Genomic DNA, 57,671 nt, shown 5'->3' with positions numbered 1-57,671 from the left:
CAAATAGAGCATGTTCGTCGCCAGCGACGTTTCGATGGTGCGGAAGACGTTCGTCGTCGACGTCGGCTCGTAGATCGTGTTCGTCGTCGTGGCGACACCCTTGCCGTAGGCGCTCTTCATGGCCGTGGAAGGATTGCCGTACGTCCCGTGCGTCATGTTGTGATAGTCGGTGAACGTATAGGCATACGTTTCGTAGCTGGTCAGCAGATCGGCATTGGCCAGACCGTCGCGGATCCACGTCTTCGTCTCCGTCGGATAGAAGGACATGTTGGCGCCGCCGACCAGTTGCTCCTCCACCCTTCTGGTGGACGTCTTGACGTCACCCGTCGTATCGAAGGAATTGCGCAGGAAGCGATGGAACGGCTTGTCGAGGGCCGCATCGATGGATGGCGTGACGGCTCTCCATGACCAGTAGTTGAGCGTCTTCTGCCGTAGCTGATCCGTCAGGAGCGTACGGTCTTCCACACGAATTCTCGTCGTATAGGATCCCGTATCCGGCGTCGCCGTGGGATTGTACCAGTCGAACAACGTACGACGAAGCTCCTTCGGCGTCGTATGGTTCGTCGACAGCGTGATACTCTTGATCACGGTATTGACGTTGGGCTGGCAGTTACGCTTCGCCTCTTCGAAGTACCAGTCGTCGTAGTATCCGGTAGTGTATCCTTCCAGAGGACCCGGATCCCAATAGACGACGTCGGTGATCTCCTGGCGCGTCGTGATCTTCGTCGGACGGAAGCCGCTCCACCACGCCAATGGCGAGTTGCGCTCGTACTTCTCGTAGGCGATCTTCGTGACCTCGCCGTTGGGCTGGACGATGGCACGGATCATCATCCGGGCGCCGTTGACCCAATCGGCGACGAGGTTGCTGTAGTAACTGCGGGTACGCGAGCCGTAGTCCGCCCAACGCGTCGTGTTCGCCTCGTCGTCCAGATAACTCGTCGCTCCGTTGATGTCGTTCGACGGTACCGTGAACTGGTCCGTCATGAGCAGACGATGCGTGTGGCCTTCGGCCTCGATCGTCACGAAGTTGTTCTCGTAGGAGATGCGGTGTCCGTGGAACTCTTCCACGAGAGCACGGCCCGGCGTCAGATCGTGGTCCGTATCCGACGGATAGTGTTTCGAGCGTTTGAAGGTGAGGATATTGACGTTGTCGCGGTTGATCTCTTCGAGATAGAAGACCGTCGGCGTGACGCCGACGAGCGATTCCGGCGGACTGGCATAGTTTTCCAGGCCCAGCTTTCCATAGGGCAGGATGACTTCGCGGAAGACGTATTCGAGCCCATCACCGGGATAGTAGCGCACGACGCGGGGCCGCACGGCCCATTCGCTCACGTAGTCCGCCATACGTCCTGACGTGATGTCCTGCATCCACGTCGGATAGTAGGTGTCGTCGTACTCGACGACGGCGAAGGCATTGGTGTTCACGCCGTTGACATAGTACCAACCGACGTAGCGATCCTCTTCGTCGGCCACGGCATCATGAGGAATGGCATTGCGCAGTTCGAGGACGGAGCCGTCGGCCTGAAGGAGCTTGATGACGTCGGGCTCCGCAAGTTCGGTCAGCGTCGTCATGCGATTGCAGACGTCGTATCCGACCGTCAGCCAGTTACGGGTGGAATCTTCCGGCTCGGGTGTAGAGCCTTGCGACTCGGATGTATACCTCTGGACGTAGTTGAAGAGCTGGACGACGAAGCCGTTGACGCAGATGGCCCAGCCGCCATGTCGACGCGGCCATGTCGTCCATTGATTGTAGCCGGTCGTGAGCGGTGGGTTGTTGATGCCGAAACGGTACGACCCTCCGACATAGTATACCTGCTCGAGGCTCGGAAGCCATGCGAGATGGACGTCGACCGGCGCCGTGTTGACGGTCGTGCTCGTGATGGGATAGACGTAGGACATCTCACCCGTCATCGCGTTGAGGCTGGTCTGGGCCGTGGCGGTCGAAGACGCCATACCGATACCGAGGGCGACGATCATCAGCGAAAGAAGGGAACGGCGCATCATCGCGAACTCCGGAAAGAAGGATGTCGACATCGACAATAATTCTGATGTTGTTCTCATCGCTGCACCACGAGAATGGATTCGACAATCGTGCGTCCACCGTCGACGATCTTCACCACATAGCTTCCGGAGGAAAGACTCCGGATATCGATCACGGACATTCCCGTCATCGCTTCATCGCTCAAGCGCCGATGCATCACGAGGCGTCCGGTGTTGTCCATGATCCTCAGCATCGGCGACGACAGATTCTCCGCCTTCAGATGCATCCGGACTTCGTTCGTCGCAGGGTTCGGTGCCAGCGTGAGCGTGGTTTCCGGCGTCTTCATCAGGATCGTATCCGCTGCACGGGGTATACGTTTCTCGCTGCGTGAGCGGTGGTTGAGCGGCGTCACCGTATAGCCCGTCCCTCTGATCTTCCGCGACTGCGTCGTATCGGCGGCATCCATGTCCTCCATCCATGCTGCGGCCTGGGTGCGCATGCTGGCACCCCGGAACGCGAGCGCGTTCTGCGTCTTCATGTCCGCATCCGGACGGATGACCCAGCGTCGGCGCACCGTCTCGCCGTCCTGCTTCTTCGACGCATAGACGACGATGTCGTGGATGCCATCCTTGTCCGTGTCGTAGAAGTAGGCATCCATGGACTCCCCGCCATCCAGCGTCACATCCAGGACGGTCGTATCGGCCACGGCGTCCTTGTTCTCCGCGTCGTAGCCCCAGAGGATGGCCGCGAGGTTCACACCGCGATAGCGCTTTCCATGCTCCGCATCGTAGCGGACGGTCACCGTGACGGTATCAAGGAAACCATCGGCATCGAAGTCTTCGCTGCCGAGGACGGCAGTACGGCGCACGACGTCGTCGTCCTGCGCATATGAAGGCATGACGGCCGAGCACATCGTCAGCGTCATGATGAGAGCGATCCACCCCTGTATGCGAATCATGGAAGGACTCCGGAAGTATCGAGAGTTACGGTTCTCTATCCTGGCAGCACGCATTGCGACTGTCTGTGTTCGACGGCATCGGCATCGCGATACCGTGCCTTCACCAACGGACCATTCATCGGTCACGATTGCCCAAATGCACTGGCCCAACGTGGGGGCGAGCCCGTCGTTCATACCGGACACCGATCGGAGACCACACATACACCGATCGGACGCGATGTTATCGCCAAGCCGGACGACGGCAGCTACGACACTTGTTCAGACTATGACATCCGTTGATGAACAATGGGACATCATCTATGGACACGCGAGATATCATGAATCGGACCTATGCACCTCAAATGCAAGGAGCGCGGACCAATGAAAACGTCACGGAGAAAACGAGAACGGACGTGACAAAAAAACGGAGAGGCCCCTTCGCAGACCTCTCCGCTTCACTCAGTGCGGTCACTCACGGCAGCGGCTTCCCCGAGACGATACCGTTCCGCATCGTTCATACGATTCCATGTTCACCACATCTATCCGCCATCCGTTCTTCGAATGGACAGGGAGATCGTGCGGAATCTCCCTGCCTCATTCTGTGCGGTTTCCGACGCACCCGTTCGCCATGCCCATAGCGTCCGGTCCTCGTTGCCATGCACTGGCTTCGATCACCTTTCTTCGTGCGAACGTAACGGAAGGACTATGACATCTACTGTCATAGTGATACCGTCCGGGATATTCATTTCACGAATGAGGAATGGAGCTTTGCGAACAACGTATTCCGAATCATTCATACAAGTATCATGATCACGGCGACGGAGGTGGGCGTCTCGGATGACGGTTCACGATCATATCGTTCCATATGGAACGCAATCGACAGGACGACATGGTGTACCGACGACAGGTCACGACTCGGCCTGGCCTGCCGCTCGGGAGCGGAAGACAACGGAACGATCGGATCAGGAGAACGATGATCTCAGACCATCAGCAGCCACCCGAGGAGCAGACAGGCTGCGAGTGAAAGGGCCCTGCGGTGGGCAGGCTTCCACGGATAGCGTTCGAATCGGTCCATGGCAAAGGCCAGGATCAGCGTCGACGTCATGATCAGGGCGACGAAGCCGAGACCGGTGGCGAGATCGAAGACCCGGAAATGTGTGCGGCCGATGCCGTCGAACCACGGCGTACCGAAGAGCAGCACGAGATGGATGACGTAGATATAGAGCGACTTCTTGCCGAACATCGAATACCAGTTCCTGAGCTTCCACGTCCGCTCGAGCAGAACGACCGACGCACTGAAGATCATGAGCACGACGCCAAGGCGCTGCAGAACGAGCAGCACGCTCGTCGACGATGCCAGGGCGCTGTCCGGCACTCCCATACCGAGCGCCGCATAGTAGCAGAGCGTGGCACATGCGGCCATGACGCCACCTGCGCGCCAGCCGTAGCGCTTGATGTGTTCGTTACGATGCTCGGCCGGGATGCCATGCAGGTAGGCACCGACCGCGATGCCGAAGAAGAGGAAGGAGCTGAAGGGGAAGATCGGGAAGAGCGAGCCCGTGGACGGATTGAGGTAGGACATCACCCAGGCAGGAAGCATGGACGGCGGCACGTACTGCATGAGTGGCGTCAGTGCCACGATGGCCAGCCCCGTCAACAACCCACGACGTCCCATGTCGCGTACAGATCGCGTCGTATGCATCACGATCACGAACATGAGCATCGTCACGCCCGTAAGCTGGAGGATGTTCACCGACAGCGCGGGAGCCCAGACCTGCGACGGAACGAAGGGCAGATCCCATATCCTGTTCGCAGGCATGACGAGGAGATAGCCGATACCGATGATCGTCAATGCCCACCGGATACGTTTGGCCAGGACATCCTCACGGATGAGTCCGTTCTCGCCGCGCTTCGATGCGAAGGCATGGACGGCGCCGGAGACCATGAGGAACACGGGAGCGGTGAATCCGCGGAAGGCATGCCAGATGTTCCAGGGGAACACGGAAACATCGATCCACGCCGTACCGACCAGGGCGTCCAGGACGTGTCCCTGCATCATGAACAGCATGGCGATGAAGCGTGCGAAGTCCAGCGCATGGAGCCGATCGCCCGCACCCTTGCCATCCGACGACTTCCGCCTGTCCGGCACGGCTGCGGGACGGCGCAAAGGCTGAACCAGGGAACCGCGGAAGAGATATGGCATACCGAACATCATGGCATGCAACCTGCACGTTCCTCGCAACGAGGTCAACTTAATTTTTGTTCATTGAACGGTCATGTCCGACGCATCCCCGACGCGTCGACGTCTCCCGCGGTTCCGGTCCGCCGGTGCGGATCAGTACGTGTAGAAGTCGTATTCCAGCCTCAGCGCCGGCGCGATGCCGAATATCCCTCTGGAGCTGAGGTTGTGCAGGCCGGCTTCGACTCCGAGGCCGAAGCGGTCGGTGAATTTGTAGGTATATCCGGCCAGCAGAGAAACGCCCAGGGTGAAGTCCGTGCTGCGCGTATCGCCCAGACGCGATCCTGTCGACGTCGACGTGAGATAGTAGGCTCCGATACCGACGGATACTTCCACACCGTACTGCTGCATGGCGAAGACCATCATCATCGGTATGGCGTCGAGCTCCAGGTGAAGGTCGCCCTGCAGTTGCGGAATGTCCTGGGCCGTCAGCGTCTCGCGGGCCAGTGTCGTATAGCCCGACATCAGTCCCACGCTGAGCAGGTGTTCGGGCTTCCACATGGCACGGACGTTGAACGTGGGCATGGTGAAGCTGCGACGGTTGCCGACGGCGGTCGTCGGCTCCTTGAACACCGTGAACTGCATGCCTCCTGATACGAAGAGCTTGAGACGGTAGACGTTCGGAGGCAGCGTCGTATCGACGCCGTGCGTACTGTCCGTCTGCTGCGCATGCAACGAAACGGCAGCGGCAAGGATGACGATCAGGCCCCAGATGTACCGCATCATAGCGCCCTCGTATAGAAAATGGCGGCCAGCAGCATCGGATAGTTCGTCAGTACGCCATCGAAGTCTCCGTCGGTCAGGAACGAACGCATGAAATTCGGATCGTCCAGCGTCCATACATAGACCCTGCGCTGTTCCCTGTGCATCTGCTTGACGACATCGAGCTGAAGCCCCGCCGTGAAGCGCGGCGCCCAAACGGCGGCGTCGACGGCCCTCACGGAATTCGCGTCGAGTTCGCAGAGGACGGGTACGGCACCTCGCAGCGGGCTCGCCAGGTAGGCATCGCGAACTTCCGACGTAGGTATGCCGAGGTAGATCTTCACCGTACGCCGCTGCTGTACCGCATACTCCATCATCCTCTTCTGCACCGCGATGATGCTGTCGATGATCGTCTCGGCCTTGATGTCGAGCCACACCATCTCCAGCGGCGTTTCATCGATGACCGTGCGCAACGCCTCTTCGAGCGTCGGGATCTGTTCTCCGTTGACGAGTCGGGCCACGGCCTTGATCTGACGCAGGGTGTAGTTCTCCACATCGCCCAGTACGTAGGCGCCGCGAATCGTGCGGGGCGTGAACGTCGGATCGTGAAAGATGATGGCCTGGTCGTCCCTCGTACGATGGACATCGATTTCGATACCCGTCGCACCGAGTCTGCTCGCCAGTCGCATCATCTCGAGGCTGTTCTCCGATACGCCGTAACGCTCGGAATTGCGTCCGCCACCACGATGCGCGATGATGCTGAAGCCGTTCGGTCTGCGGAACAGGGCCCGCTTTCCGCGCAGGACGAGAGGTCGCGCATTCGCGCCGTCGGCGCCGCTCCACGTACCGCGCCATACGATGTCCTTGGCCTTCACCGTTCCGCCGCTCAATGCACGGCCGCCTTCGTCGGGCAGGGCCCGCAGACGTATGATACCTGTGGACGAACCCGTGGTGAAGCGCCACGTTCCTTCGATCACGCCGGTATCGCCGCGCACTCCGCCACGCATGGTGAGGAAGCAGACGTTACGCGTACCGAAACCGCTGAGGTCCCGCGCATTCCAGCGCAAGGCTATCGTATCGCCGAATTGCTGCTGACCCTCCTCGACGCTGTAGACGCCTCCCATGTCTTCCTTGACGGTCGTGTCGAGCAGCGTGACGGATGCTTCGACGTCGTCGAGATCGATGGCCGGATCGAGAATGTCCTCGAGCGGCGTCACGCATCCTGCGAGGACGACGAGCGGCAGAAGCCAGCGCACGATTCTTCCGCTCATAGGAGGAATCCTGCGAACAGTTCGGGATAGAACATCACTTCGTCGAACGTGTTGTAGAGAAACCAGGCCTGATATGGATTACGCGAACTGATGAGGGAGACGCCGAGCATGATGTGCGTCTGTTTCCAGAACGGCTGCTCGATGGCGATGGTCAGTGACCCTCCGTTGAAGATCCTCTTCGTGGCCTCGACGAACTGCCCTTCGATGCGCTGCTGACGCGACGTGATGAGTTCGGCCTCCAGACGCCCCGTAAGCGTACACGTGCCGAAGCTCCAGCTCGCCATCACCATCGGATAGTTCAGCCACATCGTCTGCGTGGTATTGAAGCCGTACAGATAGTCGAGATAGCCGTACATGAAGGCCGCACGATACCCGGCACCGATGCTGAGGTTGCCGATGGGTACGGACCACATGCCACCGGCTTCGACCATCGTCGTGGCGTAGTTCGAAGCGGCGCGGAACAGTCCGCTGAGATTCAGCGGCAGTCCGAGCCGGGCACGCACATCCACCATCGGAGCAGGAATGGCGCCCTCCGTCAGCGGCTCGGGAAGGATCGTCAGATCGAGTCCGAGCGAAAGATTGAGCCGTGCCACCGGCAACGGCCGCGCCGTCATGATGTAGTGCCGGTCGTTCGGCAACTCTTCCTGGGCGAAGACCGAAGACAGGCAGATCATGACTGCCAGGAGAAGACAAGCAAGACGTCGTGACGGTACCATGACTACTCGCGTGACGTGACGTCGGCAGGACTGAACTGAACCGTTACGGCGAACGTTTCATCGGCCGTAGTGGATCCCCGTTGTTCGAGCGGCCGCATCGCGACGACGACGGTCGTCCCGATACGCTGCATCAGAAGATAGTGAAACGGTCTGATCGGCCCACCCGGATACAGATCGTCGTGACGCCGCTGTCCGACCGCCTGGTACAGGCTCTGCCGCGGACCGCCACCGCCACCCGATACCACGAAGTGCTTTCCGTCCTTCACGAAGTGCTCGTAGGCATGGCAGTGTCCGCTCAGCCAGAGCGCTCCCTTCCTCGACTCGACGAAAGCCGGAACGAAGTGCCGCCGCATGACCTTGTCGTCATCGACGACGGTGCTGTTGGTATACGGCGGATGATGACCGCAGACGACGACGGCTACCACGGCCGAATCGTTATCGAGCCTCTTCATGGTCTTCCGGAACCAGGCCGCCTGTGCCCTCATGAACGGCACCGGCAACTCGTCCGTGTTCGTGTTGAGCATGACGAAGGCGATGGAGTCCATCGTGCGGACGTAGTACGTGCCCTCGACATCGGAGAACCGGCGATGGAAGGCGCCGAGTGCGGCGGCATCGCCGCCGTAGTATTCATGGTTGCCGAGGATGGGCAGCATCGGTATTCCGAGCTCGCGCACGGGCTTCATGATCCTGTCGAAGTACGACCATTCCTCTTCGGACGCTCCCCACCATACCATGTCGCCCAGAAGGACCAGTGCGTCCGGGCGATCGTCGGCGAGCTGCCGCAGCAGGCGCTCCCGCTCGGCATCGTTGCGCTCGCGCCAGACTTCCACGGGACCGGTCCGCTGAAGGTCGCCCACGACTGCGATACGGGCACCTGTCCCGCATTCTCCGTCCGTACAGAACGGGTCGATGTACGACGTCGTGGTCGAGCACGACGATGCCATCATGAGCGTCAGGCTCACGAACAGGGCATGGAGCAAACGAGCGGGAATCAGTCGCACCAGACGGTTTCGAACACGAACACTGAAACAACGATGACGAGGCCGGTATGCACCAGCATGAGTACAAGACTCCCCACGACGTCGGATAGTGCCATTCCGGCGAAGGACATCAGCATGGCGTTCACGCCGGGCAGTAGCAGCGGCAAGAGGATCGGGAAGGCGAGAACGGGCAGGAGGGCATTCTTCGTCCCGGCCTTGGCCACGATGGCCGATACGATCGTCAGCACGGATGCCAGCCCCGCGCTTCCGATCAGCACCGTCAGGACGAACAGTCCGGGTGCCCCCACCGTGACGTTCGAGAGAAAGAAGAGGAAGAGAATGGCGGCGACGAGATTGGCGGCGACGGCCTGGACGACGTTGACGACGAGCTTGCCGAAGTAGACGCTCATCGCATCGGTACTCAGACGAAGCAGCAGGGTCGTCCCCCGCTCCTCCTCGCTGATGAATCCCCTGCCCAGTCCGGTCATCGCCGTATAGAACATCACGATCCACATCACGCCCGCAGCCAGAGGTCGGGGCATGGCCTCGTCCGCCGCCGCGAAGGCGACCAGGACGACGGCCGTCACCACGAACAACAGCAAGGCAGTGATGCCGAATCGCGTCCGCAACTCGCTGCGGACGTCTTTGGCTACGACGGCGGTAAAACGCATGCGGCTCCCAGGGGTTCGACCGGTCAAATTACCCCGCGGGCCTTCAATTCCAAGTAGGTGTTGATGGTGGCCGTCGTGAGGCCGGACGGTGGCGTGAGCACGGCCACGATGCCATGACGCTGCAGTTCGCGCACGATCTCTCGCTTCTGCAGGGCAGTGATTTCGGCGACGGTACGGACGTAGATTGCCTCCACCGTTTCGGGCGCCTCCTTCGTGAGTTCCTTCAGTTCGGTGTTCTCGAACAGGAGCACGACGAGGAGGTGACGCCGGGCGATGGCCCTGAGGTACGGAATCCTGCGGCGCAGCGTGGTGATGGATTCCACGTTCGTGTAGTAGAGCAGCAGACTGCGCTGACGCACCATGTTCTTCACCAGCGAGTAGAGCAGCTCGTCACTGGATTCGCGGAAGTCGGTGTTGACGTGATAGAGCGATTCCAGGATACGTCCCATCTGCGACGGCGTGCCATCGCTCGCCAGAAGATTGCCCGGCTGATGTCCGTAGGTGATGAGACCGACACGGTCGTGCTTCTTGATGGCGATGTTGCTGATGACGAGCGAAGCGTTGACGGCATAGTCGAGCAGCGTCATTCCGTCGAAGGGCATCTTCATCGCGCGGCCCATGTCGATCACCGAATACACATCCTGCGATCTCTCGTCCTGGTACTGGTTCACCATCATCTCGCCGGAACGCGCGGTGGCCTTCCAGTTCATCGTCCGCACATCGTCACCGGCCACGTACTGCTTGATCTTCTCGAACTCCATCGTATGTCCGATACGGCGTATACGCTTCATGCCATGACGCGACAGCCGGTTGCTGAAGGCCAGCAGCTCGAACTTCTTCATCTGGATGTAGGATGGATAGACGGGCAACATCCGTTCGGCATCGCAGGCGAAGCGGCGCTGCACGAATCCTATCGGACTGCCGGCGAAGACGTTGATGGCGCCGAACCTGTACTCGCCCCGATGCAGAGGGCGGAGCGTATAGGCCATGTCGTACGTGCCGCGCGCACCGATCCGGGCATGATGGGACCATGTCCTGATCTGGAACTGATACGGCAGCTCGTCGATGATCTCCAGTCGCGCACGGAAGGCATAGCGGCTCGTGACGACGATACGGATCACGTTATCGTCGCCGTTCGACAGTCGGGCGGCGCTGACGCGCTCGGCATCGATGGCGTGCCGGATGCCGTAGAGCAGGATGGTCTCACCGAGGACGACGGCACCGAGGACGACGGTGGCGAGCTTCATCGGGAGCAGCAGGACAGGCAGCCAATAGGACAGCACCAGTCCCGCGACGCACACGGCGAGTGCCACGAAGAACCGTCTGGTGAGGAACCACGATCGGATGACGGACATCATCGCGGCACGTCGATCGATCGGACGATGTCGGCGATGACGGTATCGGGCGAAAGTCCTTCCATTTCCTTTTCGGGCGTGAGCTGCACGCGATGGCGCAGCACGGGAACGGCCATTTCCTGGATGTCTTCGGGAATCACGAAGTCGCGGCCCCTCATCACGGCGATGGCCTTGGCCGCATTCAGCATACCGATGGATGCGCGTGGAGACGCACCGAGATCGAGTGCCGCATGCGAACGCGTAGCCGATACGATGGAGGCGACGTAGCCGAGCAGATGCTCCTCGACGGTCACGGACTGCACGGCCCGGCGATATGCCACGACCTGGTCCTTCGTCAACAAGGGGCGGATGGCCGAGAGATCGGCCTGACCACGGCGCTCGTGATGACGCCTGAGGATTTCCTTCTCCTCATCGACCGTAGGATACCGGACGTCGATCTTGAAGAGGAACCGGTCCAGTTGCGCTTCGGGCAGTCGATACGTACCCTCCTGCTCGATGGGATTCTGCGTCGCCAGCACGATGAAGGGCTTCGGCAGCGGCATCGTCGAACCGTCGGACGATACCTGGCGCTCTTCCATCACTTCCATGAGAGCGGCCTGCGTCTTGGCCGGAGAGCGGTTGATCTCGTCGGCCAGCACGATGTTGGCGAAGACGGGTCCCTGACGGTACGTGAAATCCAGCGATTTCGGATTGAAGACGCTCGTACCGAGGATGTCCGCCGGCATCAGGTCGGGCGTGAATTGTATGCGCGAGAACGAGCAGTCGAGCATCCGTGCCGTAAGCTTCGCCGCAAGCGTCTTGGCGACACCCGGCACGCCTTCCAGCAGGACGTGGCCATCGGCGAGCACGGCGGCAATGATCAGATCCGTCATGTCGTGCTGGCCTACGATCACCGTGCCGATGGCGCTGCGGATATCGTTGACGGCGTGTTGAAGCAGGCCGAGATCCGGCTGTTCCGTCGAAGTCATGCTGTGCTCCTGGAATGGAAGGTCATGATGGCGTCATGAACGCGTATCACATCGTCGTCCGTCACTTCGGAAAGCGACAGGACGTTCGTCAGTATCTGGAAGACGTCGTTGACGACGTCGATATGGACGCCTGCCGTCGTGGCGATATGCTTCGCCATGACGTCCTGCGGCTGATCCGTGCGGATACGCAGGCGCGTACGCACATGATCGAGGAAGAGCTTCTGCAGCTTCTCCACGAGATCCCTGTTGTCGTGCACGTGATGATAGAGCATGGCCACGGTATGCACGAATTCGACGGTCGTATTCCTGACCGGATCGAGGACGGGAATGGCCCGCTGACGTCGACGTGCGTGCACGACGACGAACAGGGCGAGGCCGGCCATGGTCACGTACCATGCCCACGCCAGTGGCTCGGTATTCGCTACGTACCGCAGGACGCCCTGCCGCTCCTTCGTCTGACCGGGTTTGAAGTGTTCGTCCCATACGACCTCACCGGCAGGGAGATAGGCGAGAATCTTGTCCGCCACGTTCTGGACGGTATCGACGAGGATACCGTAGTTGCCGAGCAGACGAGGCATGGAGAGGAAGTAGATGGCTCCGTCACCGACGGAGCGCCGCACGAAGACGGGCTCGTCTTCCGACGTCACAGCCAGGACGGTCACGCCCGCACTGTCGATGCTGTCGGCCAGCATCACGGCGGCATTCGTCACCGATCGCGGAAATCGCATGGCCTTCGCGGACTTCAGCCGTGGATTCGTGAAGTCGATGGAAGTACTGTCCCACTTCACGTCCGTTCTCATCCGCATGGAGTCGCCGGCGACGATGCCGGCATGATCCGTCACGAGGAAAAGTGTCCCGCCTCTTCGCACGAAGTCCATCAGACTTCCCATACTCGCCGAATCGGGATTGAACATGCCCGTCACGATCATGTACGTACTTCCCTCCGGCACTTCTCCTTCGAGGAAGGCATCCTCGGGTGTGGTCCTGACTACCGTGAGCGCGCGTTCGGGGCGGATCGCCTCGAGCATTCCATAGAGGACCGTGCATCCGTGCGGCTTCGTTTCGTTGCGGCGGAAATCCTCGGACCAGTCGATCGGCTGCGGTTGCAGATACTGGAAGACGACGAGCGCCACGACGATGACGCCGAGCATGACGGTAACGAGGTGCTGACGTTTCATGCGAGCCCCGTCACTTCCTTGCGCAACCTGTCGAAGACCCGTCGGTTGTCTTCGTACGTTCCGACGTCCACCTGCCGCTCGCCGTACCATACCTCTTCGTAGATGCGCACGGCTGCGTCGAACGCGGTGAAGACCGGCTTCGGCCGGAGTTCACGGCGGTAGTGCGTATTCGTCTTGTCCGGCCGCCAGTCGATCAGGTCGGCGCGCTCGAGCTCCTGGAGCATATGCAGATACTGCCAGCGTATCGCTTCACGGTATCGTCCGGCGGCGATGGCCTCGCCCGTCAGTCTGTCGAAGTCGACGGCCGTGATGTCCTCCACGGCGGCATCGGGATCGAAGGTACCTTGCAGGCGAACGTCGCCCGGAGCCAGGGGTGAGGAGTTGCGTCCACGCACGATCATCACGACCACGAAGACGATGATGGCGGCGAGAATCATCCATTTCAGCAGGCTGGCCAGATCGGGATTGTCGAAGGCCAGCGTCGAGAACAGCCGGTCGATCCATGCCAGGATGTCGCCGACGATCGAACGTTCCTCGCGGACGTCGACATAGGCATACGTATCGTCGTTACGCAGATCGGCACGGCGATCCGGACTGAAGGCGGGCCGGGTGACGACGGAAGAGTCCTTCGCCAGGTCCGCGGCCACACTGCCGAACGGAACGATCAGGAGGATCATGGAACACAGGACGCGAAGGAAGACGTTCATTGCGTCGCTTCCGCACCGATGTTCTCGATACGCGCCACGAGGCTCGGCGCCTCATCCTGTTCCAGTGCATCGAAATAGTTGAGCACGACGCCGACGAACATGAAGGTGTTCGCCACCAGATAGAGAACGGAGAACAGTACGGCACTGACGGCCGAATAGATGCGCATCGGCACGGCCATGTCGTCCATGCTTCCGTCCATCGATGCGAAGACCGCGAGGAAGACGGCGATGGCGAGAATCAGCAGAGCGGGTGTGACCACGATGTACTGGACGATTCCGAGCGCCCCGTAGACGACGACCTGACGCCACCATCTGCCGCGCGTCAGCGCGAATGCCTTGCGGACACTTTCGCGTGCGCTCAGACCACCGAAGACATAGAGACAGCCTACCATCTGCGCAGGGACGAAGAGATAGATCATGAGGAAGAACGGGATGAAGCTCAGTGCGATCAACCCTGTTCCCGCGATCAGCACGAACAGCATGAGACTCGGCAGCACGATCACGACCTGTTGCAGGGCCGCCGCTCCGAGAAGACGCTTCCAGTTCTTCTTGATATAGGCCCACGTCTCGGCAACGGACGCGGCGCGCTTCTCGTCGTGATAGATCTTCAGATAGGCCAGAACGACGAGGTGCTGCGATATCACGGCGATCACGTAGCCGATGATCATCAGGAAGGTGCTGGCAACGAGCGAGGCCGTGGCGTTCTGCCATGACGTATCCGTGCCGTTGTCCATCCCCATGAAGGCCGCCTGCAGCATCATCGTTCCACCGACTCCGACGATGAACATCCACGGTCCGGCGATCGCGAACACGCTCTGGATCAGCGGCTTGAACGCCACGTGCATGATGTCGAACACGGCGGATACCAGGTTGCGCAACCGGCGCGACCGGTCAAGCGGTATGTACGATGGCGACATGGGATTCCCTGGTGCGTACGGAGCGTGGAAGTAGAATGAAGTACCACGTGAGGAGCGCTGCGGACAATACGATGAGAAGGACGTCCACGGCGATGGAGACATGTCCCCAGCGTGTGACGAAGCTCTCGAGTATTCCGGCCACGATGGTGAACGGGAAGACGCCGACCAGCATGATCGTGGCGAGACGAACGGCACGGACGAAGGACTGCAACCGCGTATAGGTACCCGGAAACATGATGCCGTTACCGATGACGAAGCCCGCTGCACCTGCCAGAACGATGGTCGTGAGTTCGATCGTACCGTGGATCATCACACCCGCCAGGCCATCGCCGAGCGAACCGTGAAGACCGAACAGCGTGAAGAACGTGCCGACCATGATGCCGTTGTACAGGATGATGAAGGCCGTTCCCACCGATGCCAGCAGACCGAGGATGCAGGACAGGATGTCGACGCGCAGGTTGTTGAGCGTGATCTGTACGACCATGCCCAGGCCATCGTCCTGCTGATAGACTCCGAGCGGATTCCCCGCCTTGATGTTGCGGATCGTCATGTTCACGTAGGAATCGCCCAGGATCAGCCGTACGAAGGTGTCGTCGCCGAGCGTCGACACGACGCCGATGAGAAAGGCCAGGACGAACACTCCCAGCGAGAACAGCAGTGCGGGAGTATTCTCCGCATAGGCCAGCGGCACTTCCTCCGTCCAGAACGTCAGGAACCGCTTGCGTCGTTCCTTGCGGTTCTTGTAGATGTAGTGGTAGACCCTGGCCGTCAGGTCGTTGATGTAGGCGAAGGTCTTCGTGCCGGGATAGTACGTGGACGCATAGGCCAGGTCGTCGGTAAGCTTGACGTACAGCTCCGCCAGGCGGTCAGGACCTACCGACACCGAATCGGAGAGAACGTGTTCGACCTCCCTCCACGTATCCTGATGTAATCGGACGAAAGCTACTTCGCGCATCGGGCAAATATGCGATATTCGAACATGAGTCAAGTCAACATCGCCACGACGCAGAACGTCGACATCCACTTCGAAGCAGCCAATCCTCTGGACCGCATGTTGTCCTACTTCGTCGACATGCTGGTACTCTACGGATACTTTTCCGTCGTCGGTATCGTAGCGGGTCTGGTGGCAGCTTCGCTGTTGGAGAACGATGCAACCGGCATGGCCATCGTCGTCTATGGCCTGCTCTACCTTCCACCGGTGCTCTACCCGCTGTTGTGCGAGATCATGCTCAATGGTCAGACGCTCGGCAAACGCGCCATGAAGATCCGCGTCCTGCGGCTGGACGGCACGCAGCCCACGGTGGGCAACTACGTCGTACGCTGGCTGACGGGTCTGTTCGAGATATCCATGTTCCCCGCCATCGCCCTGCTCACGACGGTCGCGAGCAGAAGGCATCAGCGCCTCGGCGACATGGCCGCAGGCACGACGGTCGTACGCCTGGCACCGAAGGTATCGCTCGACATGACGTTCGTCAGCGATGGTGCGGAGGAGGCCTATCAGCCCCGGTTCCCGCAGGTGCGGATGTTGACGGAGCAGGATGCCGAAACGCTGCGCGATCTGCTGACGGTGATCGCCTTTCGCCGCATATCGAGGGATGCCGCCATCCGCCTTACATGGCGTGCGAAGGAACGGCTCGAAGAAGTCTATGGTCTGCGTTCGGACCTCGTACCCGTCGAACTCATCCGTGCCGTCGTGGCCGACTACAACGCCGTCAACGGCCGCATGGAGTGGCAACCGAGCTGATCGTCAGAAACGCCAGCGGACACCGAGGTTGGCGGAAAGATACTGGAGGCGCCACATGCCTTCCGACGTGAGGTTGCTGAGGACGGTCGTATACATGCCTTCGAGGAAGACGGAAGCGCGGAAGCTCACCGGATAGGCGAAGCCCAATCCTCCGTACAGACCGAAGTTCATACCGTTCAGCGATGAAAGCGACGTCGGGTCGATGGTCATCGTCGACCCCTGTCCGTTACCGAAGGTACGGTTCGCCGGACGAAGGATGGTGCGTTGAACATCGACGGCCGACCCAAGCGGCATCGATGCCTGCAGACCACCGAGCACGTAGAAGTATCGTTCGAGCGTATACTCGATACCGAGACCGAGATTGACGTACGGCGCCGACAGCTTCACCGTCGTACCCTCCTGATAGGGCACCACTGTATTCGTCGTCGTATCGAAGACCGATCCCATCGTACTGTCGGGAGCGAGCAACGTACCACCGACCGTCGTGAGGGACAAGCGCGCCGTGACTACGACGTCCTGCGACACCCGGCGTCCTACCAGCAATCCGAACCATCCGCCCGGCCCCTGGGCCGTACCGAACGTTCCCGGCGTGGACAGATTTCCCGACGTACTGAATGACGTCGTCTGGAACGCATGGGTAAAGGAACCGTAGGCACCTACCTGCCACGTGTGATCGGCAGCGCAGATGACGTCGCGCCCTTCGTTCAGCATGAAGACGTACCGCTCGCTGCGGCTGTCGAACATGTAGCAGAGCGTATAGGTGCTTTCGTTGCCGGCCACGTCCGTCGCCTGCAATACCATGCGGCCAGCCGATCCCGACGTCGACGGGCGGACCCTGATACCGGCCTGGGGTGCACCTTCGTCGATCTTCGGAATCGATGCTTCGAGTGCGGATGCGAACAGGACCTTGACGCTCTTCAGACCGCGATCGAAGACGCGGTCGTCACGGAACGTCACCTGATAGTCGTCGCGTATGGGTTTGCCTTCGGCAGTCGGTGCGAGGGTATCCACCATCCTGCTTATCTCGAAGAAGGACTGCCCTGCCATGTTCCCGTATGCATCGTAGGCATCGGTGCGGAAACCGAAGCCGTAGGAATACAGACCGAACGGCGTCTCGCTCTTGATGACGTGCGTACCGTACGGCAGCGGCACCTGGGCGATGGAATACCGGCTCTCGCCGAGCACGACGAACATGTTGGAATCGATACGGCGTCCGTTCAGGCGCAGTTCCCTGATCGACGGCGTAGGAGCCACGACGTTGATATAGTGGTGCCAGTCACCGTTGATGGGTGTCGCGAAACGGTATTCCCTCAGGAACTGTTGCGTGGGGCTCACGAGAATCATCATCGGATCGCCCACGCTGTCGCCGTTCTTGAAGCCCTGTGCGAACTGGGCCACGAGGACGGGCTTGTCGGCCGTAAGCTGGATGTGGCGTGCGACGTTCAGGTTCTCGAAGAACTCACCGGCCTTGAGTACGGCCACGAGCCTGGCATCCTCGAACACCTTCGTGGCGTCTTCGGAAGCGATGACGCGATAGGTATAGCGAGAACGCTCCTTGAGCATACCCAGATAGTAGTGCATTCCCCATGCCGAGATCGGAGGCAGCTGCTCGACGAGATGGTTGCAGGCCTCGACCTTGGGAGGCACGTAGGCGCACTGGTGACCGCTGAAGACGGCGATGTTCCTGTTCGACAGGATATGCGTGCCGGTGAGGTCGCACTGACCGACGGATTCGAAGCGCGCACCGATCGAATAGACGTCACCCTTGCGGAGCCGCACGGTGAACGGTTGCCCGGCCTTGCGTCCCGTCGATGTCGTCGTCGTCGGTGTCACGGTGACCTCCGTACTGTCTTCCGTGGCGATGACGGAAATCTGCGACAGCAGGTCGGATGCGAGCTTCGTATAGCCGATGGCGCGGTATTCCGTCCCCAGAACGCTTACGGGCAGACCCATGTAGGTATCCGTCGTCTGTACACGGCTGTTCAGACCGTAGACGGCGATCGTCGTGTCCGCCGTGATATGGACGGCCAGGCGTTCCGCCACTTCCAGCGATCTGAGCTGGGCGCGGGCGGGCAGGGCGACGTTGACGACCGTATTGGCCCGCACCTGGATGGTGTTGTCGTAGTTGATTTCCTCGACGCGAATCCGGACGTTGGCATCGTAGCTGCTCGTGAGGAAGAGCTGCAGCTTCAGGAGATCGGGCCTGTTCTGCTGGGCACTGCCTCCGCTTTCGCGGAAGTTCTTCATGAAGCAGACCCAGAATTCGCGTCCTTCGGAGTTCTTCGTGATCAACAGGGGATCTCTCGCCATACCGTCTGCGACGGCGGCCAGGAGGAGCGGAACGAGGATCAGGATACGTACGATATACTTCACGGTTCCCCTACTTCATGATCATGAACGAATGGAAGTAGGTGCCACGATCGGTCGTCATCTGCAGAAGGTAGGCACCGGACGAAAGCTCCCATGCCTCCGGCCGCAGCTCGAACGACTGTAGCCCGGCGGCGCTCTGGATGGGATCGAGCTTGACGAACATCCGTCCGCTCATGTCCCGTACCGTGAAGTGTGCCAGTCCAGGACCTTCCATCGCATATTCGATTCTCGTCATGTCGCGGAACGGATTGGGATAGTTACCCAGGATTCCTTCCACCAGCGGTACGGTACCACCGCCCGGACTTCCCTGTACCCGCACCGTACCGGACGTCAGTGCCGCATCTCCCTGCACCTGACCGTTGACGGCAAGCTCCAGCGGATTCAGCGGGCCGAGCGTATCCGGTCCGGCCAGCCCTTCCACATCGATGGCGCAGAGCAGGCCCGTCGAGGCCTCGGATACGTTGTCGCATTCCACTACCAGCGTCGCCGTCGTGCGATTCGTCACCGTGTTGGAAACGATGCGGACGTCGGGGCACTTGAGGGCATAGCTCGCATCGCCCACGACCTGCCGTATACGTATCACCGTCGGAGGATAGGCGAAGGACAGTCGCACCGTACCGCTCGTCCCTGCATCCAGGGCGCCGGAAACGACGATGCGCGTCGTCTGGCCATAGCGGAGAATCGTTTCGGATGGCACCGTGACGCTCCCCCCTGCATGGCATGTCGCACTCGCAGCCAGAAGAGCCAGTATGGTGAACAGAATGGACGTGGTGATTCGGCGCATGGACGCAATATACCAAGGGCTGATGTGCTAGAATTCCTGCAGGACGATCACCTCGTAGCCTTTCGTCTTGTTCCCGGTGACGATCAGCGAGGTGCAATTGCCCAGTGGAGCGTACTGGACCGGCAGTGTATAGATCTGTGTGAAGGCATCGCTGTCGTAGAAGAACAGTGTTCCACGACGTTCGTTGACGACCGTGTTGACGGGCGAGGCAGTGCCGTAGGCCACACGGTCGGCCATGCGCTCGGCACCTGGATCGCTCTTCGGAATCGAATCGTAGGCCACGGAAACGAGGGCGACGTCCTCGGTGGCATTGATGACCCGGCGCATGGAGCGGCCGAACTGGGGTAGCAGCGGGTCGCTGACGATACCAATGATGCCCGGCGTACCGCCGCCTTCGGCATAGATGGCCAGCGAGCGCTTCCCGGCTTCCACGGCCAGGCTCGTCGTCACTCCACCGATCTGGACTGGAATGGATCCCGTTGCGGCTACCGTCGCCATCGTATTGCGATAGTAGAGCTTGCCGTTCCCGATCATCGTTCCGATCGAGACGGTTTCGAATTCGTCTGTCGGTGAGCCATTGACCACGGTGACCAGCGCGGCCGTGCCAGCAGGAGTCAGCGGGCCGTTCTCCGTCGCGGAGGAAAGCAGCGAAGCGGCGATCGTACCGTCGGGATTGCTCGTCAGGATGATCAGGTATTCGCCTCCGGCTTCGACGCTCATGCTGGCGACCTGGAGCATGGCCGTCGGCGTCATGGACGTCGTGATGGTAAGGGGCAACGTTCCGGGAGCCACGGCCTGGACGTCGGATACGGCACCGAAGGCGAGGCTTCGCGCCAGGACCATGCCTGCGCTGATACCGTTCGACTGCGATGCATCCGAGCGGCCACCGATGGAGACGCCCACCCTGCCCGTGGACGGGGCGACGTGGACGACCCGGACGAGGGCCTTCGATGCCGCATCGGCCGGCTGACGCTGCGGAGCGATGATGATCGATCGCTTGGCCCCGGCACTGTCGGCCGTCACCATCGTGTAATGACTGCGCACACCGAGGGAGATGCTGTCGTTCAGCGTGGCACCACCCGTGAAGGACACGTCGAACCCGTCGGGACGATCGCTGATGCACGTCGGGACGTTATTCCATGCGCTGACGGTGTTCTGCGGCAACGATACGGCAAGGGGCTGACCGCTCGACGAATGCTGGACGGTGACGGCTTCCGACGCCGTGTTGACGATGCGGAAGTCGGCCGTACGCGCCGCGACCGGCAGGAGCGGACGTGTGGCGCCCGGCGTCAGGTCCGTCTCCTCGATGAACATCACCTGCGGTGTGGCATCACCCTGCATCGTATACGTGATGATGGAATACGGCGCCCGATCCTTGAGCGTCCCTTCCAGGATGCCCAGGAGACGTTCTCCCGCTGCCGTCGTCTCCATCAGGGAGAACACCGCCTGCCCCGGGGCCATGCTCGCATAGAGCGAGGCACCACCGTAGCCGACGGTATCGTGCAGGATGGCACCGCTCGGACAGCCGATACGCAGACGATACTTGCGGAGCGTATCGGGAACCATGTTCACGAGTCGCACCGATGCGTCGTTCGTGGTGAGCAGCGCGGCCGTGGCATTGTGCAGGATGATCGTATCGAGCACCGGCGCCGCATTGGGGCTGGCGATGGTGAAGACGTCGTAAACGCTGTTACGGATGAACATCATCCGTTTGTCCGAACGGTACTCGGACGTGCTGCCGCGCAGTATTTCGATGAAGCTCGAATCCGACGGGGCGCCGACGACGGCGCTGAAGGATGCCGATGGTACTTCCGAAGTCTGGATGTTCAGCTCCAGCAGCATCCTGCGCGATGCTCCGTCCGGCACCATGTTGAACAGACGCAGGGAAACGTTGTTCGAGTTCGGAGGCGGGTTGATGATGGACTGATCCTCGCTGGCACATGCAGCGCAAAGCAGCACCACGGCCAGCATGACGATGACATTTCTCTTCATGGCCATCCAATTTGCGATAATTTTGCCTGTTCATTGTTTCCAGTCCGCTGCCGTCCGTGAAAAACCGCCTCGAATCCATCCTCGACCGCTATCGCTCGATAGAACATTCCCTGAACGATCCTGACGTCGTCAACGACACCAGGCGGTTGCGTGACGTCTCGCGTGAATACAAGACGCTCCAGCCCGTCGCTGCCGCTGCGGAGGACTATCTGTCGCTCCTGCGTCGGCTCGACGAGAACAGGGCCATCATCGACGACCCGACCACGGATTCCGACATGCGCGACATGGCCTACGACGATTCGCGGGCCCTGCAGGCCGAACTGGACGAACGTGAGGAGATCCTTCGTGTATTGCTGATTCCGAAGGATCCCAACGACATGCGCGACTGCATCGTGGAAATCCGCGCTGGAACGGGCGGAGACGAAGCGGCCATCTTCGTCGGCGACCTCTATCGCATGTATCAGCGGTATTGCGAAGGCAAGGGCTGGACGGTCGAGACGATCGACTTCACCGAAAGCGAACGCGGCGGCTTCAAGGAAATGACCTTCGGCGTCAGTGGTGAGGAAGCCTTCGGCTTCCTCAAGTACGAGAGCGGTGTCCACCGCGTCCAACGTGTGCCCGATACCGAAACGCAGGGGCGCATCCATACGTCGGCCGCCACCGTTGCCGTCCTGCTCGAGGCCGAGGAAGTCGACGTCCAGATCAACGACGCCGACCTGCGTATCGACATCTTCCGAAGCGGGGGCAAGGGCGGGCAGAACGTCAACAAGGTGGAAACGGCCGTGCGACTCGTCCATCTTCCCACGGGCATCGTCGTCCAGTGCCAGGACGAGCGTTCCCAGCTCAAGAACAAGGACAAGGCCATGAAGGTGTTGCGCGCCCGCCTCTACGAGCTGGAACTCGAGAAGCAGCAGGCCGCCATCGCCGGCGCACGCAAGAGCATGGTCAAGTCCGGCGATCGCAGCGAGAAGATCAGGACGTATAACTGGCCCCAGAACCGCGTCACGGACCATCGTCTGGATGGCGAGGCGAAGAACCATCCTCTGCAGCAGGTCGTCGACGGCGATCTCGACCCCATCATCGAAGCGCTTCGGATGGCCGACCGCGCCCAGGCTATGAGTACGGGAAGCAGCGACTGAATCAGACGATCCGGGTCTATGTCCGATGCTCATCCTGCATTCCAGGCCCGAGCCTTTCCCCATCCCGCACGGGGATCGAATGTTCGTCCGGACATGCCGGATGAATCCGCGACGTGAACCACCATTGTTCGATTGATGATACGTCTAATTGCGTGTTTCAACACGTAATATCATTTCGTATACTTGCACCATGGGTGAAAAGCTACAGGAACGGCTCCAGCAGAAAACATTCTCGTCTCCGTATCAGGAAGCGATGCTGAACCTGCTCGTCTGCGCGGACTTTCTCAACCGCCGCATGGAAGAACTCTGTACACCCTACGGCATCACCGCCGCGCAATACAACGTCCTGCGCATATTGCGTGGTGTCTACCCCGAGGGACATCCCCGCTGCGAAATCATCGAGCGGATGATACAGGTGGCCCCCGACGTGACGAGACTGATCGACAGGCTCGCCCGTTCGGGATTCGTCAGACGTGGAAAGAGCAGCAACGACGGACGGTTGTCGCTCACCTTCATCACGCAGGCGGGACTGGATCTGTTGACGTCGATGCAGAACGACATTCAGGATCTCGATACCGGTCTCATGAACCGCATGTCGGACAAGGACGCCAGGACGCTATCCAGACTATGTGAAAAAGTGTACGGCGGCTGAAACGGCCGATCGTTTTACTCACGTTCGTTGGGAGGCCTGCATGAATGTTCCTCTTCTTGTGATGGGACGGGTATTCTTCATGATACCGTTCCTTGTCTTCGGCATCATGCACCTGATGGCAGGTGAACAGATGGCCGGCATGGTGCCTATTCCGGGTGGAGTCATCTGGATCTACATCACGGGCATCGCCCAGATCGCCGCGGCGATCTCCATCCTCACGGGCAAGCAGACACGGCTGGCCTGTATCCTGCTCGCACTGCTGATGCTCATCTACGTGGTCACGATGCATATTCCTGGCATGATGCATGCCGCGAACCAGGCCGCATCCCAGGCTTCGATGAGTGCGGCCCTGAAGGATCTCGGTCTTGCAGGCGGAGCGCTGATCCTCGCCTACGTGCACTCGAACAAGGCATAAGTTCCGACACCAACACGATCCGGCGCCGGCTGCCCTGCAGCCGGCGCCGTTCCATGATGAAGATATTCCTCTCTCTCGTCGTCCTCGTCCTCATCGACACGCTCGGCCTGCGTACGCAACACTCCATCGATCCGGCACGGGATCCGATACAAGCCGTGATGCTCACCGATATCCGTGACCGGAGCCCACGACAGTCCACCGGCACGGCGCAGAATGCAGCCACGCTCGCCGATGCCCAGGATCAATCCGTACACTGGTCCACCGCCCATGCACAGGACCTGGCGATCCTCGTCGACATCCACGATCGCCATACACCACAGGTCGCTGATCCGCCACAGGACGAAACGACGCTCGTCAATCCCGGCGATCCGCATATGGTACAGTCTGCGGGTCTGGCTCAGGAAGTGGCCGCGCTCATCAACCGTGTGAGAACGGAGCCGTCGTTCTTTCTCCGGGACATCGAGAACTACTACCGTCATGTACGTTCCTTCACACCGAACAAGCGAGAGCTGGAGAAGGCCGTCAAGGAAATCAGGAAACAGCTCGTGAAGCAGAAGCCGCTCGCACCGCTCTCGTTCGACAGTATTCTCGTACGTGCAGCCATCGACCATCTTCGTGACACGGAACGTCATGCGCTGATCGGCCACATCGGGAGCGACGGTTCGACGCCACTCGACCGCGTGAAACGATACAGCGAACGGACGACGATCGGCGAATGCATCACGTACGGCCAACGCACCGCATCGATGATCCTCGCCGCCTTCCTCGTCGACGAAGGAACTCCCGACCGTGGGCATCGGATCAACATCCTCGGTCCGAACTACACGTCCGTCGGCATCGCCACCGGTACGCATCCGAAGTACGGCACGACGGCCGTCATCGTTCTCGCCGCACCGTAGACGAATCGCCGGTTACCGATGCACGAATCGCACCGCAGGTCAGCATCTCCATGTCGGTACGGTTCGACCACCATCTGGAGATACGGATGTGAATCGGTTCATTGTATGACGACATGTGTGTCGAACACGTACCGCAGTTGCGGAGGTGGACCGCGTGCGATGATGAAGCGGCTTGACCGAGAGGTATCTCACCCGCATACGCGGGGATGAGCCGCGGTTGCGGGGTGGAAGCGTTGCGCAGCCTGTATATCCTCGTACCTGCACCGTCCCCGCTTATCGTCAATGGATCCAGATATCTCACCCAGACCTGCGGGAATTCATCGAATCGTCAGCACTAGGCATACAGACGGATTCGCATAGCGCAGTAGATCGAAACGATATCATGTTCGAACATTGCGCAGCCATATCATACGAGCGAATACGAACGACAGAAGCAGAATGGGCAGCGGAAGAAGTGCCACCATTCCATACAGATAGCGTTCCGATACGAAGAATGCGACACTGACGAGTACCGTCACCATGAAGCCAGGGCGGATGGCGCACCGCCCCACATGGATCCACCATCTCGTCGGACGCCCTTCGTCGGATGCACTACCATCATCGTCCATACCGAACAGTATGGATAGCGCCCCACCTTTCCTTCCGAGCAGTCGCATCTGCTTCACGTGGTAGGTGGCGAAGACGATCATGAGAATGATCGCCACCATGGAGGGGGCGAGTCCGTTACGGAACCCGTGAAATGTCATCGTATACGCACTGGCGAAGAGCATTGCCATGTTCGCAACAAGGAATGCGGCACAGGTCAGATTACGTCGAACGATACGATCCATGGACTATTCTCGGTATGTATTTGTTTCGGCTCGAATCCCGACTCATCGCTCAGGGCGTACTTCCCGGTCCGGCATCGATGGTGAAGATGGGCTTGCCCTGCAAAGTCCAGTCGTACATCCATCCCGGAATCGAATATGCGACATCCGGCGCACAATCACTACGCCGGCTACATGTGGTCGGCGTGCTGTTGTATTGCTCGGGATTGCACTCGACAACTACACCGACGTTGAATACACCGATGATAGAAATGAGAGGATAGGATGCCATAGCCGAGCCGACACCACCCCCGACGGCTTCGGAGCAGTCGCATGATCGTGGGCCAGAGACTGCGTAATCACTCGCAGGAGCAGTGTCGGGATTACATGAAGGGTGGGTTCCTCCTGTTCCAGGTAGCTGTTTCGACGTGAGCGCATGAATCACGCCCACGATACTCACCATGAGCATGACAGTCAGAGTGGTCATTCTCATCATATCGATTGAAGGTATGTGTTGTGAATGTTCTACTGCACCATCATCGTACTTGTACATACTACAGCTCCGGCACTATTGATACCGCAGACGATGAACAGCCCCACTCCGGTAGCAAGTGCCTTCGTGCTTGGCCAGCTCGTTACGGATGCGTCAGCCACTGGCGACCCTTGCTGGGAGAAGGCCTTGACTTGTACGATACCGTTCGACGACACGGCTGCATTGACCGTACCGGTGGTGCCGTTCGTAACGGCCATGCCGCGGTTTCCGGCGGAGGCACGGCACACATTGTTCGAGTCGACCACTGCCATGAAGTTCTCGAAGTAGGGGTTGTTCAGGAATGTTCTGACACGCGCCGTACTGAAGATATCGCCGCGTGTGAAGGTGTCGTTTGATCCGCCGCTGGTATAGACATTGACACGGATGCAGGCGAGTATCGTATCCGTGATATGCGACGGTATGACGTATCTGACCTTCGATGCCAGCGGATAGATGGAGTAAACGCATGGCGACGACGCTCCGCTCTGACTGATACGGAACGTGTCGAGCAGGGCCATACGCTGGCCGTCCGACTGCCGTACCAGTTCGACGGCATACGACACGACGTCGTCCGATACGCACTTCGACAACGGGACATTGGCAGTACCGCCCCGTTTGATCCAGTAGACATAGCGAAAGAAGCCGATGGTATCGCCCGCGATGACGGGCATATAGGCCGTACGCGACAGCTCACTCAACTGTGTATTGGTGACTTCGTTGAAGTACTGCTGGGTCATCCTGTTCCAGTTCCAGACTTTCTCACGGCACCAGCTATCCAGTCATATACGGCGCCCATTGCTCAGGAAGTCATCGAAGACAATCTTCGTTACAGTCGAATCCGACTGTGTTTCGAAATGCCACTGAGCCGTCCAGATGCGCGGATCGATCCGGTTGTCAGTGTCGAGCCCATTCGGGGTCAGAGGATAGATTTCCGCATCCGGTCGGTAGAACTGGAAGGACGAATCGCATTGCGCGAGCGCGGATATCGACAGGAAGCATAGGGCCAACAACGGCATGGCCACCCGGGACATCGTACACATAGGACCCTCGTTCGTGACCACATAGGCGGCACCGACGGCGATACCGCTTCATGTTGCATGTGCGTGCGAACGTACGTCGGTCACCATGCCATCTACGGTCATAGTCTCTGCGATGTCGATACTATCGACGATTACTTTACAGAATAGCCATATCACTGTATGAATGCGTCATCTGCGTGTACCATATATGCGGAACACGAACCGGCGTTCAGGCACGACACCCGAACGCCATATCGTCTCTTCATTTCGACGGCCGACAACCCCGTTACAACGGAATGTTGCCGTGCTTCTTCCATGGATTGGTGTCGACCTTGTTCCGGAGCGAACGCAGGGCCGTGACGAGCTTCATGCGCGTGTACTGCGGTTCGATCACGTCGTCCACGAAGCCACGCTCGGCGGCTTCGTACGGATTGGCGAACTGGACGTTGTACTGATCCTGCAATTCCTGCATGCGCTGCTGCTTGTCCTCCGCCTTGTCGATCTCCTTGCGGTAGAGGATTTCTACGGCACCCTTGGCACCCATGACGGCGATTTCGGCCGTGGGCCAGGCAACGTTGTAGTCGCCGCGGATATGCTTGGAGTTCATCACGTCGTAGGCGCCGCCATAGGCCTTGCGGGTAATGACGGTAAGCTTGGGCACCGTGGCTTCGCAGAATGCATAGAGCAGCTTGGCACCATGGCGTATGATGCCGCGCCATTCCTGGTCCGTACCCGGCAGGAAGCCCGGAACGTCCTCGAAGACGATCAGTGGAATGCCGAAGGCGTCGCAGAAGCGGACGAAGCGCGCGCCCTTGATGGAACTGTTGATGTCCAGCACACCTGCGAGCGAAGCCGGCTGATTGGCCACGATACCTACGGACATTCCGTCCATCGTGGCGAAGCCGACGATGATGTTGGTGGCATAGCCCTCGTGGACTTCGAAGAAATCGCCTTCATCGACGATCTCGCGGATCACGTCCTTCATGTCGTAGGGATGGTTCGGATTGGCGGGAACGACATGACGCAGCTTGTCGCAGATACGGTCGGGAGCGTCGGTCGTCGGACGATGCGGAGGCTTCTCGCGATTGCTGAGAGGAACGAAGGACATGAGCTTGCGCACGGCGAGCAGACATTCCACTTCGTTCTCCATCGCGAAGTGCGCCACCCCGGATCGTTCGGCATGCGTATCCGCACCTCCGAGCTCTTCGAAGCTGACCTCTTCGTGCGTGACGGTCTTCACGACTTCCGGGCCCGTGACGAACATGTAGGACGTTCCCTTCGTCATGAAGATGAAGTCCGTGAGCGCCGGCGAGTAGACGGCGCCACCGGCACAGGGTCCGAGCACGACGCTGATCTGGGGAATGACGCCACTGGCGAGCGTATTGCGCAGGAAGATGTCGGCATAGCCGCCGAGTGAAACGACGCCTTCCTGGATACGGGCGCCACCGGAGTCGTTCAGTCCGATGACGGGGGCCCCGATCTTCATGGCATAGTCCATGATCTTGCAGATCTTCTCGGCATGCACTTCGCTGAGCGATCCGCCGAAGACCGTGAAGTCCTGCGAGAAGACGCAGACGGTACGACCGTGGATGGTGCCGACGCCGGTCACCACGCCGTCGCCCAGCGGACGCTGCTTGTCCAGCCCGAATCGTGTGGACCGGTGCCGGGCGAACATGTCGAACTCGTTCAACGAGCCTTCGTCGAGCAGGATGGATAGCCGCTCGCGGGCCGTGAGTTTGCCCTTCGCATGCTGGGAATCGATGCGCGCCTGTCCGCCGCCCAGTTGGGCTTCGGCTTGCAGCGCATGCAGTCGTTCTATTCTCTCGTCCACGTTGTTCTCCTTTGGTTCACGAGGCAGCGAATTTACCACGTATTTTTGCTCTCTATGATCTATCGCCTCGTTCTCATCGCTTCGGGCCTCCTGATGATGTTCTTCATCTTCGGCCTGGTGATGTTCATCGGCTCGCTGAGCGGAGACACGATTTCCGACTCCGCCATGGGCAACGCCATTCTCACGGGCGTCTTCCTGCTCCTCACCCTCGTCGTCCTCCGCATCGGCCTCGGCATGCGCAAGTCCATGCACAGGAAGTTCGAATCGGCCATCGCCGATCTGTCCGCCACGAACGGCCATATCGATGCAGTGACCTTCGCCGATTCCGTGGGCATCACGCTCGATTCGGCACGCGACGTCCTCGATGCCATGGCGAGGAAGCGCCACTGGCGCCGCGAGGAGCTCACCGGCTACAATGCCCGCTACTACGCCTGATCGATGGCACATCACGGCCGCATCGTCGTCTGCATCATTCCCGTTCTGAACGAAGAACAGTCCATCACCCATGTCCTGCGCGACATGCCGCCGTGCGTGGATCACGTCATCGTCGTCGATAACGGAAGTACGGACGCCACGGCCATACGCGCCACCGACGCCGGGGCCATCGTCGTGCACGAACCCCGCCGGGGCTACGGCTCGGCCTGCCTGAAGGGGCTTTTCGAAGCCCGTTCCCTCCGGCCGGACGTCATCGTCTTCTGCGACGGCGACCATAGCGACGTCCTCGACGATATGCCATCGGTCCTCGAACCCGTCTGCTCGGGCAGCGCCGATCTGTGCATCGGTTCCCGCGTACGCGGCGAACGCGAGCAAGGCTCCCTCCTGCCACAGCAGGTCTTCGGCAACTGGCTGGCGACATCGCTGATCAGACTCTTCTGGAAGGTGGACTTTTCCGATCTGGGTCCGATGCGTGCTGTATCCACCCATGCCCTGCACCAGATGTCGATGGAGGATCCGAACTACGGCTGGACGGTGGAGATGCAGATCAAGGCCGCACGGCTCGGTCTCCGATGCACGGAAGTTCCCGTCCGCTATCGCCGGCGCATCGGCACGTCGAAGATCGCCGGCACGGTCAGCGGCACGTTCAAGGCCGGAACCAAGATACTCCTTACGATTGCCCGCTATGCCGTCGACTGATCCCAGGCTTTCCCTGTCCGGCACCATCGGTGTCGGCCTCGTCCTGGCCGGCAGTCTGGCCATGACGCCCTGGCTGCGTCCTGCGTCCATGGCCACGACGACGGCCATCGCATGGCTGGTGATGTCCCTCGGCTGGGCACTGCTGGCCGTCGCCCTCGTCGGACGCACCGTTCCCCTGTCCACGTCCTCACGACGCATCGTCATCACCGTCGCCCTCGTCTGCATCGGAGTCCTCACACCCATACACGACGTGCTGAGCGACGATGTCTATCGATACATCTGGGACGGGTGGATCACGACGCACGGCGTCAATCCGTACGCCTATGCGCCGGTCGACGACGGCATCCAGTGGTTGCGTGCACAGGGCACGGCAGGATGGTATCCGGACATCGTGACGTTCGAGAAGCTGAAGACGATCTACCCCCCGGGGGCACAGGCATGGTTCGCCCTGTCCTCGTGGATCGGCGGACTCGACGACGTCCTGTGGAAGATTCCGACCATCGTCTGCGTGCTGCTGCTCTGGGCCGTGGCGGATCGCTGGGCGAAGAACAGGGGCGCACGCCGCGACATGGCCCTGCTCATCCTCCTGTCTCCCGTCGTCCTGCTCCATGGCGTGGTCGATGCCCATGTCGACATCGTGATGACGACGGTGATGATCGCCGCGATGATGCTGATGGAACGTCGAAGGATGGTATTGGGGGCCGTCGTCCTCGGTCTCGCAGCTTCGATCAAGCTTCTGCCGCTCGTCGCCATTCCCATGCTGTGGCGGAAGACGCCGTGGCCGCGCGCACTGGCCTTTACGGCCATCGTCATGATCACGCTCGGATTGACCTACGTACCGTTCCTCGGAGTCGATCTGTTCGGAAGCCTCGGTCTGTTCGCCAAGGCATGGAGCGCCAACAGTCTGGTGCATACGATCGCCTCCGCCGTGACGGGTCCTGTCGTCGCCCGGAGGATATGCCTGGTTCTCTTCGCCATGCTGGCGTCGGCAGTCTGGTGGTATCATCGTCGTGAACCGGTCACGATGATCGCGATGATTCTCGTGGCCCTGATGATCACGACGCCGGTGCTTCATCCCTGGTACGTCATTCCCCTGATCGCATTGCTCCCCTTCGCAACGCTGCGCTCGTCGATCGTCCTATGCACCACGATTTCGATGAGCGGTCTGATCATCCGGCACTATATAGAACGCGGGGTGTGGTTGGAACACCCCGCGTGGCTCGTCATTGAATTCGTTCCTGTCTTCGTGGCGCTATGGATCGACGTGCGCCGCGGTCAGATACCTACGGTTACCGCTTGATCACGACATGCGATGCCATGGCACCGCTGCGGCGTACGATCAGCGTATAGGCACCCGGTGCCATCGACTGCATGGGAATCGTCGATGCTCCTTCCACGCCGTGAATCGTGGCCACGACCTGGCCGAGCACGTTCACCATCGTCACATCGCAGGTCGTCGTAAGACCGTCGAGCGTCAGGATGTCGTGGACGGGATTCGGGAAGACGACGACACCGTTGACGATGGCATCTTCTCCAACGTCCGTCGTGCCGATGACGAAGGGCTCGGACCAGCGCCAGCAGCCGCGCTCGTCGGAGATACGCACGCGATACGTGCCATCACCCTGGACAGGAGCCTGCGGGCCGGTGATGCCGTTCATCGGGTGGCCTTCACGATACCATTGGTACTGATAGGTCGAATCGACGACGCTGGAGGACAGTTCCTGTCCATCCCTCGTGACGACGGGCACGGGAAGTCCCGTCAGCACGGTGATCGCCACCGTGTCGGAAAACTTCGTGCAGCCGTAGAAGTCGGTGACCTTGACGGTGATGGTATGGGAACCTTCCGTCAACCCCTGGATGCGGTGCGAGAAACGCACGGCACCCGGAAGCGCCGTACCGTCCACGTACCATTGGTATTCGGGATAGCCGGCACGCGTACGGAGCAGGGTATCGTTACCTTCGCAGATCACGAGGGTGTCCGTGTTGGGAATCAGTGCCGTGTTGGGTCCGCATTCGAGTGCGGCGATGAAGCAGTCATCATAACGCTCGCCTTCGAGGACGTAGTCGCCGAAGCTGGCGCGCGTATCGAACTTGCCCGCCACGTAGGGAACGTTGGCGGGTGTAACGACGACGCCACGGATTTCATCATCGTAGGGGCCACCGGCCGTCCGGATCCATTCGTATTCACCGGTCGGGAAGAACCGTGCGACGAAGGCATCGCGGCCGCCGTTGGACTTGATGATATCGCCATCGAAGTTGCTCGACGTTTCGAAGTATCCACCGACATAGATGCTGCCACGGGAGTCCGTGGTGACGGCCAGGCCTACTTCGTTGTAGACGTCGCCGAAGACCTTGACGAAGCGGATCGTACCGTCGGGAGCGATGAGGGAGACGAAGAGGTCCGAAGCGAGCTCTCCGTTGGCGTTGATCGTCTGCGTATCGAAGGTCGTCACACCGGACAGTGCGCCGGAGAGGACGAGGTTACCTTCCTTCGTCGTCGTGGACGTGATGTAGCGGTCGGCTTCGCGATGACCGATCTTCTTCACCCAAACCGGCTGGCCGTTGGCGTTGTAGGCCATCACGAAGAAGTCTTCCTTGCTGTTGACGCTCGTCATGTCGCGTCCGCCGAGGACGACGGAGCCGATGAACGTTCCGGCGGCGTAGATGCGGTCGCCGTTCGGCGATACGGACAGCGTGGTCACGAAGTCGTTGTCGATACCACCGCCACCTTGCACCCACACGACGTCGCCATTGGCCGTGATCTTGGCGATGAAGGCATCGGCCTTGCCGTGGCTCTGATACGTCTTCGTATCGAAGTGGCAGACCCCGCCACAACCGCCGGCGAGGTAGACGTTACCGACGGAGTCGCAGGCGACGACGGGAGCCGATTCGGAATATTCCTTGGATCCATAGACCTTGACCCACTGCGGGATACCCATCTTGTTGAACTTCGCCAGGAAGATATCCGACGTACCGAGTTCGAGTGCGTCGATGATCTGACCCGCCACGGATGCCTGATCCGAGAAGGAACCGGCGAGGTAGACGTTACCGTTGTTGTCGACGGCGACGGAACGGGCATCGTCCTCGTCGAATCCGCCGTAGGCGTTCGACGACAGGATGTTGCCACCCGTGCTGTAGCGCGCCAGGAAGGCGTCGTAGTTACCGAAGCTCTCGATGGCCTGGCCACCGAATCTCAGCGAGTCGTTGAAGGACCCCGTGATGTAGAGGTCGCCGTTCGGAGCGAGTCCCAGGGACTTCACTTCACTGTAGGACGGTCCGAGTCCGGCCCGTACCCACTGGAACCGCGGTTGTCCGAATGCGACGGCGCTCGCCGTCAGAATGAGAAGAAGTGCGAGTCTCACACGTTTCATTGGCTCTGCCCTTTCCGTGATCACTCCACGAGGCCACGCCCGGATTTGCGAATACGGCCTTCAGCCTGGAGATCGGCAATGATGGCATCGAGGATGCCGTTGATAAATGTACCGCTCTTGTCGGTCGAGTATTGTTTGCCCAACTCGATGACTTCGTTGATCGTTACTTTGACCGGAATATCAGCACACGAGACCAGTTCTGCAATAGCCATGTGCATCAACACGCGATCCAGGAGAGCGATGCGCTCGAGGTCCCAGTTCTTCGCATGCCTGTCGATGAGCGCCTGGCTGGTCTCCCGCATGTCGCGTGTGGCGATGATGAGGTTCATCGCATAGTCGATGTCCTCGGACGTCCATTCGATCGGGACGTCCGCTTCCAGTTCGAGCACTTCGTCTGGACGCAGGATGCGTTGGTCGTCTTCGGGAGGGTTACCTGCGTCGAAGGTGAACTGACGATAGAAGACATGGGGGAACACTGCGTCGAGCGATACTTCCGTTTCCATCGTGGCGGCGAGCACCTGCAGCACCTTTTCGCGCGCCATGTGTCTCGTACCTTTCACGTTCCGGGTACGGCTGACGGGGAATTCGTCTTTTTGAACCTGTTTGGCCACCAGATAACCTCGTTACACGCCGCGAATGCTGGGCGAACCGATGAAATTGCCATGGACGTGACGCACCTTGTTGATACGTTCTTCCGCAATGGCATTGGATGCTTCGATGGTAAGGATGTTGCGCTCGCGAGCCGTATTGAGGATATTCATCGTGATGTCGTAGATGCCTTCGGCCTGGCGCATCACCTTTTCACGATTGTATCCGTCGACTTCCGACGCCACGTTCATCAAGCCACCGGCGTTGATCACATAGTCCGGTGCGTAGAGAATGCCCTTCTCCTGGAGCGCCGTCGCATGCCGTTGTTCGATCTTGAGCTGATTGTTGGCGCCACCGGCAACGATGGCACACGTCAGTTGGGGAATGGTCTCGTCGTTGAGGACGGCACCGAGGGCGTTCGGCGAGAAGATATCGCACTGCGTCGTGAACACCTCATCGGTCCTGATGACCGTAGCACCCGTCTCGGCGGCGAGAGCCTTCGCCTTCTCTTCGTAGATATCGGTCACGAAGACGACGGCGCCTTCCTTCACGAGGGAGTGGACGAGGTGGGAGGCCACGTTACCGGCACCCTGGACCACGATCCGCTTGCCGGAGAGTGCGTCGGTTCCGTAGACACTCTTCGCGCAGGCCTTCATACCAGAATACACTCCGAGGGCCGTGACCGGGGAAGGATCACCCGAACCGCCGTTGCCACCGACACCGGTGACGTACTTCGTTTCCATGCGGATCCATTCCATGTCCCGTACGCTCGTGCCTACGTCTTCTGCCGTGATGTAGCGTCCACGCTGCGATTCCACCATGCGTCCGTATGCACGGAACAGGGCCTCGCTCTTGTCCGAATGGGGATTGCCGATGATGACCGCCTTGCCACCGCCGAGGTTGACGCCGCTGACGGCAGCCTTGTAGGTCATGCCGCGCGACAGCCGGAGTGCATCCGTGATCGCATCATCGTCCGTCGCGTACTGCCACATGCGCGTTCCACCGAGTGCCGGTCCAAGCGAGGTATCGTGGATGGCGATGATGGCGCGCAGGCCTGTAGTCTTGTCCGAGCACAGAACAACTTGTTCGTGACCCATCGATTGGAGCGTGTCGAAGATTTGCATTCGTTGCCTCAAGGTGCGGAATGTCGAAGAATTCAGACCCGCAAAATACGAGAAAAGGGACTTGCCGGTTGACGAGTCCCCATCGCTGTTCCACCTCGACTGTATCGCGGCAGCATCCGGAGCCCGCAGGCCCGGCGACGCCTCATATCATCAAAAAAGGGCCGCCCCTATCGGGGGCGGCCCTGCAGACTTGATCTCGTTGTTGGGCGTGATCAATAGCGATCGCGGTTGTTGAAGCGCGGGCGCTCATCACGCGGACGTGCTTCATTGGCAACCAGAGGGCGACCGCCGATGTTGCGGCCGTTGAGAGCGTCGATGGCGCGATTTGCGGCGTCACCATCGGACATCTCGACAAAACCGAAACCACGCGAGCGGCCAGTGAACTTGTCCTTCACTACCGAAGCCGAATCGACGGCGCCGAATTCCTCGAAGACTTGACGCAATTCAACGTCACCCATGGAATACGGCAGGTTTCCAACATAGATATTCATACAAACCTCGATGCGAACCTTGTCTGCGGTGCCGTGAAGAACCACTTAATTAACCTCGACCTGGCACCTAATGCGTCGGTTCGCCCACGCATCAATAATCAAAGATACGACTTCTGCAACCCGAAGCAAGGTAATTCTTGGTTAACTTTCTGCCGCACATGATAGTTCGCAAGTTTTCCACCGCCCTGACCGCCTTCTTCCTCGCTCTGGCGGCCTCAGCACAGGGACCGATCGTCTACGGATGGTATCCGTCCTGGTCGTCCCAGGCCGCCGTCGACGGCCTCGATCCGTCCCTCCTCACCCATCTTTCCTGGTTCGATGCCCAGGTGGACACCGCCACGGGAGCTCTTACCATCCCACCGTCGTGGATGACGGGCCGCCCTGCGGCGTGGGCTCTGGAACATGGCATTGCCCTGCACCTGACCGTCACCTGCTTCGGCACCGAGTCGAATACGGCATGGCTGTCCTCCCGGGATAAACGACAGCGCACCATCGGCGACATCGTGGAAGCCCTGCGCCAGCGGCAGGGACGCGGCGTCTGCATCGATGCCGAGAGCGTACCGGGAAACCAGCGGGATAATCTGACGGCGTTCATGGGAGATCTGTCGGCAGCCCTGAAGACCACCATTCCTGTCGCAGAGCTGACCATGGCCACACCGGCCGTGGACTGGTCGAATGCCTTCGACCTGGCGGCACTCGCCGATATCTGCGACTACCTCTGCCTGATGGGCTACGACTACTATTGGGATACGAGTCCTACGGCCGGCCCTGTAGCTCCGCTCGGTGGCGAGAACCTGAGCGTCACGCGCAGTGTGGACACCTACCTTGACGCCGGCGTCCCCCCTTCCAGACTCGTCCTTGGCGTGCCGCTCTACGGCAGGCGGTGGCCCGTATCGTCCACGAACAGGAAGGCCACGGCGACGGGACGCGCTACGGCCGTGACGTTCGCCACGGCCATGACGGAGACACCTTCCCATCAGACCATCTTCGATGAGCCGACGTCCACCCTATGGTATAACGACGAACGCAAGGGATCGCTCACGCAGACGTGGGTCGATGACAGTCTGTCGCTGGCACGGAAGTACGGTATGGCCAGGGCGAAGGGCCTGCGCGGGATCGCACTCTGGGCCCTGGGTTACGACGGTGGCCGCCGCGAAGTATGGAGCGGCATCCGCACCGCATGGTATCCCGCGTCTACCGTCGCCGAAGGCGACGGTAGACCGGAACGACTCCACGAGGCAGGAAGGTATACGATACTCGGGCAGGAGATTCCTCCGGGAACGTCATGGAACGGTCCGCAGATCATCATCCTGACCGACGCGAACGGTCGCGTCTATCGACGGATGGAAGCGAGATTCTGAGCCACCTGGCCCCAGTTGACCACGTTCCACCATGCCGTTACGTAGTCGCCGCGCTTGTTCTGGTACTTCAGATAGTAGGCATGCTCCCAGACGTCGATGCCGAGGATGGGGGTCGAGCCCCATGAAGAAAGCTTCTGCTGGTTCTCTGCCTGGAGGACGATGAGGCGGCCGTCGTCATGACGATAGTGGAGCAGCGCCCATCCGCTGCCTTCCACGGCGTTGGCGGCGGCGCTGAACTGTTTCCTGAACGCGTCGACGGATCCGAAATCGTTCTTGATGGAGGTCGCGAGATCTCCCGTCGGCTCTCCACCTCCACCCTTTCCGTTGGGCGCCATGACCTTCCAGAACATGGAATGGAGCCAGTGCCCGCCACCGTGGAAGGCAGCCTGACGCGACCAGTGCTGGATCAGCGAATAGTCTCCGCTGGCACGGGCCTTGGCCAGTTCTTCCTCGGCCTTGTTCAGACCGTTCACGTAGCCGAGATGGTGTTTGTCGTGATGGATCTGCATCGTCTGCGCATCGATGTACGGTTCGAGCGCTTCGGCCGGATAGGGCAACGGCGGCAACTGGTGTTGGGCCGACGGCGCGGGCTCCGCACCGATGACGTGCAGGGATGGAACGACGGTCAATGCTGCGGCACCTGCGGCAGCGGTCTTGAGAAAGGATCTGCGATCATTCATGACGTATGCCTGACGGAAGGTTATTGGGGGAAGAGGCTATACTATCGCCGGAGGAAGTCCTCGGCTTCGGTCACGTCATCCTCGCTACCGAGGAAACACGGAACGTGTTGATGCAACGAATCCGGCTGGAGATCGAGGATACGTTGCGTCCCCGTACTCGCCTTGCCACCGGCCTGTTCCACAAGGAAGGCCATCGGATTCACTTCATAGACCAGACGGAGCTTGCCTGCGGGCGACGACGTATCGGCGGGATACATGAAGATGCCACCGTAGTGCAACGTCCGATGCACGTCGGCGACCATCGTGCCGATGTATCGCAGCGAATACGGACGCATTCCATCGTCGCTCGGACGCAGCAGATACGATACGTAGTCGCGGAGCTGCGGACTCCACTTGTAGGCATTGCCGGAGTTCACGGAGTAGATCCGCCCACGCCTGGGTATGCGGATCTTCTCGAACGTCAGCAGGAATTCGCCGATGGTGGGATCGAACGTGAAGATGTCGACGCCGTTGCCGCTCGAATACACCAGTTGGGTACTGCTCCCGTACAATGCGTATCCGGCGGCCACCTGACGATATCCGGGCTGGAGGACGTCGGCCAGTGTGCCCGGCTCGGATGACGTGGGATCCAGACGCATGTAGATCGAAAAAATCGTACCGATGGAAACGTTGACGTCGATGTTGGACGAGCCGTCCAGCGGATCGAAGACGAGGACGTACTTCCCGCAGCGGAATTCGCGGGGAATGTGCATCAGGCTTTCGTTCTCTTCCGAAGCCATCACACACAGGTTGCCGCCATGATCCATGGCACGGAAGATGACTTCGTTGGCGTGGATGTCCAGCCGTTTCACGCGTTCGCCGTGAACGTTGGTATTCTCCGTCATGCCGAGCACGTCGTTCAATCCCGCACGACGCACGTCGCTCGCGACGATGCGAAGAGCCAGGGTAAGATCGCGCAGCAGTCGCGTGAACTCACCGGTCGCATCCGGATGGAGGGCGCCTTCCTCCGAAATATGGCGCTCGATGGTAATGAGACGGGAAGTCTTGAGAAGAGGCATTACGACGACGTCTTTTGGTCCAGCCTCACCGACAGAACCGGGCATGGAGCCTTGCGGAGCACACGTTCCGTGGTACTGCCGAACAGAAGATGCTCCAGGCCGCTGCGACCATGCGTTCCGATGCTGATGATGCTGATCCCGTGTTGCAAACAGTAGGAGCATATTTCATCGGATGCGCGGCCGCGGCGTACGGCGGTCACGACCGTAAAGCCTTCCCCACGAAGGTGCTCGGCAAGAGCGCCGAGCTCCTTCTCCGCATTGTTGAACAGCTCCTGTTCGATATCGGCGAAGCCCACTTGCGCATAGCTCCAGTCAGCCGGATAGACCACGGGCTCCACGACGTGGATGAGGTGCAGTTCGGCATTCGTGGAACGTGCGATCTCCTTGGCATATTCCAGCGCCTTGCCGGCGTTCTCCGAAAAATCGGTCGGGACGAGGAGGGAGGCTACCGTGAACATGGCATTATTGCTAGATTGTGGACATTGTTGTATGTCGCAACATAGCAAACACCAGCGTATAACCCCGCTCCTGCATGACCAGATCATTTTGCATGCGTTCCGCGTGGGTCCTGTCGACGGTCACGACGGTATTCCTGGCCCTCTCTTCTTCTTCCCTATGTTCGGCACACTCCACGGACGACGGCTGGTCGGCCCTGCGAAAGAACAAGGAAGCGGATGCCATCGCTCAGTTCAGGAGTGCATTGGCACAGAATCCCCGTGACGTCCGTGCCGCATTGGGCCTTTCCTATGCCTATGGCATGCTGCAGAACTCGAAGGACTCCTGGAACGCATTCCGTACAGCCCTCACATCCGCACCGGATGGAGCACCATATCTCTACGCATCGATTCTGACGGACCGCTTCACATCGCAGGTCTACGATCCCTCGTCGGGCATTCTGGAACTGCTCGGCGATGCGATCAAACGTCCCGACTCATTAGGCATCCTCCAGGCCATGGCCCTGGAACAGATGGGGATGATCGCCGAACGGCGCGGCCGTATCGACGAAGCCCGCTCGCTGTACAGGCGTATCGGCGCCGTCCGTACGTGGAGGCTGGCAGGTCCCTTCGACAACACATCGGCATCGGGCTTCGACCGTTCCTTCCCGCCGGAGTACCAGGACTCCGCCACTGCCACCTTCAACGGCGCCAGCGGTGCCATCGTACGATGGAACGAGCCGAAGGTCTTCCGCAACGACGGATGGATCGACATGGCACGCTATTTCCCGACCAACAGGGGTGTATTCTACGGCATCACCTATACCTTCGCACCGAAGCGGATGCGCGCACAACTGCGCCTCGGCACGAGCGGCGCCTTCAAGCTGTTCCTCAACGACAGCGTCGTCAACGAGTCCATCGACGAACACAACAACGACGTCGACACGTACGTCGCGGAAGTATGGCTGGAATCGGGATGGAATCGCATCCTCGTGAAATGCTGCAACAGTGAGCTCACCAGTTGCAATTTCTTCCTGCGCATCACCGATGCCGCAGGCATTCCCGTTCCCGACCTGCAGTTCTCCACCTCGTCCTTCCCTGCCAACAAGGGCAAGGCGGAAGCGGTCCGCATCGACAACCCGTATACGGCCTGGTTCCGCCGCGCCATCGAACGCGATCCGAATGCGCTGGAGAACTATCTGCTGCTTGCGGAATGCCATCTGCGGAACGACCAGGCCATCGACGCGGAACTGGTTCTGCGCAACGCCCTCGAACGCGCTCCGGACTGCATTCCCGTACTGACGCTGCTGCTGGAAGCCTACCAGCGCGGAGGGAAGACCGATGAGTACGCCACCACGATGGAACGCATCGCCCTGCTTCGTCCCGATCTGCCGCTACCCCTCGGATACAAGTTCCAGACCGCTCTGGCTGCCGACCGCCTGGAAGAGGCCGCACAGACCCTCGATGGATTGTCGCGCATCATTCCGGGAACGGTATCCTTCTACGACAACGCCCTCTCGCTCGCGCGTCGGCGCAATCGCATCGCGGACATGAACGAGCTCTACGTACGTGCGTTCGAGGATCATCCCGAGAACGTCAACTATGCCGCGATGAATGCGACGATGGCATTGCAGACGTCTCAGCGTCATGCTGCGGCCATCGCCATCATCCAGCGCCATCTCTCCTTCGCCTACACAGAACAAGGGCTGCTCATCCTCGCCAACCTCCAGCGCGATGCCGGACGTCTCGACGAATGGGAAGGCACGTTCAAGAAACTCTTCGATCTGTCTCCGGCAGCGCCCGGTTACCATGTCGTGATGAGCGATGTCTACTCGGCACGGAAGCAGTACGATCAGGCGCTCGCACACATCAAGCAGGCACTCGCGATCTCACCCGGCGCTTCGGTGCTGTGGGCGCGCGCGGGTGCGCTCGATCGCACGCTGTACGATAGCGCCGGCGCCTTCATGTCGTTCACGCAAGCCCTGGAATGCGATCCGGCCAACTTCGATGCGCGGGAAGCGCTCCGCGACGTCACGGGCGCCGCTTCGCCCTTTTCCATCATGCCCAGTGCGAACATCGACAGCATCATCGCCAGCTCGCCCATGGCGGCCGAAGCGCCGGATGCCGCTGCCGTCTATCTGTTCGACGACCTACGCCGCGTGGTCTATGACGGCAGCCGCGCCGAAGTGCTGCGCGAGACCGTCATCAAGATCCTGACCACGGAAGGCATCGATGCGTTCAAGGAATACCGCCTGCCCTTCTCGGGCGATGGCTCGCTCATCATCGAGAAGGCCATCGTGCGCAAGGCCGACGGTCGTGAAATCCCTGCCGATCACAACAGCGGCCTGCTCGTGTTCAAGGGCCTCGTGCCCGGAGACTATCTCATCATCCGTACACGGTCGAGGGAATCGCGCAGCGGGCGCCTCGCGAAGTATTTCTGGGATTCCTACGACTTCAACGCTTTCTATCCCGTCCTTCTCTCGCGATACAGCATCCTCGTACCCGTCGGCACGTCGTTCAAATGGCAGACCGACAACTGGTCATCGGATCCACGCATCACTCCGACACCCTTCGGCACGCTGTATACGTGGACGAACAGGAACGAACCCGCCATCGAATACGAAGAAGGCATGCCCGACTACGGCAGCATCGGCAAGCAGCTTCAGGTATCGTCCGTGGATTCCTGGCGCGACCTGATAAGCTGGTACTACGATATCGCTCGGACGAAGACGCGCTCCTCGTACGAGATCGCTTCGCTGATGAAGGACCTGCTCCCGAAGGACGCTTCCGAAGCCGACGTCATCAAGGCCGTCTACCAGTACATCACGTCCGAGATACGGTACAGCAGCGTTCCTTTCCGTCAGAGCGGCATCGTCCCGCAGAAAGCACGGGACGTCCTGGTTACGCGTATCGGCGACTGCAAGGACGTCGCGACGTTGTGCATCGCCATGCTCGCCGAACGCAACATCGAGGCCTATCACGTCCTGCTGAGAACCAACACGTCCCCGCTCTTCAGGACGCCACTGCCGTCGATTCCCTTCGACCACTGCATCGTGGCCATCATGTCGAAGAAGGGTCTCATGTACATGGACCTCACCGCCGACAACATCCCCGTCGGCAGCCTGCCGTTCGGCGACGTCGACGGCCTGGCCCTCATGATCAAGCCCGGTGAAGCCGAGCCGTTCCGTCTCGGCAAGAGCGACTTCCCGGCGAACAATATCCAGGTCACGACGGCGATGAATCTTCTGGACGACGGCTCGGCGCATTTCACGCAGACCTTCACGCACACGGGTGCGCGCACGCAGCTCTACCGTTCCGCATGGAAGGGCAAGAGCCGCCGCGAGCAGGAAAAGCAGATCGTCGAAATGCTCGCCCAGGACTATCCCGACGTCTCCCTCGAAGCCTTCGACATCCGCAACCTCGATTCGCTTACGCAGAACCTTACGTATACGTTGACCTACCTGGCACCGACCTATGTGACGGAGGCAGGAGACTTCCTCTTCTTCCGTGTCCCCTGGTTCGGTGAGTTCCATCCCGACGGTGCATTGTCCTACGAGAAGAGGGAGTATCCCTACGAATTCTCGAACTATCAGGATACGGTAGCCGAGCGCATCACTATCCGTCTTCCCAAAGGATACACTCCGTCCGGACTCAAGCCCGTGAACAGCTTCATCCATGACGCCGCCGAGTACGACGTCAGGAACGATCTGCGTGGTTCCGACCTCGTGCTCAACCGCCGTACGGTATTCAAGCGCAATTACGTCATGCCGGAAGAATACACGTCGTACAAGACGTTCTACAACCAGTGCGTCAAGAACGACAGGCGGCACATGCTGCTCGTTCCGAGAGGAACGACGGTACGACCTCCGTCGAGACCCTGACCGCCATGACCATGTTTCCGCGCCGCATCGTCTGTCTCACGGAAGAGACCGTCGAGACCCTGTATGCCCTGCATGCCGAAGATCTCATCGTCGGCATTTCGGGTTTCGTGGTGCGTCCCCCCCGCGCCCGCAAGGAGAAGCCCCTCGTCTCCACCTATCTCGATGCGCGATTCGACGAGATCATGGCGCTGGAACCGGACGTCGTGATCGCGTGGTCCGACCTCCAGGCCGACATGTGCGCCGAACTGATACGCCGGGGTGTGGAAGTCCTTTGCTTCAACCACCGTACCGTGGGCGGCATCCTCTCGATGATCGCCCGCCTGGGAGCGTTCGTCGGCATGGCGGATGCGGCTGAAGCCTATGCGGCCACGCTGAAGGAGCATGTGGACGCCGCCGCCGACCGCGGAAAACAACGTACGCGCCATCCGCGCGTCTACTTCGAGGAATGGTACGATCCGCTGATCACCGGCATCGCATGGGTGAGCGAGCTCATCGAACTCTGCGGTGGCATCGACGTCTTCGCCGAGAACAGGATCCACCAGGGAGCGAAGGAACGAATCCTTGCGGACCCGCTCGAACCGGTACGGCGTGATCCCGACATCATGATCGCTTCATGGTGCGGCAAGATGTTCAGACCGGAACGCGTGCGTGCACGGCCCGGCTGGGACGCTTTCCGCCCTGCCGTGAGCGGGCAGATGTACGACATCCACTCCGCCATCATCCTCCAGCCCGGCCCGGCCGTCCTGACGGATGGCATAGAGGCCATCGAACGTATCTACGACACATGGGAACGCACATGATGGACCATCCCATCCTATCGTTCGGCGATCTCAACTTCGACGCCGTCATCTGCCTCAACGGGGACATTCCCCCGCGGACCATCTTCGAACTGCTTGCCGACATTCCGCTGATCGCCGCCGACGGCACGGCTGCAGGCCTCGCTGCCATCGATGTCATTCCCGAGTTCACCGTCGGCGACCTCGACTCCCTCGATGCCGACACCATCAGGGCGATCGACGGATTGACGGAATTCATCGTCGAACCCGATCAGGATAGCAATGACTTCGAGAAGTGCCTCCGCTTCGCACAGACGCAGCTATGGTCGCGCATCCTCGTCACCGGCATGCATGGCGGGAATCTCGAACACACGCTCAACAACTGGAGCGTACTCATGCGATACGGCCGGACGATGTCGCTCTGCGCATATGAACGCGGACGCTATGCGATTCCGGTCTATACGTCCTTCCGGTTCATGGCGAAGCCGGACGAGCTGGTATCCCTCATCCCCCAACCGTCGTCGCACCTCACCACGAGCGGTCTCCTGTGGGAACTGACCGAAGAAAGCCTCGCATTGGGAGACAGGGAAGGGGCCCGCAACCGCACCGTCGCCGAGGCCGTCTCCATCACCGTACACGACGGTTCCCTCCTGTTCTTCTGCGACGAACGTCTTCCGTCGTCTCCTCTGTTCGAGTGATGTCTCTATCTTCGCCTGTCGACGTCCGGTTATTCCCAATGGCTTTCGAACGTTCTGCACGGAGCTGTCATGCATCGTACCATCACCACCTGGTGGAGCCCTAATCTCGGCAAGGACATGGAAATCGTGGCCTACGGCCACTATGGGCCGGCGCTACTGATGTTCCCAAGTGCGGCGGCCGACTTCCTGGAATATGAACGCTTCCATCTCATCGAAGCCATCCGGCCCTTCATCGAAGCGGGAAAGATCAAGGTCTATTCGATCAACAGCATCAACAGCGAAAGCTGGCTGAACGATCACATGCACGGACGTGAGAAGGTCGTGCGGCATCAGCACTACAACCAGTATGTCGTGGACGAGGTCGTTCCCTTCATCTATCGCGACTGCGATGGAGAAGTGCCCATCGTGACGTCAGGTGTGTCGCTGGGCGCCTTCCATGCAGCCAACACGTTCTTCCGCCGTCCGGACGTCTTCGACGGCGTCCTTGCCATGAGCGGCATCTACGACCTGAAGTCATACAGCAAGGGATACTTCGACGAAGACTGCTATTTCAACTCACCTGTCGACTACCTCCCCAATCTCCACGACGACTACTGGCTGAACATCCTGCGCTCGAAGCACCACATCTACTTCGTCTCCGGCCGTGGAGCATACGAAGATCCCCAGGCATCGCTCGATATCGGCCGCGTGCTGTCGATGAAGAGCATCCCTCACGAGATCGATCTCTGGGGATACGAATGGACGCATGACTGGCCGACGTGGCGGGCCATGCTCCCCCACTACCTCGGCTCGAAACTGCAAGGGTTGTAACGGTCGCTATCGACAGGGATATTCCATGTCGACCGTCACGGAACATCCCTGCCGATACATGGCATCGTTGTCCGCGCACCCTTTCACGCACGTGGACAGATATCGATGATCGATTCCGGCTCCGGATCGATGAAACCCCGCGGATCGCCCCACGATCAGACCCCGCCGACGGCGCTTTTTCGTTAAATTGGTATCCCTTTGCCTAGTCATGGACTTACAGCATGTCGACCACATTCGATCTTCCCGTACTGGACGACGTCCGCCTGCCTGCTTCCGATCCGAGCTCGTCGAACGGACGCAAGGTCTATGTGGAAACGTATGGATGCCAGATGAACGCCAGCGATTCCGAGATCGTAATGGGCGTGCTGCGTGGTAGTGGCTACGAGAACACGGACAAACCCGACGATGCCGACGTCATCCTGCTGAATACCTGTGCCATTCGCGACAATGCGGAACGCAAGATCCACGAGCGGCTCAACACGCTCAAATACTTCAAGAAGCAGAACAGGGAACTCGTCGTAGGGGTACTCGGCTGTATGGCGGAACGCCTGCGCGGCCAGTTGCTCGAAAAGGAACTGGTCGACATCGTGGTCGGACCCGATGAATATCGTCGCGTCCCTGAGCTCGTCGACACGGCATCATCCGGGAACAAGGGCATCGCCGTCAAGCTGTCGCGTGTGGAAACCTATGACGACGTCGTTCCCCTGCGCACCGAAGGCATCTCGGCATGGGTGAGCATCATGCGCGGATGCGACAAGTTCTGTACGTTTTGCGTCGTACCCTTCACGCGAGGCCGGGAACGTTCCCGCGCCCTCGCGAGTGTGGTGGACGAACTCCGGCAACTTGGGGACGATGGATTCAGGGAGGTGACGCTGCTCGGTCAGAACGTCAACTCCTACCGCGACGAGACCAGCGGTCATGACTTCGCCGACCTTCTTGCCGCATGCGCCCAGGCCGTGCCCGACGTGCGCATACGATATACGACATCGCATCCGCAGGACATGAGCGACAAGCTCATCGAGACGATGGCCGCTCACGACAACATCTGCAAGTACATCCATCTGCCGGTACAGAGCGGCTCGAATCGCGTTCTGGAGCTCATGAACAGAACGTATACGGTCGAACATTACATGGAGCGCATCCGCAAGATCAGGGAACTCATGCCCCACTGTGCACTGTCGACCGACATCATCGTCGGATTCTGCACCGAGACGGAAGATGATCATGAGCGCACCATGCAGTTGATGCGTGAGGTCGGTTACGACGGAGCCTACATGTTCGCCTACTCGCCGCGCGAGAACACGAAGGCATGGAAGATGGGCGACGACGTTCCGCACGACGTCAAGAATCGCCGTCTTACGGACATCATCGACCAGCAGAACCAGATCGCCCACGACATCAACCAGAGAGCGGCGGGAACGACCGTACGCGTCCTCGTCGAAGGCCCTTCGAAACGCGACGCAGCCGACTGGTGCGGGCGCACCGACACCAACAAGATGGTCGTCTTCCGTCACGAAGATCAACGGGGCTATATCATCGGCGATACCGTCGACGTCGTCATCGAACGTGGGAATGCGGCCACGTTGTTCGGCGTGCTGGCCTGATCATCGACACGTCCATCGGTATGGCCGCTCCACCATCGAGCGCAGTGCACCGCACCACATACATCCTGCATAGGTGAATCGGACTAGGCCATCGGTACCATCGACGGGAACCGTGCATGACGATGGTGCCTCTGTATCGGAACGAGAGGCATGGACCGCGGTGACGGCCTCCTACTTCCACCCCACTCCTATACCACTCCGTACGGCGACTCCGACGCCCCATCCGCCCGTCGTTCCCCATGCCGCCCAGAAGGCGGGAGAGACACCGGCGATCTCGACGATGCCCGGATAGACATTGAGGATGACACTCTGGCTTTCCTGACCACTTGCCGTCAGCGAAGCCATGAGCGAGTTGTTACGATCCCAGTATACTCCCCCGGTCGGCACGAGCTCGAGCGTCTTGAGATTGACGTTGGTGTCGAGATCGTAGAGGTACTTGCCCCGAAGTCCACCCGCAAGCGTGACGCTGTGTTCATCGTCGAATCGATAGGATGCTCCGCCCATGTTGCTCATCCCCATCAGATAGAAGGCACTCCATCGTTCGAGTCCGGGAATGTTCCACTTGAGCGCGTAGTACAGGCCATTACTGGAAAGCTCCCCCGCGGGGAAGGTCACGACAGGCAGGTTCGACCAGTCCGTCATATGCAGCGTTTCACTGAAGAAGCCCGCCACGTCGTCGTTGCTGAACAGCACGACGCCGAGCCAGTCAAAGACGAGAAGATCGGCCAGGAGATCGGTGTTGTAGCCGCGATGACGTCCATTCTCGACGGCCTCGTTCAGAACGTGATAGACGGCGATCGTACCGCCGGCCCAGATATCGGGCGCGGCCACGCCCTGATATTCGTACCATTCGCTGAGCATCCTGTACGTCATACCGCCGCCGATCAGGTGCAACTGATAGTTCGGCAGCCATTGCCCGCCTTCCTTCGTGAGGTTCAGCGGCAGCAGCTCGGTACTGATGAACTTCCACCAACCGTACTTCGAAATGGCTGGACCTGGTGCAAGCAGGTTGCGCCAGACACCCTCCAGACCCGGACCATAGGATATGTAGTCGAAACGGCGCTCCTGGCGATCGAGCTGGAGAATGTCGTGACTTCCGTTGATGATGACGTTCCATGGCGTGAACATGCTCATACTGCCGTAGTTCAGCGGTTTGTAGAAATAGGTCCGGGTGGAATCCTGGGCCATTCCGTTCGTGAACGATGCAAGACCGAGTACCGCTGCGAGTATGACGCGTCGCGCAAGAGGGATCATGGGCGCAAATCTATCGTTTCCCAACGTCGTATCTTGCCTGGCATCTTCCACCTACATCGACAGAACGAGGGCCATGGAAACCATCATTCTCGCTCACCAGCACATGCGATGGCTGGTCATCGGACTCGCCGTCATCACGACGATCAAGCTCGCCATCTCCCTCTTCTCTGGCAAGGGACTCGGAAAGGCCGATTCGATCCTGGTACGCATCTATGGTCTGGTCGTCACCATCCAGGTTCTCATCGGAATGACGCAGCTCGCCATGCGCTGGGGCGACTTCGGAGATGGCCTCCGCTATCGACTTGAGCACGCCTTCATGATGCTCGTCGCCATGAGCATGGTGCATATGACCGCCCGCTGGCGTCAGGCACCGCCCCAGATCGCCGTGCGCAATACGACGCTCATGGTGTTCGGCTCTCTCGTCCTGATCATCCTTGCCATCCTCATCCTGCCGCAAGGACGCTCTTCCCTTGGCCTTGAATGAGGGCGATACGCCACATATGGATCATCATCCTTTGCTGGTGCGTCACCGATCTTTCGGCGCGTGAAGAACCCGTACTGACATACACCGCCGCCCTGAGTGGCGGCATCGACACGGCTGCGATCGTCCATGTCGTGGAAGACAGGACATCCGACGTAGTCTACGTGGCAGGCACCTTCACCGGTCGCATTTCATGTGGTGCGCTGTCCCTCGACTCCCACGGGGGACGCGATGGCTTCATACTCGCCCTGACGCGCAAGCTCGCCCCCTTGTGGCTGCAGAACGTCGGAGGACCGGCCGAGGACTCCGTCACGGCACTCTCCGCTCTGCCCACGGGCGGGATTGCGATCGCCGCACTGTGCGGCAGCGGGAGCCAGGACATTCCGACCTATCGCGCAGGCAACGTGACGTTCTCCGGCCGAGGCAATGCCGACATCCTCATCGCGACCTTCCATCCCGACGGCACGCCGGGATGGGCGAGAAACGACGGAGCCGACCTTGTCGACATTCCGGAATCGATCGTCGTCGATGAAACCGGACGCATCATCGTCCTCGGCACCTTCACCACACGCACGAGATTGGGCACGTCCTTCTTCGACGTCGTCAACGGCTTCGTCACCCCCTTCCTCTATTCGCTGACTTCGGACGGCGCCGTAGAATGGATCAGCGTCGTGGACGAGGAAGCCGAAACACGTCCGTTGTTCAGACGGACCCCTTCGATCATGGCGGCGACGCTCGTGGGAGAGGATGGACCGTTCCTGCGCACGTACGATCCGACCGGCAACGTCATGGATTCCCGGCCGCTTCCCTTCTGCAACGGCCAGGTCGTGACCGGCACGATGATCGGCGACATCGCCTATCATGTGGCGACGGAGACGAAGACATGCAATCCGGGTGATGAACTGACGATCGCCTGGTACCGTACACCGCGGTCCGGGCAACAGTTCAACCGCATCAGGTATACATGCGGAGGACCGAATTCCCTGGCGACGACCATGACCCCACTGGACGACAGCACGCTTCTCGTGGGTGGACGCTTCGAACGATCGCTCCTGTTCGACACCATCAGCCGCCGGCCCGACCTCGTAGCGAAGGCAGCCACGCTGCGTAACGGCTTCGTGGCAGCCATCGACACGAACGGACGTCTGATATGGGGAAAGGTCCTTGGGTCGCCCATATGGTCCCAGGTCGCCGACGTTTCCCGCAGCAGGACGGGCTTCCTTCTGTCCGCCACGACGCGCTCCCCGGATACCGCTCTCATGATACAGCGTTATGCCTATCCCAGCACGAGCATCGAGGGAGAAGGACCTTCCGTCACCGCCACCGGCCGTGGACGCATCGTCCGTCCGGGCGACGCGTTGTCCCGGTCCGACGAACCGGATACCGGCGGCATTCTGCACGCCTCGGACGGCCGGATCATCCACCGATTCACGGACGGCACCGTTCCGCTCATGCCCGACGTCCCGCCAGGACTCTACCTGTTGAAAACCGACCGGGATATCCTGCCTCTTCTCTGCCTGCCCTAGCTGCGGGTTCCGTAGTTTTGTCCTTCCATTACTCTTCCGATTCCATGCCTGCAGTACACACCACGGCCATAGGCCGCTATCCGCTGTTCCGTCGCGGCAAGGTACGCGACGTCTATGATCTCGGCGACCGTCTCATGATGGTGGCGACGGACAGGATTTCCGCCTTCGACGTCGTGATGAACGAGACCATTCCGGACAAGGGTGCACTGCTGACGCAGATTTCCGCATGGTGGTTCGACACCCTCCGACACATCGTTCCCCACCATCTTCTTTCGACGGACGTCGATACCGTGGATGGACTCACGGATGACGAACGGATCATGCTCCGGGGGCGTACGATGATCGTCCGCAAGACCGCTCCGCTTCCCGTGGAATGCGTCGTGCGGGGATATCTCGCCGGATCGGGCTGGAAGGAATACCGTAACGATACCACCGTATGCGGCATACCGCTGCCCGGTGGCCTGCGCGAATCGTCGAAGCTGCCCACGCCGATCTTCACGCCTGCGACGAAGGCAGAGGAAGGTCATGACGAGAACATCGCCTTCGAACAGGCTTGCGATATCCTGGGCGAGGACATCGCCCGTCAGGTACGCGACATCAGCATCGCCCTGTACAACGCTGCAGCTACGGACGTCGCCGCCAAGGGCCTGATCCTGGCGGATACGAAGTTCGAATTCGGCCAGCTCGACGACGGCACCGTCATCCTCATCGACGAGGCACTGACGCCCGACTCGTCACGTTACTGGCTCGCAGCGGACTACGTACCTGGCGAGGCACAACACAACTTCGACAAACAGATCCTGCGCGATTGGCTGGAAACAACGGACTGGAACAAGCAGTATCCCCCGCCGACCGTGCCCGACGCCGTGGTGAGCGGAACTCGTGCCAAGTATATCGAGGCCTTCGAGCGCATCACCGGACGTCGCTGGGAATAACCCTTCCATTCCGATTCCGAAAAGACGACCATGTCGACCTTTCTTCTCGACGATGACGACGTCGCTCTGCAGCGGCGGATGAACGACCTTCTCGACTGGGGTCTTCTCCTCGCCGTCGCGGGCGTGCTCGCACTCGGCCTGATCTCCATTTATAGCGCCACGTACGATTCCGGAGCCAGCAGCTTCTTCCAGAAGCAGTTGATCTACGCCGGAGTCGGAGTCGTCGGTGCGCTCGTCGCCTTCTTCATTCCCGAGCGCTGGCTTCGTGAACTGGCCTACCCTGCCTATGGCGTAGGTATCCTGATGCTCGGGGCCGTTCTCGTCCCCGGTATCGGCAAGATCGTCAATGGTCAGCAGTGCTGGATCCAGATCGGCAGCTTCACCTTCCAGCCATCGGAGTTAGCCAAGCTCACGACGCTAATGGCTATCGCCAGATACATGACGGAGAAGGGTACGGACGTACGCACGATACGTGACCTGGCCATTCTCCTCGCCATGATCCTGCTTCCGGTAGGTCTCATCATGGGACAACCGGACACGGGTTCCGCGACGGTATTCCTGGCCATGTCGCTGGGAATCTACCTATGGGTCGGTGGCGATCTGTTCTTCCTCTACTGCGTCGGCATGCTGCCCTTCATCGGTGCATCGGCACTCTACGGAGTACTGTTCGACAACATGCTCTGGTTCGGCATCGTCGCTGCCGTCGTGACCCTGGGGGCCTTCCTGTTCCGCCGGAATCTCATCCTGACCATCGTCGCCGTCGCCGTCCTCATCGGCGTCGGCCTGGCAGTCGAACCCGTCTACGACAGGCTCCCCGCCTATCAGCAGGGTCGCCTCGTCACCCTCTTCGAACCCGAACGCAATCCGCGTGGTGACGGTTATCACGTCATCCAGTCCATCCTCGCCGTCGGCTCCGGTGGCGTGACGGGCAAGGGCTTCATGAAAGGGACGCAGACACAGTTGCGATACATTCCCGAGCAGTATACCGACTTCATCTTCAGCGTACCGACGGAAGAGTTCGGCTTCGTCGGAGGTGTCATCGTCATCGCCCTGCTGGTGGCCATCATCATCCGAAGCATCACGATCGCCAGTCTGGTGAGCACGAAGTTCGCCAGCGTCATCGCCATCGGATTCGGGACGATGTTGCTGTACCATACACTCGTCAACATCGGCATGGCCGTGGGCCTGTTCCCCGTCATGGGTATCCCTCTGCCCTTCCTCAGTTCGGGCGGGACCGCACTCATCATCAATCTGACGATCGTTGGCCTGCTGATGAATTTCTACAAGACGCGCCGGCGGCGCACCGGACGTGTCTGACGGGTCCCGCATCGTGATCTCGTGCGGAGATCTCAACGGCATCGGCCTCGAATGCTTCGTGGGAGCCGTACAAGGTATGGACGTCTCCGACCTCGTCCTCGTCGGCCCGGTCGACGGCATCGGTGCCAGCTGCGACGTCATGTCGCTACCGGCCAACGTCGACGACGGGCGCCTGCATGTCGATGGGCGGACGATCGGCATCCTGAACGTCGATGCACCGGTGACGATCACACCCGGCGCCATCGCAGCCGATACCGGCAAAGCGGCCCTGCTTGCCCTCGAAACGTCCATTCGTGAATGCATCGATGACCGTGCAGGAGCGATGGTCACGTTACCCGTAAGCAAGGAAGCCTGTACGCAGGCGGGATGGACCTTTCCCGGTCAGACGGAGATGCTGGCCGCACGCACGGGCGGCACACCGTTGATGGTCCTGTGTACACGCGACCTGCGGGTTGCCCTGGTGACCATCCACGAACCTCTGACGGCGGTAAGCTCCTTCATCACGCACGATAACGTCCACATGCGCATCGAAGCGCTGCATACATCGCTGACGACCGACTGGAATATCACCCATCCGAAGATCGCCGTGCTTGGTCTCAATCCTCATGCCGGAGAGCATGGCATGTTCGGCCGTGAAGAGCTCGACGTCATCGCACCGGCGATCGCTTCGGTACGACAACAAGGGATCGATGCCACAGGACCGTTCCCGGCCGATGGATTCTTCGCCTTCGGTGCCTATGCTTCCTATGACGGCATTCTTGCCATGTATCATGATCAGGGGCTGATCCCGCTCAAGCTTCTCGCACACGGCGGCGGCGTGAACATGACGGCCGGTCTGCCGATCATACGGACGTCTCCCGATCACGGCACGGGGTTCTCCCTGGCAGGAAAGGGCATGGCCGACCCTCTCAGCACGAAGGAAGCGATCCAGTTCGCACGGGATATCATACGGAACAGGGCCCTTTCACGGCCGTAGATCCGTTCGACATGGAGCTGCAACGCTACAGGAGCGCTCGTCCCCAGACCTCGAACGCATCATTTGCGCTTCGACTTCTTTACCGTCGGTGCAAGATCCAGTGCCGGATTGGCATCGAAGAAACCGGCAGGCAGCAGCTTGAATCCGACCGTCGTCGTCGGCATGATGGGCCACTCCTCGGGTCGTGCCACATGGGTGACACCCATCGTATACCACAACACGATGTCCTTGCGGTAGATGGATTCGTTATCACGCACGTAGGCAGGCAGTCCATCGCCGCCCGTCGATTGATTCGGATAGTCGCCTGCCGCATAGCGCTCAGCATCGTGTTGTCGTGTAACCCATACGTGATGCTCGATGAAGCCAGCCCGTTTCCTCACGGGATTGGCGGTCATCATGTAGGGCACGGCATTCGCTCCGGGAATCAGAAGGTAGGCAGTGGGAATACCGATGGCATTGACGCTGTCCGCGCTCGCGATCTTCCACACTCTTGCACGTGACGCATCCATCGAGCGGCGGGCCTCGCGCTCGTATCTGAAATCGTAGTCGTCCATCATCATGGCATTGCCGTGCGGATTCTCGTCACGCGCCGATGGCGCCCATACGTCGACTTCGGAGAAGACGTTCGACGTATCGTCGATATCGAGGTCCATCCTGAAGCTGAAGAAATGCTGATGCGTCGGAGCAAGAACGTTGGGAGCGACGAGATGGGCGAATTTCTGCTCGGCACTGTTACCGGAATAGACCGTATCCGTCGTGCCCTTCGCGAGCATGACACCCGTAAGCCCGACCTCGACACGGACACTGCCGTCGAGGCCGAACACGTACTGCAGCGCATAGTCGTAGTTACCGACCGTCGCGATATGCATGACGACGAGTTCACGACCGCGCCTGGCCTGGTTGGATCCGGTCAACGCATCGCGATGCTTCCACAGTATTCCTCCATCACGTTCGTAGATGCCTACGACGTCCGGAGTGGCATAGCCTTCTCCGTCCGACGTAACGAAGGCCGCGGGAAACAGTGCAGCATTTCCCGGGACTTCGGCACCGCGTTCCAGGGGGGACGAGAGCATACCCACACCGTACTCACCCACGTCGAACGCGTTCCGCCAGTACCATAGTGACGACGTATCGCCATACGGTACGACCATCTCGGACAGATATATCTGATGTGCGACACTCCTCGCCGTTCCATCGTGCAGCCAGCGGACGTCGTGCAATTCCAGCCCGGTTCTCGGATTCATCACGTAGCGGAATTTCCAGTTCTGCCATACGACCTCACCGTCGTTCACCGTGAACGGTATCGATGGCTGCGTGATGTCGAGGCGACCGAGCGTAGCGCGCTTCGATCCCCTACGCCGCTCGTCGGGTGTAGGCGTAGCGCGCGGAACGACCGTCAGCGGTCTGTCGACGAACTCGACGATACGACGATTCGTCATATCGACGAGAACGAGCACACCCTCGACGGGACGATCGTAGTCGTTCTGATCGCCGTTCTTCATGTAGCAGATCGCCCTGAAGAGTCGCTGCGGAAACGACGTCGTCGGTATTCCCGTTGCCCATGCATCGATGGCGACGGTGGAGGGATCCACGATACCGCGCCGTTTCATCGCCTCGTCGAAACGGGGACTTGCCCGTACGATGGCCGATACGCTGTCGTATTCATCCAGCATCACCATCGGCTGGACCTTCTCCACCATGCGGAACTCGGCGACGTCACGCGTGCGCAGGTCGACGTACACTTCATACGTCTGCCGCGGCCGCGGATCGTAGACGACGGCCACTACCAGTCGAGGCAGGGTCATTGCGTTCCTCGCAGCGATGAACGATCGCTTGTCCGGCGGCTGCACCGCGACGCTGACGAAGCGGGCGGTCATCGGGAAGCGACTGTCGCGGCGTACGATGGCACATACCGAGTCGACGTCGGCGACGGTAAGATTGGACAAGGGATGGCGAGACCCGACCTCACGTGCTGTGAAGCTGGAGGTCGTCATCACCACGAGCATGGCGATCAGAAGGCACTTCATGGCGGCGAAGATACGCCGTTTAGTGCCGTACGATCATCGGGACGAATCGTACGTCGCTTCCTGCGGCGATGGAGATGCTGTATGCACCGGACGGATAGGCCGTCGTGGCGATACGATGGACGTCCATCCCCGACACCGACATCCATTCGAAGGTATCGACGAGACGTCCGAACATATCCCGTACCTGCACCATCATATGGTGCCCTGCTTCTGCAGGAACGGTAAGGAACACTTCCTGATCCGCAGGTTGGGGAGCGCATATCGGCTGGGTAACGGACTTCTTCTCGGCAACGGAGACGGTGAGAGCGCTGCCGATGACGACCATCGAGCGCTTGCGTGGCAGATTCCCCGTGACGGAGACGGTGGCGATCTTCTCCTCACCGATCGATACGGGAATGAACTCCATGGCGATGTTGCCTTCCTGTCCCGGAGCCAGTACCGTGTGGAGATGCTCGTCATTGACGATGAATTCGGAAGCGCTTTCGCCTTCGATCAGGACGTCGTTGACGTCGACCGTCTTCTCACCACTGTTGATGAAGCGGATACTGAAGTTCGAGCGGGCACCTACCGCTCCCTCCACCCTGATGGTATCCTCTTTGTAGGTCACGTCAGGAAAGTCGGGATCGATGACGATGGTATAGGTTCGGTTGGAGTTGATGTTGTTCGGAGATACGGTAACCGTTGCCGTCCTCACGCCTTCACCTGTCGGAGTGCACTGGACGGGAAGGTAGTTGTGGCTGTTCTCCCGAAGCCAGAGTGATCCGTCGAAGATATAGACCATGGCATCCGATGCGTTCTCGCCTCCCGTCCACCAGTTGTTGATGGACAGCATCGCGTTGCCCGTATTCTCGAGACGGAGATGATGCAGGACGACATCGCCGACGTTCGCATAGACGGTGTCGGGTTGCAGCTGCTCTTCCAGCGTAGGTACGGCTTCCGCTGGAGCGTGGAGAAGTTCGTAGATACGATCGTCCTCTTCCGTCGGGAAGGGATATCGTCCGCGCCCGTCGCGATTGCTCGTACAGATGAAGATGCGCCCATCGGGCGTCGCGGCGAAGTCACGTATCCTTCCGACGGAGTGTGAGAAGTACTGGCGCTCGTTGGAGACGGTCGTGCCATCCTCACCGAGCTCGAAGGCCTGGATACGGGCACTCTTCAGCGAGCCGGCGAGGAGCTTGTTCTGCCATTCGGGGAAGCGTGTTCCGGTGTAGTATTCGAGCGCACCCATTCCGTAGGTGAACCCGACCGTCGAATAGACGGCTTCCGTGATGTTCTCCGCTTCGCAGATGGGTATCTCTTCCGGTTCGTCGCAGTAGCCCATCACGATGGGCCAGCCGTAGTTGGCGCCGGGCAGGATCAGGTTGATCTCGTCGTCGGTGGCGGGGCCGTGCTCCGCCGTATAGATGCGCCCGTCGGGAAGAACGACCAGGCCCTGGGGATTCCTGAAACCTCGTGCGTAGATCGCCGACCCCGGCACCGGATTGTCATCCGGAATGCTCCCGTCGAGATTGAGCCTCAGCACCTTTCCTCTCGGATCTTCGGTGTACTGGGCGACCATGTTCGACGTCGTCTCTCCCGTTGTGACGATCAGCTTGTGGTCCTTCGAGATCGCCAGACGTGATCCTGCATGGAAGATGGCAGGTGTATCCCAGGCCATGAATTCCTGTGGATCGACGAGCTGGTCGCCATCGTAGGTATAGCGTACGATCTTCTGCTGGAGTTGACCGTCACCATGATCCGTCCAGGACAGGTAGACATATGGGCTATCCGCGAAGGACGGGTGGAGGGCCATGCCCAGGAGACCGGATTCCTCCTTGTTGACGACGCGGTCGGAGATATCGAGAATGCGCGTGTAGGTGCCATTGTCGGGATCGATGCGGCAGACGTAGCCGGCTCGTTCCGTGCACCAGAGTTGACCGTCGGGTCCGGGTGTCATTTCCCAGGGTGAGTCGAGCCCCGTGGTCACGGTTCTCATGGCGTAGTAGTAGTCATTCTTCTTCTGTGCTGTGGCCGAGGTATGGGCGAAGCCCATTGAAAGTGCCAGGGCCAGGACAGCGGCGCACGTATGCTTGACCAACATTCGACCTTTCATGACGGGTGACAGACGCGGGATCGGGTGGTCCGATGCGGTAATATGGCCATTACGATGGCATAATGCAAGCTCGGGGGCGGATCGTCGGTTGGACCAATCGTCTGCGTGAGTTGTCGGTGTGGTGTGTCGTGGTGGTGTTGTCGGCGTGTTGCTGTTGTTGGTGGTGGTGGAGTGAGGAGAGGGGTAGGATGGCACAAAGCAGAGAAGCCCCGCTATCGTTGGATAGGGGGCTTCTGTGACAGATAACC

Annotated in this window: 50 protein-coding genes and 1 pseudogene (1 of these 51 running past the window's edge); 19 read left to right on the top strand and 32 right to left on the bottom strand. The window is 60.0% G+C overall.

The window, feature by feature from the left end; all coding sequences use genetic code 11:
• The 14 genes and pseudogenes from BGO89_03395 to BGO89_03330 form a co-directional block, all read right to left on the bottom strand.
• A pseudogene (locus BGO89_03395) lies at positions 1-2,034 on the bottom strand (hypothetical protein) (it extends 1,532 nt beyond the left edge of the window).
• Between the two features lie 23 nt (positions 2,035-2,057).
• A complete protein-coding gene (locus tag BGO89_03390; protein OJX58286.1) occupies positions 2,058-2,939 on the bottom strand; it encodes a hypothetical protein in 882 nt (293 codons plus the stop codon).
• A 958-nt stretch (positions 2,940-3,897) separates the two neighbouring features.
• Complete coding sequence (locus BGO89_03385) at positions 3,898-5,133, bottom strand: hypothetical protein (protein OJX58285.1); 1,236 nt, start codon at positions 5,131-5,133, stop codon at positions 3,898-3,900.
• Positions 5,134-5,253: 120 nt separating this feature from the next.
• Complete coding sequence (locus tag BGO89_03380) at positions 5,254-5,883, bottom strand: hypothetical protein (protein OJX58284.1); 630 nt, start codon at positions 5,881-5,883, stop codon at positions 5,254-5,256.
• Positions 5,880-7,130: a hypothetical protein gene (locus tag BGO89_03375; protein ID OJX58283.1), complete on the bottom strand. Its 1,251-nt coding sequence runs from the start codon at positions 7,128-7,130 to the stop codon at positions 5,880-5,882. Before BGO89_03375 ends, BGO89_03380 begins: the two co-directional genes overlap by 4 nt.
• A complete protein-coding gene (locus BGO89_03370; GenBank protein ID OJX58282.1) occupies positions 7,127-7,804 on the bottom strand; it encodes a hypothetical protein in 678 nt (225 codons plus the stop codon). Before BGO89_03370 ends, BGO89_03375 begins: the two co-directional genes overlap by 4 nt.
• 44 nt (positions 7,805-7,848) lie before the next feature.
• Positions 7,849-8,826 carry a hypothetical protein gene (locus BGO89_03365; GenBank protein OJX58281.1) on the bottom strand — a complete coding sequence of 326 codons (978 nt, stop codon included), beginning with the start codon at positions 8,824-8,826 and terminating at the stop codon, positions 7,849-7,851.
• Between the two features lie 11 nt (positions 8,827-8,837).
• Positions 8,838-9,497, bottom strand: a complete 660-nt coding sequence (locus BGO89_03360) for a hypothetical protein (protein OJX58280.1) — start codon at positions 9,495-9,497, stop codon at positions 8,838-8,840.
• 23 nt (positions 9,498-9,520) lie between these two features.
• Positions 9,521-10,852 carry a cell division protein FtsB gene (locus BGO89_03355; GenBank protein OJX58289.1) on the bottom strand — a complete coding sequence of 444 codons (1,332 nt, stop codon included), beginning with the start codon at positions 10,850-10,852 and terminating at the stop codon, positions 9,521-9,523.
• On the bottom strand, positions 10,852-11,820 hold the full coding sequence (locus BGO89_03350; protein OJX58279.1) for a magnesium chelatase: 969 nt from the start codon (positions 11,818-11,820) through the stop codon (positions 10,852-10,854). The genes BGO89_03355 and BGO89_03350 overlap by 1 nt, the downstream gene beginning before the upstream one ends.
• Positions 11,817-12,998 carry a hypothetical protein gene (locus BGO89_03345; GenBank protein ID OJX58278.1) on the bottom strand — a complete coding sequence of 394 codons (1,182 nt, stop codon included), beginning with the start codon at positions 12,996-12,998 and terminating at the stop codon, positions 11,817-11,819. The genes BGO89_03350 and BGO89_03345 overlap by 4 nt, the downstream gene beginning before the upstream one ends.
• Positions 12,995-13,705 (bottom strand): hypothetical protein, encoded by a 711-nt coding sequence (locus tag BGO89_03340; protein OJX58277.1) that lies wholly within the window; start codon positions 13,703-13,705, stop codon positions 12,995-12,997. Before BGO89_03340 ends, BGO89_03345 begins: the two co-directional genes overlap by 4 nt.
• The gene (locus BGO89_03335; protein OJX58276.1) at positions 13,702-14,583 is read right to left on the bottom strand and encodes a hypothetical protein; all 882 of its coding nucleotides are present in this window, start codon (positions 14,581-14,583) and stop codon (positions 13,702-13,704) included. The genes BGO89_03340 and BGO89_03335 overlap by 4 nt, the downstream gene beginning before the upstream one ends.
• A gap of 13 nt (positions 14,584-14,596) precedes the next feature.
• Positions 14,597-15,577: a hypothetical protein gene (locus BGO89_03330; protein ID OJX58275.1), complete on the bottom strand. Its 981-nt coding sequence runs from the start codon at positions 15,575-15,577 to the stop codon at positions 14,597-14,599.
• Between the two features lie 9 nt (positions 15,578-15,586).
• Here BGO89_03330 and BGO89_03325 point away from each other — a divergent pair, with 9 nt between their 5' ends.
• Positions 15,587-16,366 carry a hypothetical protein gene (locus BGO89_03325; GenBank protein OJX58274.1) on the top strand — a complete coding sequence of 260 codons (780 nt, stop codon included), beginning with the start codon at positions 15,587-15,589 and terminating at the stop codon, positions 16,364-16,366.
• Positions 16,367-16,369: 3 nt separating this feature from the next.
• On the opposite strand, the gene BGO89_03320 is transcribed toward BGO89_03325, so the two are convergent.
• The 3 genes from BGO89_03320 to BGO89_03310 are packed head-to-tail and all read right to left on the bottom strand — an operon-like array spanning position 16,370 to position 21,518.
• Positions 16,370-18,739, bottom strand: a complete 2,370-nt coding sequence (locus tag BGO89_03320; protein OJX58273.1) for a hypothetical protein — start codon at positions 18,737-18,739, stop codon at positions 16,370-16,372.
• A 7-nt stretch (positions 18,740-18,746) separates the two neighbouring features.
• Entirely contained in the window at positions 18,747-19,520 is a 774-nt protein-coding gene (locus tag BGO89_03315; GenBank protein OJX58272.1) for a hypothetical protein, read from the bottom strand.
• Between the two features lie 27 nt (positions 19,521-19,547).
• Entirely contained in the window at positions 19,548-21,518 is a 1,971-nt protein-coding gene (locus BGO89_03310) for a hypothetical protein (GenBank protein ID OJX58271.1), read from the bottom strand.
• A gap of 50 nt (positions 21,519-21,568) precedes the next feature.
• On the opposite strand from BGO89_03310, the gene BGO89_03305 reads away from it, so the two are divergent.
• The 4 genes from BGO89_03305 to BGO89_03290 all read left to right on the top strand — a co-directional run bounded on the left by BGO89_03305 (position 21,569) and on the right by BGO89_03290 (position 24,617).
• Positions 21,569-22,651: a peptide chain release factor 1 gene (locus tag BGO89_03305; protein ID OJX58270.1), complete on the top strand. Its 1,083-nt coding sequence runs from the start codon at positions 21,569-21,571 to the stop codon at positions 22,649-22,651.
• A 190-nt stretch (positions 22,652-22,841) separates the two neighbouring features.
• The gene (locus BGO89_03300; GenBank protein OJX58269.1) at positions 22,842-23,303 is read left to right on the top strand and encodes a hypothetical protein; all 462 of its coding nucleotides are present in this window, start codon (positions 22,842-22,844) and stop codon (positions 23,301-23,303) included.
• Between the two features lie 61 nt (positions 23,304-23,364).
• Positions 23,365-23,718, top strand: a complete 354-nt coding sequence (locus BGO89_03295; protein ID OJX58268.1) for a DoxX family protein — start codon at positions 23,365-23,367, stop codon at positions 23,716-23,718.
• A gap of 56 nt (positions 23,719-23,774) precedes the next feature.
• On the top strand, positions 23,775-24,617 hold the full coding sequence (locus BGO89_03290; protein ID OJX58267.1) for a hypothetical protein: 843 nt from the start codon (positions 23,775-23,777) through the stop codon (positions 24,615-24,617).
• Between the two features lie 380 nt (positions 24,618-24,997).
• On the opposite strand, the gene BGO89_03285 is transcribed toward BGO89_03290, so the two are convergent.
• The 5 genes from BGO89_03285 to BGO89_03265 all read right to left on the bottom strand — a co-directional run bounded on the left by BGO89_03285 (position 24,998) and on the right by BGO89_03265 (position 28,805).
• On the bottom strand, positions 24,998-25,447 hold the full coding sequence (locus BGO89_03285; GenBank protein OJX58266.1) for a hypothetical protein: 450 nt from the start codon (positions 25,445-25,447) through the stop codon (positions 24,998-25,000).
• 49 nt (positions 25,448-25,496) lie between these two features.
• Positions 25,497-25,715 carry a hypothetical protein gene (locus tag BGO89_03280; protein OJX58265.1) on the bottom strand — a complete coding sequence of 73 codons (219 nt, stop codon included), beginning with the start codon at positions 25,713-25,715 and terminating at the stop codon, positions 25,497-25,499.
• Positions 25,716-25,948: 233 nt separating this feature from the next.
• A complete protein-coding gene (locus BGO89_03275; protein OJX58264.1) occupies positions 25,949-26,692 on the bottom strand; it encodes a hypothetical protein in 744 nt (247 codons plus the stop codon).
• Positions 26,693-26,734: 42 nt separating this feature from the next.
• Entirely contained in the window at positions 26,735-27,016 is a 282-nt protein-coding gene (locus tag BGO89_03270; protein ID OJX58263.1) for a hypothetical protein, read from the bottom strand.
• Between the two features lie 244 nt (positions 27,017-27,260).
• Entirely contained in the window at positions 27,261-28,805 is a 1,545-nt protein-coding gene (locus tag BGO89_03265; protein ID OJX58262.1) for a methylmalonyl-CoA carboxyltransferase, read from the bottom strand.
• A 54-nt stretch (positions 28,806-28,859) separates the two neighbouring features.
• On the opposite strand from BGO89_03265, the gene BGO89_03260 reads away from it, so the two are divergent.
• The 3 genes from BGO89_03260 to BGO89_03250 are packed head-to-tail and all read left to right on the top strand — an operon-like array spanning position 28,860 to position 31,239.
• Positions 28,860-29,240, top strand: a complete 381-nt coding sequence (locus tag BGO89_03260; GenBank protein OJX58261.1) for a hypothetical protein — start codon at positions 28,860-28,862, stop codon at positions 29,238-29,240.
• Positions 29,241-29,243: 3 nt separating this feature from the next.
• Positions 29,244-29,939 carry a UDP-glucose--dolichyl-phosphate glucosyltransferase gene (locus BGO89_03255; protein OJX58260.1) on the top strand — a complete coding sequence of 232 codons (696 nt, stop codon included), beginning with the start codon at positions 29,244-29,246 and terminating at the stop codon, positions 29,937-29,939.
• The gene (locus BGO89_03250; GenBank protein OJX58259.1) at positions 29,926-31,239 is read left to right on the top strand and encodes a hypothetical protein; all 1,314 of its coding nucleotides are present in this window, start codon (positions 29,926-29,928) and stop codon (positions 31,237-31,239) included. The genes BGO89_03255 and BGO89_03250 overlap by 14 nt, the downstream gene beginning before the upstream one ends.
• Here BGO89_03250 and BGO89_03245 read toward each other — a convergent pair.
• The 4 genes from BGO89_03245 to BGO89_03230 form a co-directional block, all read right to left on the bottom strand.
• Positions 31,229-33,310 (bottom strand): hypothetical protein, encoded by a 2,082-nt coding sequence (locus tag BGO89_03245; protein OJX58258.1) that lies wholly within the window; start codon positions 33,308-33,310, stop codon positions 31,229-31,231. The genes BGO89_03250 and BGO89_03245 overlap by 11 nt on opposite strands.
• Before the next feature lie 20 nt (positions 33,311-33,330).
• Entirely contained in the window at positions 33,331-33,639 is a 309-nt protein-coding gene (locus tag BGO89_03240; GenBank protein ID OJX58288.1) for a transcription antitermination factor NusB, read from the bottom strand.
• A gap of 294 nt (positions 33,640-33,933) precedes the next feature.
• On the bottom strand, positions 33,934-35,022 hold the full coding sequence (locus tag BGO89_03235; protein ID OJX58257.1) for a leucine dehydrogenase: 1,089 nt from the start codon (positions 35,020-35,022) through the stop codon (positions 33,934-33,936).
• A 212-nt stretch (positions 35,023-35,234) separates the two neighbouring features.
• Positions 35,235-35,513, bottom strand: coding sequence for an RNA-binding protein (locus tag BGO89_03230; protein OJX58256.1), 279 nt, complete (start codon positions 35,511-35,513; stop codon positions 35,235-35,237).
• A 158-nt stretch (positions 35,514-35,671) separates the two neighbouring features.
• Here BGO89_03230 and BGO89_03225 point away from each other — a divergent pair, with 158 nt between their 5' ends.
• Positions 35,672-36,874: a hypothetical protein gene (locus BGO89_03225; protein OJX58255.1), complete on the top strand. Its 1,203-nt coding sequence runs from the start codon at positions 35,672-35,674 to the stop codon at positions 36,872-36,874.
• On the opposite strand, the gene BGO89_03220 is transcribed toward BGO89_03225, so the two are convergent.
• The 3 genes from BGO89_03220 to BGO89_03210 are packed head-to-tail and all read right to left on the bottom strand — an operon-like array spanning position 36,847 to position 39,070.
• Entirely contained in the window at positions 36,847-37,554 is a 708-nt protein-coding gene (locus BGO89_03220) for a superoxide dismutase (GenBank protein OJX58254.1), read from the bottom strand. The genes BGO89_03225 and BGO89_03220 overlap by 28 nt on opposite strands.
• A gap of 41 nt (positions 37,555-37,595) precedes the next feature.
• Entirely contained in the window at positions 37,596-38,612 is a 1,017-nt protein-coding gene (locus BGO89_03215; protein ID OJX58253.1) for a fructose-bisphosphatase, read from the bottom strand.
• Entirely contained in the window at positions 38,612-39,070 is a 459-nt protein-coding gene (locus BGO89_03210) for a hypothetical protein (protein OJX58252.1), read from the bottom strand. Before BGO89_03210 ends, BGO89_03215 begins: the two co-directional genes overlap by 1 nt.
• A gap of 92 nt (positions 39,071-39,162) precedes the next feature.
• On the opposite strand from BGO89_03210, the gene BGO89_03205 reads away from it, so the two are divergent.
• From BGO89_03205 to BGO89_03185, 5 genes are all read left to right on the top strand, one after another.
• Positions 39,163-42,927, top strand: a complete 3,765-nt coding sequence (locus BGO89_03205; protein ID OJX58251.1) for a hypothetical protein — start codon at positions 39,163-39,165, stop codon at positions 42,925-42,927.
• 11 nt (positions 42,928-42,938) lie between these two features.
• Positions 42,939-43,727 carry a cobalamin-binding protein gene (locus tag BGO89_03200; protein ID OJX58287.1) on the top strand — a complete coding sequence of 263 codons (789 nt, stop codon included), beginning with the start codon at positions 42,939-42,941 and terminating at the stop codon, positions 43,725-43,727.
• Positions 43,712-44,401 (top strand): thiamine diphosphokinase, encoded by a 690-nt coding sequence (locus BGO89_03195; GenBank protein ID OJX58250.1) that lies wholly within the window; start codon positions 43,712-43,714, stop codon positions 44,399-44,401. Before BGO89_03200 ends, BGO89_03195 begins: the two co-directional genes overlap by 16 nt.
• A 69-nt stretch (positions 44,402-44,470) precedes the next feature.
• On the top strand, positions 44,471-45,211 hold the full coding sequence (locus BGO89_03190; protein OJX58249.1) for an esterase: 741 nt from the start codon (positions 44,471-44,473) through the stop codon (positions 45,209-45,211).
• A 221-nt stretch (positions 45,212-45,432) separates the two neighbouring features.
• Entirely contained in the window at positions 45,433-46,815 is a 1,383-nt protein-coding gene (locus tag BGO89_03185; protein OJX58248.1) for a tRNA (N6-isopentenyl adenosine(37)-C2)-methylthiotransferase MiaB, read from the top strand.
• A gap of 171 nt (positions 46,816-46,986) precedes the next feature.
• On the opposite strand, the gene BGO89_03180 is transcribed toward BGO89_03185, so the two are convergent.
• Entirely contained in the window at positions 46,987-48,069 is a 1,083-nt protein-coding gene (locus tag BGO89_03180) for a hypothetical protein (protein ID OJX58247.1), read from the bottom strand.
• A gap of 73 nt (positions 48,070-48,142) precedes the next feature.
• Between BGO89_03180 and BGO89_03175 the strand changes: the two genes are divergently transcribed.
• From BGO89_03175 to BGO89_03155, 5 genes are read left to right on the top strand one after another with little or no spacing between them, the layout of a single operon-like run.
• Positions 48,143-48,553, top strand: coding sequence for a hypothetical protein (locus tag BGO89_03175; protein OJX58246.1), 411 nt, complete (start codon positions 48,143-48,145; stop codon positions 48,551-48,553).
• Complete coding sequence (locus tag BGO89_03170) at positions 48,550-50,076, top strand: hypothetical protein (protein ID OJX58245.1); 1,527 nt, start codon at positions 48,550-48,552, stop codon at positions 50,074-50,076. The genes BGO89_03175 and BGO89_03170 overlap by 4 nt, the downstream gene beginning before the upstream one ends.
• A gap of 44 nt (positions 50,077-50,120) precedes the next feature.
• Entirely contained in the window at positions 50,121-51,011 is an 891-nt protein-coding gene (locus BGO89_03165) for a phosphoribosylaminoimidazolesuccinocarboxamide synthase (protein ID OJX58244.1), read from the top strand.
• A gap of 30 nt (positions 51,012-51,041) precedes the next feature.
• The gene (locus BGO89_03160; protein ID OJX58243.1) at positions 51,042-52,328 is read left to right on the top strand and encodes a hypothetical protein; all 1,287 of its coding nucleotides are present in this window, start codon (positions 51,042-51,044) and stop codon (positions 52,326-52,328) included.
• The gene (locus BGO89_03155) at positions 52,321-53,304 is read left to right on the top strand and encodes a 4-hydroxythreonine-4-phosphate dehydrogenase PdxA (protein OJX58242.1); all 984 of its coding nucleotides are present in this window, start codon (positions 52,321-52,323) and stop codon (positions 53,302-53,304) included. Before BGO89_03160 ends, BGO89_03155 begins: the two co-directional genes overlap by 8 nt.
• Positions 53,305-53,363: 59 nt before the next feature.
• On the opposite strand, the gene BGO89_03150 is transcribed toward BGO89_03155, so the two are convergent.
• Positions 53,364-55,331 (bottom strand): hypothetical protein, encoded by a 1,968-nt coding sequence (locus tag BGO89_03150; GenBank protein ID OJX58241.1) that lies wholly within the window; start codon positions 55,329-55,331, stop codon positions 53,364-53,366.
• 19 nt (positions 55,332-55,350) lie between these two features.
• Entirely contained in the window at positions 55,351-57,363 is a 2,013-nt protein-coding gene (locus BGO89_03145; GenBank protein ID OJX58240.1) for a hypothetical protein, read from the bottom strand.
• Between the last annotated feature and the right edge of the window lie 308 nt (positions 57,364-57,671).

Origin of the sequence: Candidatus Kapaibacterium thiocyanatum (assembly GCA_001899175.1) — a bacterium.
In the GTDB taxonomy this organism is placed as follows: domain Bacteria; phylum Bacteroidota; class Ignavibacteria; order Kapaibacteriales; family Kapaibacteriaceae; genus Kapaibacterium; species Kapaibacterium thiocyanatum.
The sequence above is the reverse complement of the archived record's forward strand: the minus strand, read 5'-3'. Positions and strand labels throughout refer to the sequence as shown.

What these genes read in the sequence shown, in the direction of transcription:
- BGO89_03235 (OJX58257.1), bottom strand. Translation starts at nt 35,022, where the DNA reads ATGCAAATCTTCGACACGCTCCAATCGATGGGTCACGAACAAGTTGTT.
- BGO89_03210 (OJX58252.1), bottom strand. Translation starts at nt 39,070, where the DNA reads ATGTTCACGGTAGCCTCCCTCCTCGTCCCGACCGATTTTTCGGAGAAC.
- BGO89_03350 (OJX58279.1), bottom strand. Translation starts at nt 11,820, where the DNA reads ATGACTTCGACGGAACAGCCGGATCTCGGCCTGCTTCAACACGCCGTC.
- BGO89_03370 (OJX58282.1), bottom strand. Translation starts at nt 7,804, where the DNA reads ATGATCTGCCTGTCTTCGGTCTTCGCCCAGGAAGAGTTGCCGAACGAC.
- BGO89_03225 (OJX58255.1), top strand. Translation starts at nt 35,672, where the DNA reads ATGATAGTTCGCAAGTTTTCCACCGCCCTGACCGCCTTCTTCCTCGCT.
- BGO89_03310 (OJX58271.1), bottom strand. Translation starts at nt 21,518, where the DNA reads ATGGCCATGAAGAGAAATGTCATCGTCATGCTGGCCGTGGTGCTGCTT.
- BGO89_03275 (OJX58264.1), bottom strand. Translation starts at nt 26,692, where the DNA reads ATGACCCAGCAGTACTTCAACGAAGTCACCAATACACAGTTGAGTGAG.
- BGO89_03315 (OJX58272.1), bottom strand. Translation starts at nt 19,520, where the DNA reads ATGCGCCGAATCACCACGTCCATTCTGTTCACCATACTGGCTCTTCTG.
- BGO89_03145 (OJX58240.1), bottom strand. Translation starts at nt 57,363, where the DNA reads ATGGGCTTCGCCCATACCTCGGCCACAGCACAGAAGAAGAATGACTAC.
- BGO89_03245 (OJX58258.1), bottom strand. Translation starts at nt 33,310, where the DNA reads ATGAAACGTGTGAGACTCGCACTTCTTCTCATTCTGACGGCGAGCGCC.
- BGO89_03255 (OJX58260.1), top strand. Translation starts at nt 29,244, where the DNA reads ATGGCACATCACGGCCGCATCGTCGTCTGCATCATTCCCGTTCTGAAC.
- BGO89_03300 (OJX58269.1), top strand. Translation starts at nt 22,842, where the DNA reads ATGGGTGAAAAGCTACAGGAACGGCTCCAGCAGAAAACATTCTCGTCT.
- BGO89_03240 (OJX58288.1), bottom strand. Translation starts at nt 33,639, where the DNA reads ATGAACCTCATCATCGCCACACGCGACATGCGGGAGACCAGCCAGGCG.
- BGO89_03160 (OJX58243.1), top strand. Translation starts at nt 51,042, where the DNA reads ATGTCGACCTTTCTTCTCGACGATGACGACGTCGCTCTGCAGCGGCGG.
- BGO89_03190 (OJX58249.1), top strand. Translation starts at nt 44,471, where the DNA reads ATGCATCGTACCATCACCACCTGGTGGAGCCCTAATCTCGGCAAGGAC.
- BGO89_03340 (OJX58277.1), bottom strand. Translation starts at nt 13,705, where the DNA reads ATGAACGTCTTCCTTCGCGTCCTGTGTTCCATGATCCTCCTGATCGTT.
- BGO89_03295 (OJX58268.1), top strand. Translation starts at nt 23,365, where the DNA reads ATGGGACGGGTATTCTTCATGATACCGTTCCTTGTCTTCGGCATCATG.
- BGO89_03200 (OJX58287.1), top strand. Translation starts at nt 42,939, where the DNA reads ATGTTTCCGCGCCGCATCGTCTGTCTCACGGAAGAGACCGTCGAGACC.
- BGO89_03385 (OJX58285.1), bottom strand. Translation starts at nt 5,133, where the DNA reads ATGATGTTCGGTATGCCATATCTCTTCCGCGGTTCCCTGGTTCAGCCT.
- BGO89_03220 (OJX58254.1), bottom strand. Translation starts at nt 37,554, where the DNA reads ATGAATGATCGCAGATCCTTTCTCAAGACCGCTGCCGCAGGTGCCGCA.
- BGO89_03380 (OJX58284.1), bottom strand. Translation starts at nt 5,883, where the DNA reads ATGATGCGGTACATCTGGGGCCTGATCGTCATCCTTGCCGCTGCCGTT.
- BGO89_03230 (OJX58256.1), bottom strand. Translation starts at nt 35,513, where the DNA reads ATGAATATCTATGTTGGAAACCTGCCGTATTCCATGGGTGACGTTGAA.
- BGO89_03345 (OJX58278.1), bottom strand. Translation starts at nt 12,998, where the DNA reads ATGAAACGTCAGCACCTCGTTACCGTCATGCTCGGCGTCATCGTCGTG.
- BGO89_03165 (OJX58244.1), top strand. Translation starts at nt 50,121, where the DNA reads ATGCCTGCAGTACACACCACGGCCATAGGCCGCTATCCGCTGTTCCGT.
- BGO89_03180 (OJX58247.1), bottom strand. Translation starts at nt 48,069, where the DNA reads ATGATCCCTCTTGCGCGACGCGTCATACTCGCAGCGGTACTCGGTCTT.
- BGO89_03325 (OJX58274.1), top strand. Translation starts at nt 15,587, where the DNA reads ATGCGATATTCGAACATGAGTCAAGTCAACATCGCCACGACGCAGAAC.
- BGO89_03375 (OJX58283.1), bottom strand. Translation starts at nt 7,130, where the DNA reads ATGAGCGGAAGAATCGTGCGCTGGCTTCTGCCGCTCGTCGTCCTCGCA.
- BGO89_03330 (OJX58275.1), bottom strand. Translation starts at nt 15,577, where the DNA reads ATGCGCGAAGTAGCTTTCGTCCGATTACATCAGGATACGTGGAGGGAG.
- BGO89_03250 (OJX58259.1), top strand. Translation starts at nt 29,926, where the DNA reads ATGCCGTCGACTGATCCCAGGCTTTCCCTGTCCGGCACCATCGGTGTC.
- BGO89_03215 (OJX58253.1), bottom strand. Translation starts at nt 38,612, where the DNA reads ATGCCTCTTCTCAAGACTTCCCGTCTCATTACCATCGAGCGCCATATT.
- BGO89_03260 (OJX58261.1), top strand. Translation starts at nt 28,860, where the DNA reads ATGATCTATCGCCTCGTTCTCATCGCTTCGGGCCTCCTGATGATGTTC.
- BGO89_03185 (OJX58248.1), top strand. Translation starts at nt 45,433, where the DNA reads ATGTCGACCACATTCGATCTTCCCGTACTGGACGACGTCCGCCTGCCT.
- BGO89_03175 (OJX58246.1), top strand. Translation starts at nt 48,143, where the DNA reads ATGGAAACCATCATTCTCGCTCACCAGCACATGCGATGGCTGGTCATC.
- BGO89_03170 (OJX58245.1), top strand. Translation starts at nt 48,550, where the DNA reads ATGAGGGCGATACGCCACATATGGATCATCATCCTTTGCTGGTGCGTC.
- BGO89_03360 (OJX58280.1), bottom strand. Translation starts at nt 9,497, where the DNA reads ATGCGTTTTACCGCCGTCGTAGCCAAAGACGTCCGCAGCGAGTTGCGG.
- BGO89_03280 (OJX58265.1), bottom strand. Translation starts at nt 25,715, where the DNA reads ATGGCATCCTATCCTCTCATTTCTATCATCGGTGTATTCAACGTCGGT.
- BGO89_03205 (OJX58251.1), top strand. Translation starts at nt 39,163, where the DNA reads ATGCGTTCCGCGTGGGTCCTGTCGACGGTCACGACGGTATTCCTGGCC.
- BGO89_03390 (OJX58286.1), bottom strand. Translation starts at nt 2,939, where the DNA reads ATGATTCGCATACAGGGGTGGATCGCTCTCATCATGACGCTGACGATG.
- BGO89_03355 (OJX58289.1), bottom strand. Translation starts at nt 10,852, where the DNA reads ATGTCCGTCATCCGATCGTGGTTCCTCACCAGACGGTTCTTCGTGGCA.
- BGO89_03150 (OJX58241.1), bottom strand. Translation starts at nt 55,331, where the DNA reads ATGAAGTGCCTTCTGATCGCCATGCTCGTGGTGATGACGACCTCCAGC.
- BGO89_03285 (OJX58266.1), bottom strand. Translation starts at nt 25,447, where the DNA reads ATGGATCGTATCGTTCGACGTAATCTGACCTGTGCCGCATTCCTTGTT.
- BGO89_03290 (OJX58267.1), top strand. Translation starts at nt 23,775, where the DNA reads ATGAAGATATTCCTCTCTCTCGTCGTCCTCGTCCTCATCGACACGCTC.
- BGO89_03195 (OJX58250.1), top strand. Translation starts at nt 43,712, where the DNA reads ATGGGAACGCACATGATGGACCATCCCATCCTATCGTTCGGCGATCTC.